Here is a 57,671-nt window from a genome sequence, read left to right on the forward strand (position 1 = left end):
AGTTCGGTCCCTATCCGGCGCGGGCGTAGGATATTTGAGAGGAGCTGACCTTAGTACGAGAGGACCGGGTTGGACTGACCTCTGGTGTACCGGTTGCACTGCCAAGTGCATGGCCGGGTAGCCAAGTCGGGAAGGGATAAACGCTGAAGGCATCTAAGCGTGAAGCCCCCCTCAAGATGAGATATCCCATAGCGTAAGCTAGTAAGACCCCTGAAAGACGATCAGGTGGATAGGTTAGAGGTGGAAGTGCAGCAATGCATGCAGCTGACTAATACTAATAGGTCGAGGGCTTGACCTAGAATTAGATGAAATCAAAGAAATGTGTAGTTTTGAAGATACAAGGCATATTAGGATTAAGAAATATGATGTAGATAGATAAGGCTGTAAAGAGCATGAGATAAAGTGAGAAAAGCTGCTGGTGAGGCAGCTTTTTTCTTGCGTTTATTTCTGTCACAATTTAACCTATAGTACATTAGATGCTAAAAACTTTTCAAACTTTTTTTCTGCAAAAATCTCGTTTGTAACAAAATCCCCATTATAAAAGAAACTGTAAGTCGTAAATGGTGCCGGGGCATTTTGCGCCTGTTCAGCCGTTTCTATTTTACGGAGTATAACCGTTGTGCCATGCTGCTCCGCTATCTCCTTAATAATAGGAGCGTATTTATCCGTATGAGGACATTGATTAGAGTAATAAAGCACCATGCCTTTCTCTCTGATTTTGCCTTGTTTGGCACAATCTCTGAATTTAGGAATAGGGGCTTTCTCATCAAATGGTAGATATAAAAGATTATAATATGGGGCTGCCGAATCCGCCACTTGGAATCCCTTATACCTCAAATACTTTGGGTCAGATAAAAATGGCATCTTTTTTGTTGAGGAAAGGGCAGTCAGGCCACATTTTCCTTTTGCTTTTGCATCAGCAATACATTGTTCCAAAAGCTGGTTAGCATAACCTTGTCCTTTGAATTGTCCTGATACCCAAAAACAGTTAATATGCATATATCCATCCGCAATGATGGGACACCATGCTTTTTCAGCAGGGATATACTCAATAAACACCTTGCCTCGTGCATCCAGCTTCCTGAATATCAATCCATCCTTAAAGCGTTCTTTCAACCACGCCTTTTTAGACGACACACAGGTTTCACCCTTTTTTTCCGTTATAGCACAACATATATGCTCTTGCTCAATATTGTTCGAGTTGACCGTAATAATTTCCATGGTATTTGCTCCTTTCTGAAAAGCAGTTCTGGCATAGGGAAGAATTTTCGTTTCGGCTTTCTTGAGCATATCCATATCTTACTATCTATAATATGACAACAGCACGTCATGTTATAGTTTCCGAATAAACTTTTTCATCCCTGATCCGGCTGGAAGCATAGCACAAGTATTATTGCCCCAAGCTAAGTCACTATAAGAAGGTATGTACTGTCCAATTCTTTAAATTCTTGAAAACAGCCATTAAAAATTTTGAACCTGTACAAAAAAAGGAAGAGTTTTGATACCTCTTCCTTGAATCTGCAATATTATTTTCTGCAAAATTCCAGTAGATTTTAATTACTCTGGACATCCGATCCATTTTATGAGACATGCCTTAGACCAGGCTGCTTTCATTTTGATCGGGTATAAAATGATCGAATATGAAATAATCAAAGCTGTCCTTACTTTCTTCCAGGCTTTTCTGGTTCTTAATAGTCCAGGCAAAGGAAGGAGTGTGGTAGAAATGCCTGCATAGCGAAAAAGACAGCATCTTCTGGTATTTATAATTAAAGGAGATAAAGTCAGGCTTGGTCAGGAAATTTAAAAGAAGATTTTGCAGTATAAAAAATAATGCAACACTTCCAACTTCCTTGTCCTTTACCAGATTGCTTGCTAATTGGCCTCTTATAATATGTGGACGCTTTCTTTTGTACCAAAGCAATACAAGAGGATTGAAGGATTCAACACAATAGGTTCCGTTGTATTTTTCCAGCATGGGTGCGGTAATGTCGCATACGGAGGTATCCATATACTCCACTTTAAACTCAATAATAAGAGGAACGTTTCCTTTAACGGTATCAAGCACCTCCTGTAGGGTCGGTATCGTTTCATTTGATTGGTTTAAGTGCAATTCTTTTAACTCATCATAAGTTAGATCATGAACCTTTTTGTTTAACCGGCAGACTCTCTTAAGAGTAAAATCATGAAAGACGACAGGAATATTATCCTTTGAGAGCTGCACGTCCATTTCTATTCCGTAATTATGTGCTACAGCAAGTTTGAACGCTGTCAGGGAATTTTCAGGTATTTTATCCGGATCACTGTGGAGCCCCCTATGCGCGTAGTATCTTCCTTTATATGGTGAGAAATCCTTTCTATTAAATACGCGGGGCATAATGGCATTAAAATACAGCAGAATGAGTAACAGAAATAGTATACCTAAATATATCAACATAAATTGCCTCCTAATGAACAAATTTAATCGTGAACGATTTTTATCCAATGGAACTATTATAACATTCTGTGTGTTTACCTACAATGCCGGTTAAAATAATTTTACACCTAAAATGTTATTTTTATGGCTTTCGTTAAAAAAGAATAAACACCGTTACAAAACATATATTTAATTAAGCTTAGTTAGAGGGAATAAAACTTTGGATCAAATTTGCAGGGATTGGATTATAGGAGAGGATTACAGCGATTTTATTGTTGAATATAGAAAAGATTTCAGCACCTTGGAAGCAGTCCCTAATACCTGTTACAACATCGTTGACGATAACTATGCAGTAACATATACACCGACAGTGAATGTTGTAGTGGAGGATTTGTTACGTAATTATGGATATGGGATATTCCCCAGTTTATACGGCTTAATGGATGTCGGCAGCCTGGAAGCTTCCGGTGTAATCCGCGTTAGAAATGTACCAAATCTTGCATTGCTGGGGGAGGGAGTTCTGATAGGGATAGTGGATACCGGTATTGACTATACTCATGAAGCCTTTCGCAATGCTGACGGAACCACGAGAATTGCAGCTATATGGGATCAGACGATTCATACCGGTCCCTATCCGGATAGTTACTATTATGGCACAGAGTATAGCAGGGAACAGATAAATGAAGCTTTAAGGAGTGATAATCCACGTTCTATTGTCCCAACTACAGATGAATTAGGACATGGTACATTCATGGCGGGTATTGCAGCCGGTACTCCCAGCCAACAGAATAGTTTTTCAGGAGTAGTTCCAATGTCAGAGCTTGTTGTAGTAAAATTAAAACAGGCAAAGCAAAACATCAGGAAGATTTTTCGAGTACCTTCGGATGCGATTGCTTTTCAGGAAAATGACATTATGTTTGGCGTTCGCTATCTGGTTGACATAGCCAGAAGATTGTCAAGGCCTATTGCCATATGCTTTGGCCTTGGTTCTTCCCAGGGATCTCATGACGGAAGAGGAGCGCTGACAAACTTTATATCAATTCTTGCAGATCAGCCAGGTATTGCCGTATCAGTTGCAGCTGGAAATGAAGGGAGTGCAGGGCATCATTTCCACGGTGTCATTAGCAGGGGAAGTGAACAGTCAAATATGGTGGAGCTTAGGGTTGGGCCGAATGTTAAAGGATTTTCTATGCAGCTTTGGGGAAATGCACCCGGAACATTTTCTATTGATATTCTCTCTCCTACAGGTGAATATATACCACGAATACCTGCAAGAATAGGAGAATCCAGGGAAATAAGATTCATCTTTGAGGAGTCAGTGATTCATGTAGATTATTTTCTTCTGGAAACTCAGACAGGTGATCAGCTGATTTTAGTGAATTTCGATAACCCGACAGAGGGCATCTGGAGATTTAAAGTCTATTCCAGCGGGGATTTGAATTCAGAATTCCATATATGGCTGCCGATTACGGATTTTTTGGGAACAGAAACATATTTTGTTCAGCCAAGCCCGAATGTCACTGTAACATCACCTGGTAATTCCATAATTCCGATAGTTGTTACGGCCTATGATTATACAAATAACAGTTTGTATTTACAGGCCGGGAGAGGGTTTACAAGGGTCGGCGCAGTAACACCAAGCTTAGCTGCGCCTGGGGTGAATCTAACAGGGCCGGAACCGGGAGGAATTTATGGGAGGAGAACAGGTACCAGCGTAGCGGCTGCCCACGCTGCCGGAATAACGGCTATGCTGCTGCAATGGGGCATACAATCGGGCTATTATTCGCAGCTTGATAGTGTTGAAATAAAGAACCTGCTTATCAGAGGTGCAAGGAGAGATCCTAATAATACATATCCCAATCCGGAATGGGGATATGGCATCATTGATATTTACAACACCTTCATCAGTTTAAGGGGGGAGCCCATATAAAATTTGGAGGCAGGGGAAATTCGCTCTGTCTCCTTTTGATACGGTGAAAACAGTATAAAATTGGGTTTACATTAACGTTTAAGTATGTTAGAATTATAGGCAAATAAGAAAAGTTTATTGTGCGGTAAATAAGGTGTTTTCACCGACAAAGGCAAACCTGTTGAAAAGCAGGGGCGCAAAGCTAGAGGGCCTTACTAAATGTATCATTTAGGTGGCAGCCAGTTACCGAAGGGGAGCTTTTTTTATGTATTTTTTTGCTAGCTTGTATGCAAGGCAGTATTTGCTATGCAAAAACTACACAGTGAGGATGAGTAGTTAAAGTAATACAGGAAACATACCTATGGGGAGACGGTATGTTATAGAGCTTATAGCAAATCAGGGTAGAGGTTTGTTATAAGCTCTTTTTTGCCTTTTTATAAGAAAATGAGAAAACATGAAAAATTAAAAAAATTCAAAAAAATTAAAATTAATGCTTGCGTTTTAAAATAGTTTGAGTTATAATATCATACGTGGCTGACAGAGAGCTTGTCAGAAAACACAAGAAAATAATGGATATTGGGCTATCGCCAAACGGTAAGGCACTGGACTCTGACTCCAGCATCTCAAGGTTCGAATCCTTGTAGCCCAGCTAAATAAATCCCTGTAACTAGTATAGTTACAGGGATTTTGTTGTATTTGAAAACTAAACTATTTAGAAACATTGTTAATAGTTCACAAGATAATATGGGGAATTCATTGAAAGTGGCTGCCAGATAATATATAATGACGCATAGAATAACGCCGCAGTTGTTGGCAGCAATGAAAGAAAGAAAATTTACCATGTGATTTGTGGATAATGAGGGGATTGAATGTATGAATTCAGGGAAGATAATTGGTGTTGGTTATACAGCAAGCGTTTATGAATGGGAAGGAAACAAAGTACTTAAGCTTTTTAATACAGGATATCCCAATGAATCGGCAGAGAGCGAATATCATAATGCAATGGCAATTAGAGATATGAATTTTTCAAAACCCAAGGCATATGAAATGATTTCTTATAAAGAACAAAATGGCATTATTTATGACAGAGTGGAAGGGGAATCCTTACTTGATTGGGTCATGAAAACAGGAGATTTACAGGAATGTGCAATATGTATGGCAAAGCTGCATAAGTCAATTCTTCAAAATGAAATTAGCAACGTGCCAAATTACAAAGATTTTTTAAGGTATCATATACCAAATACATTATTATCATTAGAGGAACAAAAAGAAATATTGCAGATGATTGATAAATTATCCGATGGAAACACGCTTTGTCATGGTGATTATCACGTTGGTAATATATTAATCGGGGGAGGGCAGCCATATGTCATAGACTTTATGAATATCTGCCATGGAAATTATTTGTATGATGTTGCAAGAACAGTATTTTTGACCGAATATACACCTGTCCCGCCTGAAACTAAGGATAGAGATATGATTTTACATTTTAAAAAAACATTGTCAGATTTATATTTAATGCAGATGAATGTTACAAGAGAAATGATAAAGGATTATTTATCTGTTATTATTGCAGTAAGAAAAGGCGAATGCCCTAACGAATAAAAGAGCAAGGTAAACAATTGGAGAGATAGGAATGAAAAAGAAGGCGAAGCAAAAACACCGAAATATATTGCATTCCGGCACCATATTCACCCAGCTGGTACTGTTTACGGTAATTATCAGCTTTATCCCGATTATATTTGTGGGAATAGTTTTATTTCGGAAAATTAACAGTATGGTCACCGAAGAGTTGGTGAACTCCCATTATCAGCTGGCGGCCCAATATACATCGAATCTGGAGAGCCGTTTCTATCAATACAAGGACAGCTTAAAACAAATATCTAATAATACGATCATATTAGATACCCTGCTTGGCAGAACGGAGAACACGAACCCCTATGTAAAGGGAACCAATGTGAGTGTTGAAATCAATAAATCCCTTCATCTGGACAGCTCCGAACTCCGTAATTGCATGGTGTATTCGGATATTTCCGATAATAAAGTCTATGGCAGCAGGGTGACGACCATGGAGGGAGCAAGTAAGGAAATCTGGTATATCAATCATGAGGCGTTGACTCAGGATTATTTTATCTATTCCTCCATTGACAAAAAGAGCACTATCCTCTCCCTCATTCAAAAAATCGTCTATTTGGATGTTGCCACTTATAAAAGCAAATATATCGGCTTTATTAAACTGGATCTGTATATGGAGAAGCTTTTTTCGCCTACGCTGGATAAAAAGGAAGAGACCTATTCCTATGATGTTATTGTTTTGGACAGCGGCAATCATACTGTCTATTCTTCTGATCCGAAGTATAACGGCATCACGGAAAAAATGACCTTTGAACAACTTAGTAAGAAGCGCATCAATTATTATGAAGATGCTATGGTCTGTACGGGTTACGAGAAAAATTACGGACTTAAGATGATATTTCTATTCAGTAACAAGCAGCTGATAAATAAGAAGTCTGAAATTGAGAGTACCTTATTTCCTATCTTTCTTATGGTAGTTATAGTAATCGTAATTACAGCCTTTTTCTTTACCAGGGGCTTTTCAAGAAGGGTAGCAAGGCTTATTGATAAGTTCAAGGTAGCGGAAACCGGAGATCTTACTATTACAGAAGAAATTGAGGGAAATGATGAGATTACCATACTTGATCGGCAGTTCAGCCATATGCTTTTAAAACTGGACGGGCTTATTAAGAAAAACTATATTCAGCAATTAGAAAAAAAGGAAAGTGAATTCCGTAATCTTCAGCTGCAGATTAATCCACATTTTCTCTACAATACCCTTGAAACCATCAGCTCCATTGCTGCGGTGAATAAGGTATTTGTAATCTGTGATTTGTGCGAAAAGCTCGGTGAGAACTTTCGCTACAGCCTGGGTAAAAATTATGGAGAGTTTGTGACGGTGACTCAGGAGCTGGTGCATACGAAGAACTATGTGTACATCCAGCAGACCAGATTCGGGAACAAATTCGAAGTATTTTACAATGTGGACAAGGAAGCAGAGAACAAGCGGATTCTTCGTTTTATTCTGCAGCCCATTGTAGAAAACGCCATTGTCCATGGCCTAAGCAACATGGAAGGAAAAGGAACCCTGGAGATATCTATCAGCAGGAAAGAGGAGATACTTGAAATAAAGATTGAGGATGACGGGGTAGGGATGAGCCCAGAGAGAGTGGAAGAAATCAGCCGGTATATAGGCGATACTAATATTCAGGATAAGAAGCGGCACAGCATCGGAATCCGTAACGTGAATCAGAGAATCAAGCTTGCCTGTGGCAGCGAATATGGCATAACCATTGAAAGCACCCCAAACCGGGGAAGCTGCTTTACTATAAATTTGCCATTAACACAGTAGGGAGGAGCATCGTATGGAACGTAATATTTTAATTGCAGACGATGAAAAACTGATCAGAGATGGTATCAAAGCCAGATTGGAATATCTGGAATTAATGCCTCCGGCATTGTATGAAGCGGAAAATGCCGAACAGGCCATGGAAATCCTAAAGGAGCACGAAGTGGATATTGTCATTACGGACATCCGGATGGGAAAAATAGATGGACTGTCGTTTATCAATCAGGTAAGACCTCTGTATCCTAATATCCAATTTATTATTCTTAGCGGATATGCGGAATTTGAATATGCGGAGCAGGCAATCCAGCTGGGGGTAAAGGCCTATCTCTTAAAGCCTATTTCAAATGATTCTCTGAAAAAGGCAGTGGAGGAGGCTGCAGCCAAGCTGGCGGAAATGGAGGATCTTAAACGTACCGTCAGCGAGGGTAACCGCTCAATTGCAGAGAGGAGAAGACTGCTGTTTGACAGAAGCGTTAATAATCTTCTAAGGACGGATTCACCCTTATGGCAGACAGAATACTCAAAATTGGTGTACCAGGAATTCTCCGTCAAAAACAAATGGGTCATGCTGGCACTTATTAATATTGATGTGGAAAGCTATGAGCAGGGAAGCTTTGCCTACCGGGATATCGAGCTGGTTAAATTCTCTATCAGAAATGTTTACAGTGAGCTGGTTTCACAATGCGATAAAATCATAGTAAGTAACCTGGCAAACATGAACCAGCTCTTTGCCCTGATATCTCACAGCAATAAAAATCAGCTTCGTATTGAAGCGGAGAAGCTATTTACCAGCCTATCCAATCATATGCGCAGAAAGCTTAAGGTATCCCTTACCTTTGGTTTTAGCTCTGCCCTTCCGGAAATATCGGCAGAATGTCATAAGGAGGCCCAGGAGGCTCTTTTGCAAAGGATTATTCATGGCAAAAGTAACTTGTATTTTTATGACGATATCAGAATACTTTCGGCCGACCAGTTTCCCGCTTCGGAGCTTCATATGCTTCACCAGTATATTGAACGCCGGGACGCAGGAAATATTGAATTTTTAATCAATGATATTTTTTCAGATGAGAATATCAAGAGATATAATGCTGCCTACATCCGTATAATATGGGCGCGGATTATTAACATCCTTTTGAATGCGGCAAATCCGGTCTTTACAAATGACTCAAAAAATATGGAAAAACTGATTTTAAACTTTGATATTTTTGACACCTTCCAGTCCATGGATGAACTCCGCAGTTATTTGTATATGCTGGTGTTAGACTGTATACAGGTCAATGCGGATATTGATATCAATGCAAGAAATAAGATAAAGATGGGAATAAAGTATATTAAAGACAATTATAACAGGGATATTGCAATAAATGAGCTGGCCGAGAAATTTGCCATCAGTCCCAATTATTTTTCAACAATATTTAAAAAAGAAACGGGCCAGACTACGGTGAACTTCATTAAGGAGCTGCGCATTAAGAAGGCCTGCGAATATCTGGTAAGCTCTGATAAAAGCATAGTAGATATTTCCAAGGAAGTTGGCTATGAAGACAGCCAGTACTTCTTTCGCGTATTTAAAAAAGCCACAGGTCTGACACCGCTTGAATACCGCAGAACCCACCGCAAGCAATAAAGAGTTTTTACAGCTTTATGGCAGGTGCTACGGCAATCAGATTTTCAATTCGGGTATCCTTATGATAGAGCTTTGGCAAAAGGATTGGTTCATACTCCAATTCTTTCAAGGTAACAACAGCTGGAATTCTTACGGAGATTTCTTTTGTAAGAATTCCTTTTTTTGTTCTTATAGAAAGATAATAAGGGTCCGAATCCTCGTGAAGGTAACCTGGTTTACCGGTATCTGCTATGGTAAAGGTGATATCTTCCTTTTCTTTTTCCACGGCTGCCACAAGGAGGGGGCCTCTGGATATCCAGGTTCTTTGATGCCTTATAGCAGTTTCCAGTTCTTCCGATATGTCACCATCCAGGGTGCCTTCGATATAGGTGGCATAATGGTTACTCATATCCCAGCTGCCGTGAAGGTCCATCCCGCAGGTAAAGGCAAGGGGGTAACCTTTTAAAACCAACTCTTCCCACCAGATTAATCCCCGTTCATTTACCTCATGGAGAGGTTCTAAATTATTGAATATCTCTATAAAGTCAAAGGAGTTAAAATCATGAATTTCCATGTCAAAGCGGCAGCCTCTGGCAAAGGGATGACCATAGGAGAAGGGATGTGCAACTCCCACAAGAGCGCCTTTTTCCCGGGCAGCGGCAAATAAAAGTTCCGGTTTATGGATGTTGATATTCTCCCAGGGGACATATTCCGTTAAGTTAAAGCACAGAATATGTCCGTAATAGGTGGTGTACTCCATTCCGTAGATGCAGGAAATAGGAGAGGAGTTTTTGATAAGAAATTCTTTTATTTTCCCATGGCCGGAGATGGTGTTATGATCGGTAATGGCAAAGGCATCTACCTTGTCTTTTTGGAGAAAATCAATCAAAGCAGCAGGAGTGAGGCTGCCGTCTGACTCTGTTGTATGGTTATGCAGCTCTAAGCGTTTATACATGTAAACCTCCCCTTTCCTCCTCATTTACGGATAAGGTTACTTCATAATGGGTATCATCCAGTATCACGTTAAATACCACCAGGGTAAGCCGGATTACTCCGTGAAGGCTTTCCTGGGGAAGACAGCCCTCGCTGGTATACTCTGTAGAATAGTGCATATGCCTTTCCGTTAACTGCTTATGTATACCTCCGATAAAATTATCGTTCATGGTGGCTATGGTATGAATTTCCGTTTTCATGCCGGCAATGGCACTATTTATTTGTTCTTCTGTTGCAATTTCCGTTTCGTACTCACCTTCACAGGCAGCGGTCAATTCGGCCTTTAATTCCTCTGTGATGTCCGTATAGTGCTGTTTGTCAAAGGTAAAGGCAATATCCATTTCATGGTATTCCTTATCCAGGCAGACGGTATAGGATATCTGGCCGACAAAGCCTTTATTTAGTATACCTCCTGCGGTATAAATAGTTTTCATTCTAACTCCTTTCGTGAATATCAAATCAAAGTTTGATGTTCACCGGAAGACACCATGATGGGCATCCGGCTGTCAGCTTCAATATACTACGTTAAAATTATGTGTGCAAGGCAGCAGGCGAAAGATATAAAAATATCCACTGTTCTGCGAAGATTTATCCATTGTGGAAAAGAGCCAAGTTTCATAAGCTTAATACAAAGAAATAAAACCGAAAATACCATAAAAGCATAGCTGCGAAAGGAGTTAAAAATGAAGCAGAGAATTTATCCGAAGTTTGAGAATATTTATAAGGGCAATCTTCATACCCATACCACCCGGTCAGACGGACCTTATGAACTGAATAAAATCCTTAAGGCCTATAAGGATATGGGATATCAGTTCCTTTGTATCTCAGACCACCGCAAATATTATGTCAGCAGTATTAAGGACAACGAAGAATTCATTGTATTAGACGGCATGGAGGGAGAGGTCGGAGACAGCTGTTACCACATTCATGCCATTGCAGATTATTCCGTAGAGGTGAAGGAGCGGTTTGAAGCCGAAGGTATCTGGCCGGTGACAGAACAGGATCCCCAGGAGACCATTGATGAGTATGTAAGAAGAGGAAATATCTGTATTATCAACCATCCAAGGTGGACCAAGATGGAATATGAGGAACTGTTAGAGCCGGAAGGATACTTAGGGATAGAAGTTTATAACAATAATTGCGACAGGGAAAGCCTTACAGGGTATGCTACGGATTACTGGGACTATTTGCTAAGAAGGGGTAAAAAGGTCTATGGTTTTGCTTCCGATGATGCCCATGCGGAAGATCTCCACCTTAATGTCAGGGAGTATTTTGGAGGCTGGATATGCGTATCTGCGGAAGGACTGTCACAAAAAAACATTGTAAACAGCTTAAAGACCGGCGACTTTTATGCCTCCAATGGGCCGGAAATTCTGGCAATCGACAGAGAGGAAAATACAATATCCATTCAGACAAGTCCCGTAAAATCCATCGCTTTTGTCGCATGGCCGGAGCATGGTCTTAATGTTTATGATAAGTTTGGAAAAGATATAAGGGAAGCCTCTTTTACTATTCCCAAAGGTACCGGCTATATAAGAATTGAGATTACTGACCAGTATGGCAAAAAGGCCTGGTCAAATCCGATTTTCCTTTGAGAATAGTTTGCAGTCTTTGGGAAAGGCATGGGAGCTAGTGTGTAGAAATTTACACTAAATCAAGAAGTTTCGTCTATTGTGGGAGCAGGCCTGATTTTTTATAATAAAATCAGATTAAAAGAGAGGAGAAACAGCATGGCAGCCGGAACCGTTATAAAAGAACAGCAAGTACATACAAAAAGGTCCCTTGGTAAAAGGCTTTTAAAATTCTGGCCCTTATATTTGATGCTGGTGCCCTGCATCATTTATTACATTTTAATTTGTTATATTCCAATGGGGGGTGTTGTTCTGGCCTTTAAGGATTATTCCTTCCGAAAGGGAATCTGGGGAAGCCCCTGGGTGGGATTCCGATACTTTAAAACCTTCTTTACCAGCTTTGATTTCCTGCGTTTACTTCGGAATACCTTAACGGTGGGCTTTATCAAATGCATTCTTGAATTCCCTTTTGCGATTATCCTGGCATTATTGCTGAATGAAGTCCGCAACATGAAATTCAAGAAAATCAGCCAGACTATTACTTATCTGCCCCACTTTCTGTCTACCGTAATCATTGTTACCATGCTGCAAAGGATATTGGCTCCAAACACAGGTGTGGTAAATCAGATAATCGGAAAACTGGGAGGAGATTCCGGCACGTTCTTTCTAATGGATGCGAAATACTTTTTCAGGCTGCTGTTCTCTATGGATTTATGGAGGAATATCGGATGGGATTCCATTATCTATCTGGCGGCTATCAGCGGGGTTGATTTATCCCTCTATGAGGCGGCAAGCATTGATGGATGTTCTAAATTAAAAAAGATGTGGCATATTACCCTGCCGGGTATCAGAGGAACCATTGGACTTTTATTCATCATGGGCGTGGGCGGATTGCTCTCCAGCGGTTTTGAACAAATATACCTGTTAAGGACACCGGGAAACATGTCAGTAGCAGATACCCTGGATACTTTTGTTGTACGTATAGGCCTTATGAACGGACAGTTTGGTTATGCTACGGCAGTAGGGCTGGTACAGGGTGTGGTAGGACTGGTGCTGGTTGTTGTATGCAATAAGCTGTCAAAGAAATTTACAGAAGTCAGTCTATGGTAAACAGGAAAGTTTCATCTTTCGTAAAAGGGAGCTAGCGTTTTACAAACGCCTAATCATATATAAAACAAGGAGGTATTTATGAAAAAAACTTTTTTAAAACGTTTCCTTACATTGGGGCTTATTGCTGCCTTAGTGGTTTCCAGTGCAGCGGCCTGTTCCAAATCAGACAAAAATACGTCTGATAACAACGGTTCATCAGGGACTACCGATGCCCCGGCTGATAAGCCGGATACCTGGATTGCTGACAGAACTATCACAATTCAAGCCTATGTAGACGATATCGGAAACAGTTTACCCAAGGACTTGAATAACACAGAGGTTATGAAAGAGATAACCAAGCGTACGGGTATTAAGCTGAATATCCAGTATACACCTGGCGACAGCGATTCCAGTGTCATGGCGGCACAGTTAGCTTCCGGTACTGTTCCGGACGTTATCGTTTCCTATCTGAATGACTCCACCAGACCGGAGTTCCCTATCCTTTTAAAGGCTGCCCGTGAAGGTATGTTTGCGGATGTGTCCGGCTATCTTAAAGATACGAAGGTATACAGCCGCTATTTAGAGGATGACTATCTTCCAAACGACACCAAGAAAAATATTACTTTCCGTGATGAATTTGACGGAGCTGCTTACATTCTCCAGTTTAGTATTGATTCCGAGGACAGGTCTTTGCAGTATAATCCTGAAGATGCTTATGTGGGTGGTTTGTATATCCAAAAATCCATCGTAGATGCGTTAGGCATAGATCCTTATAAGGTTAATACACAGGAGCAGTTCTATGACTTACTGGTAAAGATTAAGAATGGCGGATTTAAAGATGATAACGGCAATGCAGTATATCCGTTAGGACCGAAATACTGGGGCGGTTCTTCTGATACCCTGGAGTACATTACACCCGGATATAACTGGGGAGTAAGTGATGGTTATAACATTACAGATGACGGAACCATCAAGCATGAAATAGATACCGATTATGTTTACGAAAAAATTAATTACGTAAGAAAACTTCTGGCAGAAGGACTTATGAATCCTGAATTCTTTACGATGGATTCCACCCGTGCGGAAGAGGTATCTAAATCACATAATTCAGCTATTATGGCAGATGTCCACAATTATCAGGAGATTATTTACGGTTCTGATGATTGGACTCCATTGGGACCTTTAAATGATTTTACCGGAAATAATTCAAAAGTTGTACATGGTAAATCCGGTTATGGAGCATTTGCCATTTCAGCCGATGCAAAGAATCCGGAAGAAATCCTAAAGTTCTTTGATTATCTCTCTACGCCGGAAGGCCAGATGCTTTCTGAATATGGCGTGGAAGGAGTATCTTATAACATGGTAGACGGCAAGCCCGTTCTGACGGACGAAGCTCTGGCAAAACTCAATGAAGGAGATAAGGATTATCTGGTAAATAAAATCGGTGCCGGTTTTGGCGGTGCAGGATTTGCCTTCTTTGATTATGTTTTAACCAATCTGGACAGATTGAATAACTTTGGAGAAAGCCGTCCCGGTGCAGGTTCCAGCACTACATTTGCCAGATCGGTAGAAATTGCAAAGGATTATCCAAGAACCTTAAAGCTGGTTCCGGGTCTTGATGCAACCGCTTACTTGTCCGCAGATTCCCTGGCAGACGTAAAAGCCCAGATGTCTCTGTTAAACTATAAGGATATGCTGGTACAGGCAATTTATGCTAACTCTGATGAGGAAGTTAAGAAGATAGTGGAATCCTTCCGTGAGCAGTTAAAGCAGGCAGGCAATGATACCTTTATTGAATACATCGGCAAATTATATAAAGATGACAAAGAATCAATCGACTTCTACACAAAATAATTAAAACAGGAACTAAAACGGGACTTAAAAACCAGCAGCAGGCATTTCTGCTGCTGGTCCCGTAAAGACAAGGATAAGGTGGTGCTTACATGAAAAAGAACAGGATAAAAGCCAGTTTTTCTGAGCAGGTATTACAGGTCTTTATCTATTGCGTTTTGATAGGACTTTGTCTTATGATTATTCTTCCCTGTATTAATATCGTTGCTTTATCCTTTAATGATGGAAAAGATGCAGCCAAAGGGGGAATATATTTCTGGACTAGAAAATTTACATGGGCTAACTATAAAGAAGTATTCCAGGACGGATCCATTATGAAGGCCTATGTTATCACCATATCACGTACAGTTATCGGTACGTTGGCCAGCCTTTTAGTCACCTCCTTTGCGGCCTATTCCTTAAAGGAAAAGGAATTGCCGGGAAGAAAGATAATTACCATTCTGATTACTTTTACCATGCTCTTTAGCGGCGGTATGATACCTACTTATATTCAATATAACAAACTTGGATTGGTAGACAGCTTTTGGGTCTATGTTGTACCAGGACTTGTCAGTGTTACTTATTTATTAATGATGAGGACCTTTTTTGAAACAATCCCGGACAGTCTCGAGGAGTCGGCTAAATTAGACGGCTGCGGATATTTCAGGACATTTGGAACCATTATTATTCCCCTTAGCAAACCGGTAATTGCAGTTATTGGCTTATATACGGCAGTAAACCATTGGAATGACTGGTTTTCAGGAGCCTTCTACATGCGCTCCAGCAATTTGTGGCCGGTTCAGACCGTGTTGCAGCAGATGTTATCAAAAGCAATGGCCAGCAGGGAAGTTACAACGGTTTCACAGGCTATTGCCCAGAATGCCAATACTGTTACTTCAGATTCATTGAAAATGGCGGCAGTGGTTGTGACAACAGTACCTATCCTATGCGTTTATCCCTTTATCCAGAAGTATTTTGCGCAGGGTGCCATGATAGGTGCGGTAAAAGAATAAGTGAAAGAATAGAACATAGGATTCTTTACCAACGTGTAATTTATACTATCTTTCGTGCATACCTGCAGGATGTCTGCGGTGCTGCTCTGATAAAAGGTGTGATATTAATTATGAGAAGCGCGCGGGTAAAGAATTTTTTATATAGTTAAAATTCAAGGCTTTTGAAAGAAAGAGGTCAAAATAATAAAATGAATTGGAGAAAATATAGGGATATTCTAATTGGCAATCTGCTTATCACATTTTGCTATGCTTGTATTACGGTACCAAACCACATAATAAACGGAGGGGTAACAAGCTTTTCCATGGTATCGGCAAAGCTGTTGGACGTTCCCACAGTGTATCTGGTTAATGTGGTAACACTATTGCTGCTAGGCTTATGCTATATCGGACTGGGAAAGGAATATTTCTTTGGGACAATATTCAGCTGTATCTGCTACCTGGCCCTGTTCAATGTGTTTAGTAAGCTTGGATTTACCGTACATCTTCCCAAGCTGTTATCTGTTTTGCTAAGTGCGGCAGGGGTAGGCGCAGGATATTATATGTGCCTTCAGGCAAAGGCGACAACAGTGGGATTTGATGTACTTGCCCTAATATTGAATAAAAAATGGAGCAAATTAAACATAGCCTATACCATGGGAGTGATTAATTTAGCGGTTATGCTATATGGAGGTTTTATTTTTGGAGTGACAGCAGTTATTTACGGAGCAGTTTTTGTCGGGGTACAGTCCTTCACACTGAATGAACTTCAAAAATATGCCAGGAAGAGAAGCGGGGCAATAGCAAATACATAAGGAAAGGAATCAGTGTAAAAAATAAAAAACATTTTTCACTTTCTATTTAGGCAATTTCGCAAATAAACTTGCGAAATGCATGGAGGTTAAAATGACAGAAAAGAAATGGGATGCATTTATTTATGGTGATGTAAATGTGGATATCATTATTCCCGGTGTAGAGAAGTTTCCGGAACCGGGACAGGAGGACTTAACAAATACCATGGATACCTACGTGGGAGGCGGAGCAGCTCTTTTTACCCTGGGGCTTGGCAAGTTAGGCCTTAAACCTGTTTTTCAAGGCTCCATCGGGGAAGATTGCTATGGAAGATTTATTCTGGAGGAGTTTCATAAAAGCAATGTGGATAACTCCCTGTTAAGCTTTAGTAATAAAAATAAGACAGGCATTTCCTTAAGCTTTACCAATGAAAAGGACCGTTCTTTCTTAACCTACAGGGGAACCAATGCAGAAATAAATCTTAAGGACATAGATCTTAATAAGGTACGGCAGGCAAGACATATCCATGTTACCGGCTACGCGGGAAGGCAAAATCACAGAGAATATCTGAAACTTTTGGCGGAAGTAAAAAAGCTTAAAAGTGTAAGCATCAGCTTCGATGTGGGCTGGGATGCCTCCGGTGAATGGTATGAAGGAATCTATGAACTGTTTCCCTTCATTGATGTCTTATTTATGAATGAAACAGAAGCCATCCATTACGGAAGGAAAGCAGAGGCCGGAGAGGCCATAAAGGATTTTGCAGCACGTGCAAAGATTGCTGTTGCCAAGCTTGGGAAGAAAGGCTCCATTGCGTATTCCGGCAGTGAATTCTGCCAGGCTGCCCCCTATCAGGTGAAGGCGGCAGATACTACGGGGGCGGGGGATTCCTTTAATGCAGGGTTTATCTATGGGTATTTAAAAGGAAAAAGTCTGACAGAATGTTTATTGATAGGAAATGCCTGCGGAGCCCTATCGGTAACAGCTTATGGAGGAAATACAGCATTTCCTTCAGAAAACAGACTATATGAATTTATGGAAGAACAGAAAGGGAGGTAAAAGTTATGAAGATTGCAGTAATCGGAGGAGCAGGTGTCAGGACCGTTATATTTATCAACGGTCTGTTAGCACGCTATAAGAAATTAAACATAGACAAGGTGGTGCTATACGATATTGACAGTGAGAAACAGGAGATTATCGGAAAGCTTTGCTCCCATGTAATAGGCAGGAGAAAAGAAGAACTTAAACTGGAGATTGCAAAGAACCCCATAGAGGCTATTACCGGAGCGGATTACATCGTAACTACCTTAAGAGTTGGCGGGGATCATTCCAGAGTGATAGATGAAACCATTGCCCTCGAGGAAGGTGTTATCGGACAGGAAACAACGGGAGTGGGAGGTTTCTCCATGGCTGTCCGCACCATACCGGTACTCCTTGAATATTGTGAGCTGATACGCACTTATGCACCAAATGCCTGGATATTTAACTTTACAAACCCTTCCGGACTGGTCACCCAGGCACTAAAAAGTGCCGGCTATGACAGGATAATCGGAATCTGTGATGCACCCAGCAGCACGAAAGTCCGCATGGCAAAGGCGCTGGGAGTAGAGGAAAAGGATTTGTATGTGGAGTTCTTTGGCTTAAATCATTTGTCCTGGATAAGAAGTGTTAAGGTGAAGGAAAAAGAAATACTGCAAAGCTTACTTAAGGATGATGACTTCTTAAATAAAGTCCAGGAATTCTCCATGTTTGACCCGGAGCTTTTGCGTTCTACCGGATTTCTGCCCAATGAATATCTGTATTATTTCTATCACAGGGAAAAGGCCTTGGAAAATATCCTAAAGTCAGGGGAAACCAGAGGCAAAACCATTGAAGCGGTCAATGGTGAAATGATGAAGGAATTAAAGAACATGGATATGGAAGCAGACCCCGAAGGAGCACTTCAAATATTCCTTTACTATATGGCACTTAGAGAAAGCTCCTATATGAGTATTGAAACAGGAAGCGGCAAAAGGGAAGAGATTAAAAGAGGTGTCCTGGAAGTTCCTGACGGAATGGGCTATGCAGGCGTAATGTTAGACTGTATTGAAGGACTGCAAAGTGAGGAAGGCTGCAACCTGGTTTTATCCATAGAAAACAATGGCTGCATCAAGGGGCTTTTGGATCAGGATGTAATTGAGGTTACCTGTAATGTATCAAAGAAGGGTATATGCCCAGTTCCCATTGGAGAGGTACCGGAGTCTTCTTATCTTCTCATCCGAATGATTAAAATGTATGAAAAGCTTACGATAGAAGCTGTCAGAACAAAGTCAAAAGAAACCGCTATTCAGGCATTGACGCTGCATCCGCTCATCAATTCCTATTCTCTTGCAAAAAGACTGGTGGAACGTTATGACGGGGCTTATGGAATGTTTAGTGTAAAATAAAAGCATTTTACACCCTGATTTGAGGCAGTAAATCATCTGCAAGCAGATGGTTTATGCCATGGGAGCTAGTGTGAAAAATAGAAAGCATTTTTCACTTTTGATTTAGGCAGTTTCGTGTAGATTGCAAGCAATCTACTGGTAAACTTGCGAAATGCATGGGTGTTAGTATGAAAGGAGAAAGATATGCCCTTTGATTTTCACAACAGAGACAGAATCAATCATTTAATAGAGGAACTGAAAGAACAGCGCTATAAGAAGCTAAAGGATATTCCTGTTTTTCACTGGTATGGGGATGACGGCAGCAACGGGAACAGGCTTCCCCAGGGAGAACCGGTGGAGGTAGGAATTGGTTACCGCTGGAAGGGGTGGGATCAGTACAACTGGCTGTGTACCCATATTTCCATCCCGGAGGATATGAAAGAGGAAGAGGTTGTTGGACTTTTTGATTTCGGAGTTCCGGAAGGAACGGGAAACAACAGCCATTTTGAAAGCCTCTTGTACTTAAACGGCGTACCCTATCAGGGAGTGGATGGCAACCACAAGGAAGTATTCTTTGAGGTAGCAGAAAACGGTACGGAGTTTGATTTAAAATTTCGCGTATGGTCCGGTCTTAGCGGCGGAGGTGTACCAAAGGATATGCCCATGGAGATAGAACGTGCCCAGTTTGGGGTACTGGACCATAAGACAGATGATTTCTACTTTCTTACCAGAAGTGCAATGGAGACCTATGATTTATTGGATAAAAACCATGAGTATAAGGAATGGCTTCTTAGCATATTGGTGAAAACTTTTCAGCTGGTGAATTATACGGAAACAGGGTCCCCTTCCTTTTATGAGAGCATAGGAAATGCTTATGAATATCTGGACAGCAAACTGGACGGAAGAGGGAAACCTGATGTCAGCGTCAGCCTTTTAGGGCATACCCATATTGACGTTGCCTGGCTTTGGAGGCTTAAGCATACCAGAGAAAAGGCAGCCCGCTCTTTTTCTACCGTAAACCGGATGATGGAGAATTACCCCTACTACCATTTCCTCCAGACCCAGGCCCAGCTTTATGACTTTATCAAGGAGAATTATCCGGATATCTATGAGAAAATACAGCAAAGGGTGAAAGAAGGCAAATGGGAACCCTCCGGTTCCATGTGGGTTGAGTGTGACTGCAACCTGGTAAGCGGAGAGTCTCTTGTAAGGCAGATTTTAATGGGAAAGCTTTTCTTTGAGAGGGAATTTGGCTATACTAACGATTTTCTCTGGCTGCCGGATGTATTCGGGTATTCCTGGGCACTTCCCCAGATACTGAAAAAATCCGGTATCCACACCTTTATGACAACAAAGATAAGCTGGAATGACATGAATAAACTTCCCTATGATACCTTTTTATGGAGAGGAATGGACGGAACAGAGATAGTATCACATTTTATTACCACTACAGATCAGGGTTCCGATTACTATACCTATAACGGAGATACCAGGCCCTATGCCGTAAAGGGAATCTGGGATAATTACAGCAATAAGGATTTAAACAGGGATTTGCTCATAGCTTATGGATACGGCGATGGGGGCGGCGGACCCAACCGTGATATGCTGGAAACCATAAAGCACTTAAATAAGCTTCCGGGGATTCCCCACGTAAAGACAGAGAGTGCAGCAGAGTACTTTCACAGGCTGAATGATACGGTTGAAAAGAATGAACTGGAAGGTTATCTTCCGGTATGGGACGGGGAATTGTACCTGGAATTCCATAGAGGTACCTATACTTCCCAGGCCTATAACAAGAGGATGAACCGAAAGATGGAATTCTCTCTAAGAGATGCAGAGATGTTATCGGTACTGGCAGAAATATTTTCGCAGCTTGCCTATCCGGCAGAAGAGCTTACCAGAGCCTGGAAGATTGTACTTTGCCATCAGTTTCATGATATTCTGCCCGGTTCCTCCATCAGAGAAGTGTATGAGGACAGCCGCGTAAACTATAGTATTGCCAAAAAGCATATAGAAAGCGTGATGCTAAAGGTAAACCAAAGTCTATATAGCAGGGAAGAGGGAACCTATACCGTTTGGAATAATTCCAACTGGAAACGAAGCTCCTATGTTTTCATACCGGGGACAGAGGCTGGTACTGCCTTTGTGGATGAAAAGGGCGAGGTGCTGGATTGCCTGGCAGAAGAGGGCGGAACCCTTGCTTTCGTAAAGAATATGGAGCCTTTCTCCTTTACTGTTCTCAAGAAAACAGCAGAGAAACCCCTTCCTGTAAAAAGATTTACGGGAGAAGATGCTGTCCGGGAGATTTCAACTGCCTATTACCGGGTTGCCTGGAACAATAAAGGCCAGCTGACCAGTATCTATGACAGGGAAGCCGCCAGAGAGATTTTGGCTGATGGTAAATGCAGCAATGTCTTCCAGGTATTTGAAGATAAGCCCAGATGTTTTGACGCCTGGGAACTGGAGGCGACCCATCATGACAAGATGGAAATTGTAGAGGATTTAAGGGAGCTTTTCGTGGAAGAAAATGCCCTTGGCATCTTTGTTACTTTCAAATGGAATTATCATAAATCAGTGATTACCCAGCGTATGTGCCTGTATTACAACAAAAAGCGTATTGATTTTAAGACAGAAGTAGAGTGGCAGGAGCAGCAAAAGCTCTTAAAAACAGCTTTTCCCGTAAATATAAGGGCAGTAGATGCCAGATTCGACATTCAATTTGGAAATATCCGAAGACCTATTACCAGAAACACCAGCTGGGAGGCGGCAAAATTTGAGGTGGCAGCCCATAAATGGGCGGACATCAGTGAGACCGGTTATGGCGTGGCCTTATTAAATGATTGCAAATACGGTCATGACATCTTTGAGGATACGATCCGTCTTACCCTGATAAAGTCTGCCATAGATCCTGATTACAAGGCGGACTTAGGGTTTCATGAGTTCACCTATGCCCTCTATCCTCACAGGGAAGAGTGGTATGAAAGTGACTTGGAAAAGGAGGCCTTTGACCTGAATAATCCGCTTACGGCAGTTCCCGGAAAAGTGCAGGGATTGGGAGAAAGCTTTTTACGCTTCAGCGAAGATAATATATCCGTGGATTGCATGAAACAGGCGGAAGAATCTAAGGAAGTAGTAGTCCGCTTCCATGAATTCACCGGTGCCAGAAAGGCGGTACTGGTAGAAACTGCCCTTCCTGTAAAGGCCTGGTGTGAATGCAGCCTGATGGAAGAGCCCATGGGGGATTATGAGACAGGCCCCATCCGGCTTCTGGTAAAGCCCTATGAGATTAAGACTCTGTTACTTCGGTTTTAGAGGCAGGATAAACGCACGAAGGACGTATTTGGAGAAATCTATAATAAAAGCAGAAAGGCAGTACCGCAGGCTTTATGCCATGGGAGCCTGCATGGGAAAGACTATGAAATTTACAGAAAATAAAAGATATGAGAAAGCTTCTGATGATCTGCTGGTAATTCCCTACAGGGAGGCAGAAGAGTTAAAAGAAAGGCTTAAAAAGCTGGCAGGAGGTCCTTCACCGGTGATTTGGGAGAAGATACTCCACGTATTTGAGGGCGTGCTTAAGAGGCAGAAGAATGCCGGGCAGCAGACGGTATTTCTTAAAGAGGAAGAAGGAAGCCTTTGTGTAACTTTTCTAATGCTGGAGCAGGGAAGAAAGTCAGGGCTTGAAAGTCTAAGAGATGCTTTTTGCACCTTTGGCAGGGAGTTATCAGGGGACTGCCAGATTGTCCTGGAAGGCTTGCAGTTACCGGGCTTGCAGGAACAGGAGATTGCAGAGGCCATTGTAAAGGCCATGTACTACGGGGCTTATTCCTTTGCAGCAGAAAAGATAAAGGAATTGCCCGGAAAAAGAATCTATTCCCTTAGGGATGAGTTAAAGGAAGAAAAAAAATCCTGCATGGTTACTATTATAAACAGTACCCCATTAGGAAAAAGTCTCGCCAAAGCAGCTGATTACGGCCAGTGTATAAATTATGCCAGAATGCTTGGAGACATGCCGGCAAATTATCTTCGTGCCAAAGAGTTTTCCGGATATTTGGAGGATTTGGCCAGGGACTATGGGCTGGAATGCGAAATATTAGGAGGCCAGGAGTTAAGCGCCCTGCACAGCGGCGGAATCCTTGGGGTCAATGGCGGAAGCACAGAGGAAGCCAGACTTATTACTCTTTATTACGAAGGCCTAAAAGGAGCACCAGTGACCGCCTTAGTTGGGAAGGGAGTTATGTTTGACAGCGGCGGTTACCATTTAAAATCCCTTTCTTCTATGGATGGCATGAAATACGATATGTGCGGTGCCGCCAATATGGCAGCAGCTTTTGAAATAGCCGTCAGGCAGAAAAGCAAAAAGAACCTTCTTCTTATTATACCGGCAGTGGAGAATCTTATCGGTCCTTCTGCTTTAAGGATGGGAGATGTCATAACGACCATGTCCGGCAAGACGGTAGAGGTGTACAATACGGATGCGGAAGGGAGACTTATCCTTTGTGATGCCCTGACTTATGCAAAAAGAAAGGGAGCGAAGACGATTCTTGACCTTGCCACCCTGACCAATTCCTGCAGAAAGGCACTGGGAGATGAAATCTCTGGAATTTATTCCAATGAGGAAGCCATATGCAGGGCATTTGGGGAAACGGCAAAAATCCAGGGAGAAAAGGTATGGAGGCTTCCGCTGGATGAATGTTACCATAGGCTTTTGTACCGTACCCAGACAGCGGACCTTATAAACTATGCTCCGGAAGGCGACGGAGCCGCCAATGCAGCGGCCTGTTTCCTGGAGGAATTTATAGAAGAGGATACTGCCTGGATTCACATGGATATCGTCGGTACATCAGTAAACAGAAGTGAGAGCAGTATGCACGCAAAAGGTGCCTCCGGTATCCTAACGGCTTCTGTGGCTGCCTTTTTAGAATAAAAAAAATATTTTAAAGAGTTTAAAGAAAAGGACACTTCTGTTAAAATAGCAGCAGAAGGAGATTATCACATTATGAGACCAGAAGAAAAACAACTTAAACTAAACGAGGCAGTAACAGAAATTGCAGAGAAAATAGGAGAAAGATTTTCCGGTGAAGAAAAGCTGCATCAGACATTTCTTAACTGCTATGCCAGTACGGCAAAAACAACAACGAGATTTTTAGAAGAGGGAGAGGCCTTTGTATTTACAGGGGACATCGAAGCCATGTGGTTAAGGGACTCCTCTGCCCAGGTAGTGCATTATCTTCCCTTTGCCAGGGAATACCCTATTATCGCAGAATTTATCAAAGGATTAATCAAAAGACAGATGCGTTATATACTCATAGATCCCTATGCCAATGCCTTTAACGAAGAAGCCAACGGCAGATGCTGGGAAGTGGACATTACAGAGTCTAATCCCTGGAACTGGGAACGTAAATACGAGGTGGATTCTCTTTGCTACCCCGTCTGGCTGCTTCATGAATATTGGAAGGTTACCGGAGATGCTTCTGTTTTTACCGGTGAGGTGGAGAAGGTATTTAAAACCATTCTGGATTTGTGGAAGAGAGAACAAAATCATGAGAATGATTCTTCCTATTCCTTTGTACGCGTAAACTGCCCGCCTTCGGATACCTTGACCAGGGAAGGCCGCGGTGAGCCCTGCGGCTATACGGGAATGACCTGGTCAGGCTTTCGCCCCAGCGATGACGCCTGCCGTTATGGCTATCTGATTCCTGCTAATATGTTTGCCGCTACCGTACTGGGTTATATGGAAGAGATTGCGCAAAACATTTTTCAAGACAGTGCGCTTACAGCACAGATAGAGAAACTTCATGGAGAAATAGAGGACGGAATCCGGAAATACGGTATTATACAGCATGAGAAATACGGTGAAATCTACGCTTATGAAACCGATGGGTTTGGCAATTACAATCTCATGGATGATGCCAATGTACCAAGCTTACTGTCAATACCCTGGCTGCGCTATAAGGACGAGGAGGACAGGGTATACCAAAATACCAGAAAGTTTATATTAAGTTCTGCTAATCCGTATTATTACGAGGGAAGTAAGGCGAAAGGCATCGGAAGTCCCCACACACCAGAGGATTATATCTGGCACATTTCCCTTACCATGCAGGGACTTACGGCTGTAAGCCGGGAAGAGAAAGAAGAACTTCTTAAAGTAATTCTTGAAACCGATGCCGGCTGTCAGGTAATGCATGAGGGATTCCATTGCGGGGACCCGTCGAAATTCACCAGGGAATGGTTTGCCTGGGCGAATTCTTTATTTGCTCTCTTTGTAATGCAGGTTTATGCAGAATAAGGAAGGACAGAAATTACAATGAGGAATTATTATTTTGATACCATAATTGAAAAAGACGTTCTGGAAAATTATCTTTCCAGAGCGGTAACAGCAGCCTTTTTTGTCCATACGAAGACCTTGGAAGATGATTTAAGGGCATTAAAAAATATGGGAGTAAAGTTCATCGGCAGGGCTTCCGGAATCTGGGAACCTGATGAGGATGACGAAGAGCATTTTAGCAAGTCAAAGTACCTGGCAGACCGGGTGCATGAAATAGACCCGGATATTATCCTGCAGGCTTGTATCTTTGAAGCGGTATACCGGCACATAGAGAATTTTAAAGTACCGGCCTATGTATTTGAAGCCTTTGGGATGGAGACAGAAGACAGGGGTTTTTGCTTTGAGAAAATGCGCTTTCCCCAGAAGCCCCGGGGATTTATCTGGGGAGAGGACGGAGCACTTCCCGATATCAATGAATTAGAGACCAGGCTCTGGTTTTATTACCGTGCCACCAGATATATCGATGCAGGCTATGAGGCCCTTCATATGGGACAGATACATCTTTATACTGCCAATGACTTAGGGATGGTGAAGATGGCAGAATTAACCGGAATGATACGTGACTATGCCAGAATTCATGGGAGAAGGCATAAGGTACTCTTAGATGCCCATAGCCATGGCATCAGTATCAGGGGAAAGCTGCTTCTTGACTATCACGCCATGCCCTTTACCAGATATCCTTTACTGGACAGAAAAGGGGAAAAGCTGGTTCTTGTAAGGGAAGGCTTTAGCGAAGGAGGAGAAAATCCCAATGGATTTTGCGCAGAGGTCATGCCCTATCTGATGGAGTATGACAACTGGGGCGGCAAAGTGACAGAGGATTTTCACCGTTACTCCTATGAAGAACGGGCCTGGATGGACTGGTGGGGGTATGACCAGATTGGCTGGTTTGCGAATCAGGACGAAGAAGGTCAAAAGCACTTTTTGGAATATACCTATAAGTGGACGGCTGTTAACAATGTAAATGCCTACTTTGAAATACCGTTCAGAAGAACCCTTGATAAGGCAGCTGTATATATGAAACGGGCCGATAACGCAGCGATGGATTATCAGGATTATTACCAGATTAATGAAAAGAGTCCTGCCTGCCCTATGGGCTTTAGTCAGGAAGAAACGGTGAAAAGGCTTTGGGAAACAGGGGATGCTCTTCGTAAAAAGGCCGGAAATCCTCCGGGACTCTTAGATTACGGAGCCAAAAATGTTTATGATGAAGCCACCGGTATGAAACTGCCGGAGAAAATCGTGGTGTACGGAAGCTTTCAGCCCTTTGTGGGAGCAATAAAGAACGATTCCAACAGTGAGATTACAAGGATGTACTATATCGGGGATAATACCTATACCCTGTCGGTAGTAATGCCTTATGCCGGTGAGTACGATTATGCCGTATCCACCTATGGAACCCTTTCTGCAACCTACTGCTATGATACCTATCCCAGAAGCGGTTCCAGCAATAAAGGCTTCTTTAAGGTGGAGAAAGATAATACGGTTGTACGGTTCCGCTATCGCTTCATGGATAATCTGGTTACCATTGAAATGTTTGAGGATTGAGAATGGAAGAGCTGGATAGAGAATTGATTAAGATTGTTCCAAGTGCCAGGCAGCTTGCCCACCAGCAGCTGGAATTCTATGCTTTTATCCATTTTGGTATCAATACGGTTACCGGAAGGGAATGGGGAGACGGAACAGAGAATCCCGCAAGCTTTCATCCGGACAGGCTGGATGCGGACCAATGGGTAGGGGCGGTAAAGGCAGCCGGCATGAAGGGACTTATTCTGACTTGTAAGCACCATGACGGTTTCTGCTTATGGCCCAGCCGGTATACAAAGCATACCGTTGCGGCCAGTCCTTACAGGGAAGGAAAGGGAGACATCGTAAGGGAAGTATCACAGGCCTGCAAAAGAGGAGGCCTACAGTTTGGGATATATCTTTCGCCCTGGGACAGGAATCAGGAAACCTATGGCTTTGGAGAGGTATATAATGACTTCTTTGTCAATCAGCTCACAGAGCTTTTGACCGGTTACGGCGAGATATTTTCCGTCTGGTTTGACGGAGCCTGCGGAGAAGGAAGCAATGGTAAAAAACAGAAATATGACTGGGAAAGGTACTATAGCATTATAAGAGAATTTCAGTCTGGTGCCTGTATCAGTGTCTGCGGACCGGACATCCGCTGGTGCGGAAATGAGGCAGGGGATACCAGGCCCTCGGAATGGAGCGTGGTACCGGGAAGAACCAGTGAAACGGAGACGATTGCGGAAAAAAGCCAGCAAAAAGACCATTCTGCCTTCCGGGAGAGAAAAATTACCGCGGCAGACTTGGACCTTGGAAGCAGGAAAGTTCTGGCGGATGAGAAGGATTTCATCTGGTATCCGGCAGAGGTTAATACTTCTATCCGCCCGGGCTGGTTTTATCATAAAGAAGAGGATAAGATGGTTCGCTCCCTGTCAGAGCTGCTCTCCATCTATTACAGCTCTGTTGGCGGTAATGCCGCTTTTCTTTTGAATATACCTCCCACCGGGGAGGGACTGATTTATGAAAAGGATGTGGAAAGGCTAAAGGAACTGGGTGATTCTTTAAAGAATAGCTTTTACCAAAATCTGCTCTTAAGTGCAAGGCTTTCTTCTGACTGCCAGCTTGATGGATTTGGCATCGAACAGGTAAGAGAGGACAGTTATGAGACTTATTTTCGGACGGAGGATAAAAGAACCGCCTGTGTGATCGACCTTCAATGGGACATGGAACAGACAGTAAGATATATTGTGTTAAAGGAAAATATTACCCTTAGCCAGCGTATTGAACAGTTTAAAGTTACGGCAGAGGCAGGCAGCAGGTCTGTTACCCTTTATGAGGGAACTGTTGTGGGATATAAGCGTATCATTCCCCTTTCTGCCGTAAAGACAGGGCATATAAGGATTCATATTCTGGATGCCAGGATTGCACCTACCTTATCCTTTATTGGAGTTTATTGATTTATTTAGAAGGAAAAGAAGAAACCTAAAGGAAGCTAAGAGATGAAGAATAAGACCGTGTTATTTATAAGCTTTATGCTTATTATGATTGCTATGGGAGCCAATGACAGCCTGCGCGGTATTTTTGCCATGGTATTTACAGAACATTTCAGATTAAATGCAACACAGGTTTCCCTGATCATAACCGTCAGCTATATTGGAAATCTGGCATTTTTATTCTTAGGCGGGGCCTTTATTGACCGGTTCCGAAAGAAGCAGGTATTTATCTGTGTGCTTTTCATCTGGATGAGCGGCATCCTTTTGTTTATCCTGACGGATAACTATCTGGTATTGCTGGTAGGAATGTTCTTATGTGTGGGTGCATCTACCCTGATAAATACGACAATTAACATTCTGGTGCCGGTAATCTTTACCGCATCCCCCGGGCTGATTGTCAATGTGCTGTATTTTGTACAGGGCATCGGTACCAGTGGCAGCCAGAGCGGGATAGGAAGGATTTCTTTGAACTTTGCAGTCTGGAAGTCGGTTAATATAGGGCTTATTGTTATTGCTTTGGCGGGTCTTTTATTTCTTCTTTTTAAAGACATCCCGGATGTAAAAGGAGAGAAGAAGGCGGTATCTTACAGGGATATTATGAAAACACCGGCTTTTTTGTTCTTTACCCTGCTGTTTGGTTTTTATTTCATAGCAGAGCATGGGATACTGAACTGGCTTTTAATCTATGGCACCGAAGAGCTTAAGATGACAGCAAAAATCTCTGCAGGATACCTGTCCGTGTTTTTCGGCGGGATAACCCTGGGGCGTCTTCTTTTGGCACCGGCTGTCCAAAAGATTGGAGTTTCCAAAAGTATCGGCATATTTGCAAGTTTGGGAACTGTTTTTTATATCGCCGGAATTCTTCTTGGCGGAAAGTGGATAGTACTTCTTAGCATTTCCGGGATTAGTATTTCTATTGTGTATCCAACACTGGTGCTTATGATACGGAGTTTTTTTCGGGAAGAAGGAATTGCTACCGCCACCGGTGCTATTATAAGCCTGGCAACGGTATGTGACATATGCTTTAATGCTTTTTTTGGAAAGCTGACGGACTTAATCGGATTACGGGGCTCCTTTTACATCCTGCCTGCCAGTATGCTGATATTCTGTCTGCTCTATGTCTTATTCCTAAGCCGGGTAAAACCCACGGAGAATCTATTGATAAAGGAACGGGATCTATAGCTTTAATGAAGGAAATATTAGTTGACCTGTTCTCTCTGCTATTCCTTTCAATTATAAGGGGGTATATAAAAAGTTAACACTTTTTATATACCCCCTTATAATTGGCCGAAGTGATAAAGAGAATAAGCAGCCCGCAATAAAATACGGGAGGCTATATGGTTTAGATCTGGTTCATAATGTTGATTTTAGATATAGATGTTGTCGTAAAGTCATTCCGATACTCCAGAGGAGTTTTTTGTGTATCACGTTTAAAAACTTTAATGAAATAGCCGCAGTCATCATAACCCAAACTTTCGGCAATGGTACGAATAGACCAGTCCGTGTTATGCAGAAGCTCTTTTGCACGTTCTACTTTAATGTGGTTTACATAGTCAGAGAGGTTTCCGGTATTTTCTTTTGCAAACAGCTTACTGAAATAGCTGGGGGAAATATTGCATAGAGCAGCTATTTTAGAGAGATATATCTTTTCCTCGGGATGCTTTTTTATATAGGCATAGGCAGGTTCTAAAAGCTTATTGGATTCCTTGGCAGGGCGGTTGATAATTGTCTTTGTATTATTATAGGCGCTGTCATAAGAGTAGTCAGGGGCTTTATCTGATTTCGTTTTCTTATCTTTAGAAGTTATTTCAGTAACAGTTTTATTAAGAATAGCAACTTCTACACAATAATTGCCTATATGTAAAATCATATTAGCCAGGGCTATAATCTTTGTTAAACGCATAACAGGAAGCTGGGAATAGCTTTCCTGCAGATTGGCGTCACAGGAGATGTCTATTGTGCTGTCGATTCTATGCAGAATATGTTCGGGTTCATGTTCAGCATCTTCCGGGGCCAAAAGTACCTGTCCGGCCATAAATGCACCTAAATATAAATCGTCTACAATAATCGGGATGGCAAAATCTACAAGTCCCGCGTGGCACAGATAAATAAAGGGCTTGCGTATCCGTGCTGCTTCCAGCCCTCCATGAGAGTCGCATTTTTCACAATATCCCCCATACTTGGAGGAACGTACCTTCTTACAGAATTCGCTGCAATTACTGTGAGTAGTAAGAGGGACCCCCTTGTAATCAACAGTAATAAGCGCAAGCTCCGTAGCTTGAGAAATATCCTCCTGAATTTTTTGAAATTTAGCGGGATTAACAATTTGATGTATATCTGTTAAGGTTATTTTCAAATTTATATTCCTCCATGCAAAAATTGATTTTCATGATAGAAAAAATATTGACAGGAAAATATTATTATAATATTGCTATATATTCCGATTATATAGTGAAAGAAAGTGAAAAGTCAAGTATGTATGGGCTTGCTGCAAATAAAACCTAATTTAATGATACGAAAATTTTACATTATTAACTAAAATTTTTGACTTTTATTTTATATGAATAGATGCTATAGTCCAATGTTATTTCTTTGATGGCATGCTACAATGAAAATGTAAAAAATAACTATAAATAATTGTATATATGCATTGCAATTATACATTATAACAAATTTAAAGGAGGATATATATGAGAAAAGCATTTATTTGCCCAACAAAGTATGTACAGGGAGAAGATGAATTGTTAAATCTGGGGTATTTTGTGAAAAGCTTCGGTAAATCGGCACTTTTGATTGCTCACTCCGATGATGTAGCCAGAGTAAGAGAGAAGTTGGATGCTACTTCGGAAAAATTTCAGATCACTTTTATAGAAAGCGGGTTTAAGGGCGAATGCTCCAGAGAGGAAGTAGCAAGGCTGCAGCAAGTTGCAAAAGAGAATGGATGTGCCTGCACCATTGGATTAGGAGGGGGTAAGGCTATTGATACTGCTAAATGTGTCGCTATGGGTGAGGCCTTGATTATCTGTCCTACAATTGCAGCTACGGATGCACCTACCAGCCATTCCGCAGTCCTGTATACACCGGATGGAGTGTTTGATGACTATGCATACTTTAAACAAAGTCCAAGTGTAATTCTGATTGATACAACAATAATCGCCAATGCACCTACCCGATTTTTAGTATCCGGTATGGGTGATGCATTATCTACTTATTTTGAGGCGAGAGCAACGAAAGATTCTTATTCAAAGGTTAATGCAGGCCTGCCGTGCGGTTTCAGAGAAGGCTTATGCGAAGAAGCAAAAGGGACAAATACAGCAATTGCCTTAGCGGAATTATGTTATAAGACCCTGTTAAAAGAGGGTGAAAAAGCAAAATTTGCCTGTGACTGTAACATGGTTACCCCGGCCTTAGAAAATATTATAGAAGCCAATATCCTTTTATCCGGCTTAGGCTTTGAAAGCGGAGGGCTTGCGGCTGCCCATGCTATCCATGATGGATTGACAATGCTCCCTGGAACCCATAAATATTTCCATGGAGAAAAAGTGGCTTTTGGTACGATTGCACAGCTTGTACTAGAAAATGCACCGGAAGAAGAATTATATGAGGTATTGGATTTTTGTGTGAGAATTGGTTTGCCGGTGTGTCTGGCGGATATCGGAGTGGACTCTGTTTCCAGAGAAGAGCTAATGAAAGTAGCCCAAAAAGCGTGTGAGCCGGAGGAATCTATTTATTCCATGCCATTCCCGGTAAGTACAGAGACAGTTGCAGCTGCCATTGCTACTGCGGATGCGATAGGAAAAGCTTATAAAGCAAAATAGGAGGATGATTATGAAAAAAATTATTAACAGGCCGGAAACGGTAGTGGATGAAATGTGTAAAGGAATAGTACTGGCACATCCGGAACTAGTTTTATCTGAAAAATATAAAATCATTAAAAGGAAAAGGCTTAATAAAGATAAAGTCAGCTTAATCAGCGGCGGAGGGAGCGGGCATGAACCGGCCCATGCAGGATATGTGGGTACAGGGATGTTAGATGCCGCAGTTTGCGGGGATGTATTTGCCTCTCCTTCGACAATTCAGATATACAACGCTATCCTGGAAACACGGTCGAATAGAGGTACTCTATTAATTATTAAAAACTATTCCGGAGATTGCATGAATTTTGATGCTGCCTCTGAAATGGCGGAAGATGAAGATATCGTAGTTGAAAAAGTATATGTAAATGATGATGTGGCTGTAAAAGACAGCTTATATACAATTGGACGAAGAGGCGTTGCAGGTACTGTGTTTGTGCATAAAATAGCAGGCGCGGCAGCGGAAAAAGGAATGGATCTCTCACAGGTTAAGGCTGTAGCTGAAAAAACAATTGCAAATGTAAGGTCAATTGGGTTTGCATTCACCTCCTGTACAGTACCGGCAAAGGGGACACCAATATTTACTTTGGAAGAAGATGAAATGGAATTTGGCGTAGGCATTCATGGTGAGCCGGGAATAGTGCGTGAAAAGATTGTTCCTGCCGATGAACTTGCAGAAAAAATGGTAGAAAGAATTGTGAAGGATATTCCATATCAGCAAGGGGATGAAGTCGCACTTCTCATAAACGGACTTGGGGCATCTCCGGTTCAGGAATTGTATCTTTTGAACAACTCAGTAAGCAATGCCATAGCAAAAAGAGGGATAAAGATTTATAAAACTTTTGTAGGTAACTATATGACCTCTATTGATATGGCAGGGGCATCTGTAACCTTACTTAGACTCGATCAGGAGTTGAAGGAATTACTTGATGAGCCTTCAGATACACCCGCGATAAAGATCTGGTAATAATAAATTTGCTATTTACGAAAGGAGTTAATATATGGAAAAGTTATATGCAAGTGATATTGTTAAAATAATTGATTTAATGGCAGAGGTCATTATAGAAAATGAAGTGTACTTTTGTGAATTGGATTCTGCAGCCGGTGATGGTGATTTTGGAATGTCACTGGCAAAAGGATTTAAAATATTAAGAAGCGAATGGGCCGGGCTTTCGAAAGAAGATACCGGTTTATTCCTGAAAGACTGTGGAATGATTATAACTGAAAATTGCGGGGGAGCCTCCGGCCCGATATGGGGTTCAGCTTTTCGTAGTGCAGGGAAGTATGCGGAAGGTAAAACAGAAATCACCCTGGAAGAAATGAGTGGGCTATTGCAGAGTGCTGTTGATGGCATACAAAAAAGAGGCGGAGCAAAGCTTGGGGATAAGACTTTATTGGATGCTTTGATTCCTGCAACAGAATCCTTAAAGATAAGTGCCAAAGAAGGCGAAGATATATTGGATGCGATGAAAAAAAGTGCACGGGAAGCTGTAGAAGGTGCCGAAAAGACGAAGCTGATTGTGGCTTCAAAGGGCAGAGCAAGCTATCTGGGTGAAAGAAGCATTAATATGCCTGATGCAGGGGCAACAGCAATAGGCATTATTTTCACTTATATTGTGAATCAATTCAAGAGATAGAGTAAGGTAAAAAGTTTGCTATTGTGGCAAGGAGGAATGGTTGTGGTTTCAGGTAATCTTGATTTTAAGTCAGAGGAAGGGACAAAAATATTTGTCTATGTCTGGAAACCGGATGAGAATGTCAAAGTGAAGGGTATTGTACAGTTTGCACATGGCATGGCGGAAACAGCAAATAGGTATGAAAGATTTGCAGAGGTTTTGGTAAAGGAAGGCTTTATTGTCTATGCGAATGACCACAGAGGACACGGAAAAACAGCCGGTGATCCTGCAAAGTTAGGGTATCTTGCTGATAAAGACGGATTTGATTGGCTTGTAAAGGATATTCATCAGTTAAGCATGATCATAAAACAGGAATATCCGGATTTACCGTTGTTTTTATTGGGTCACAGCATGGGGTCTTTTGCAGTGCAAAGATACATCATGCTGTATGGTAATGATTTAAAAGGAGCAATACTGTCAGGTTCAAACGGAAAGCAGGGAATCATGCTTGGCGTAGCGAGGCTGCTAGCTGGAAAGGAAGTAAAAAAGCATGGCAGAAAAACGGCGAGTGAGAAGATGAATCAAATGTTTTTTGGCAGCTACAATAATAAATTTAAACCAAACAGAACAGAATTTGACTGGCTGACCAGAGATAAGGAAGAGGTTGACAAATATGTAAATGATCCTTTTTGCGGTACAGTATTTACCGGCGGATTCTTTTATGATTTTACATCTGGTTTAAAAGACGTTGAGAATAAGGAGAATCTAAGCCTCATACCGAAAAAATTGCCGATTTTTATTTTCTCCGGTGACAAAGACCCGGTAGGTAAATATGGCAAGGGTGTTACAAAACTTTACAATACATATAAGAAATATGGGATTAAAGATGTAACCTTAAAGCTTTATCCGGGAGGAAGGCATGAAATGCTTAATGAAATCAATAGGGATGAAGTAATGAAGGATGCTGTCGACTGGATAAATCATCATATGAGGTAATAGGGTGAAGGAAACATTTAATTATGATGAGGATAAGAGTAAGCTTAAACTTACGGATATGATCAGTCTTGAATTTTTACAAAGATTTCAGGATGCTTTTTCAAATGCTGTTGGTGTCTCCAGTATCATTACGGATGAAGATGGTATTCCTGTTACGAAGGGATCAAATTTTACGGATTTTTGTATGAAATCAAACCGCGGGTGCGCCCAAGGGGCTAAAAGGTGTATGCAAAGCGATGCTTTTGGCGGGGCTGAAAGTGCAAAAACGGGAAAGCCTGCAGTTTATTATTGCAAAAATGGTCTGATGGATTTTGCGGCACCTATTCTCTTGGATGGAAGACTGATTGGTACGATGTTAGGCGGTCAGGTGTTGACAGCATTACCCGACAAGGAAGTATTCTTACAAGTAGCGAAAGAAATAGGCGCAGACCCTGATGAATATTTAAGGGAAATAGAGAAAGTAAAAATTTTGCCGGAGGAACAGGTCCGTGCAGCTGCATATCTTCTTTATTTAGTAACGGGCGAATTCTCACGAATGGGATACCAGAGACTTTCACTTATAAAAATGGCGGCAGAAATCCAGGAAAATGTTTCTCAAATGACAGAAACCATTAATGAATTGGCATCATCGGCCACTGAGGTTACAAATAGCCAGAATATGCTCAATAGTGAAATAAAAAATGTGAAGAGCCTGTCAAAGGAAATCAACACAATAACGGAATTTATTCGGGACATTGCAGATGAGATTCAATTATTAGGAATAAATGCAACAATTGAAGCGGCAAGGATTGGGCAGAACGGATTAGGATTTGACGTAATTGCCGAAAGAATCCGCAAGCTATCCGGTGAATCAAAGACTACAATGGATAAAATAAAAGGCTTTATCCGTCAAATCAATGATTCGGTTACTAAGACATCGGAGTTAAGTAAGGTGACGCTGCTAAAGACAAAGCAAGAAGAAAATGGAGTAAAGGAAATTGCTCAATCGATTGAAGAATTTATGAAAATGTCTGAAATACTAAATTATTTGTCAAAAGAATAATCAGTTACGTTATGATTAACTTAGTGCGGCGTCAGAGGAACGGATAGGGGCTTGTGTCTGAAACACAAGTCCAATCTGTTTAAGGAGGTTTTTAAAAGTGGAAGGATTAAAAGGTGCTTGTATTTTCGGGCAGTCAGGAGGACCGACGTCCGTAATTAATGCCAGTGCGGCAGGCGTTTTTAAAGAAGCTATGAGGCACAGATGCATTACTGAAATATACGGCTTGGCATATGGAATCCAGGGAGTACTTAAGGAAGAATTTTACGACATGCGTAAAGAGATTCCCTACGTGCTTGAATTATTAAAGACTACACCGTCGTCGGCACTGGGCTCAATCCGCTATAAACTGAAAGATGCCAAGGATGATACGGATTATAAAAGAATTCTGGAAGTGCTTAAGAAGTACAATATCAGATATTTCTTCTATAATGGCGGAAATGATTCCATGGATACCTGCAATAAAATCAGCGATTATCTTAAACAGGTAAATTACGATTGCAGAGTAATTGGAATCCCTAAGACAATTGATAATGATATCTGGGGTACCGATCATTGCCCTGGATTTGGAAGTGCGGCAAAATACATTGCAACTTCCGCAATGGAAATTTACCACGATACTAAAGCTTATGATAAAGGAAAAATTACCGTTTTAGAGATAATGGGCAGAAATGCGGGCTGGCTTACCGCTTCTACCGCTCTTGCCTCCCATAAGGGCAGCGGTCCTGATCTTATATACCTTCCTGAAGTGGAATTTAATATAAGTAACTTTGTAAAAGAAACAGATTTGCTTTATAGTAAAAATAAGAATGTTATGGTAGCTGTTTCAGAAGGAATAAAGGATAAAAGCGGCAGATATATCGCAGAATACAGCTCTGATCTCTCGGGTAATAAGGATTCCTTTGGCCACATGCAGCTGGGAGGATTGGCGCCGGTACTGGTAAAAGCTCTGAAAGATAAAACGGATGCTCCGGTCAGATACATTGAGTTTAGTTTGCTTCAAAGATGTGCTGCCCATTGTGCCTCTAAGACAGACGTCGATGAAGCATATTTTGCCGGACAAGTGGCGGTCAGAAGTGCAGTTGAAGGCAAGTCGGGCTATATGATAGGCTTTGAGAGAGAAGACGGTCCTGAATATAAATGCAGTATAAAGCTTGTTGACTTAAGAGATGCTGCAAATGTTGAAAAGAAAGTTCCGGGAGAATGGATTAACAAGGAAGGCAACGGGGTAAACCGAAAATTTATCGAATACGCCCTGCCGTTAATTCAGGGAGAATCATATCCCCCTACGGAAGGCGGCCTCCCGCGATTTGCAAAATTGAACAAAGTCCCTGCGGATCAAACAGGCCCAAAAGGATAAAACCTATGAGCCTGTCAAAGAGTTCTTGGAAAACGCCTTCATGGGTTTAATATGGGGAAAGTTTATAGAAAACGATTGATTTTTTCTTTGACCCAGGCAATAACCGGACCCAGTAAAAAAGCAATCAGCACGGTAACAATGCCGATAGTACTGCCAAGTAAAAATCCAATGAGGCAGGCAGTCATGTCCCAGGCAATACGTATAATGCGGAAGGGAATTTTCTTTAGCTTGGAAGCAATGATAAATGAAAGGGCGTCATAGGGTGCAGAGCCAAGATCTACAGCCATGTAGACGGCAGCAGCTAATACGAAAATAAGCAGGGAAGGTATTAAAACGACAATCCGGATACTTAAAGCCGTAAAGGCATTATCAGGCAGGATAAAGTCAAACAGCCATCTGAAAAAGTCCGCACTATACCCGACCAGCAGCATGTTGGCAAGTGTACCCCAGCCAATCTGTGAACGGTCAAATAGAATAACAAGTATAAACAAAATAAAATTGAACAGCACCAGCCAGGTTCCAAAGGAAAGATGCAAATGCCTGGATATGCCTAAGTTCATGGCGGAGCAGGGGTCTGTTCCGAAATTTAAACGAATGAGAAAAGACAGCGACAGTCCCATAAGAATAACTGCTATAATAACAGAAAAAATTCTCTTTTTATCTTTAAAACCAAATTTCATTTGAGTTTCCACGTATATCCTCCCCCTATGTAGGTAATGCAGATTGGTATGACTGTCAAAGCTAAAATTTTGGCAATCAATTTATATTACTAATAAATAAACAGAATGTCTACTGGAATTTTTACAAGCTGCCGGGCAATCAGTTTCCTTTCTTGTTTTTCCTGAAAGGAAATGTTATAGTAGGCTTAATATTTGGTTTATCAGGTTACAAAGGAGGGTATGGATGGCTAACATCAGGGAAGTGGCAAAAAGAGCGGGAGTCGGGGTGGGAACCGTCTCAAGGGCTTTAAATAATACGGGCTATGTGGCAGAAGAAACAAGGCAGAAAATCATAGATGCGGTAAACGAACTGGAGTATACCCCCAATGAGCTTGCAAAGCAGCTTTTTAGAAATAGGAACGGAATTGTGGGAGTCATGGTGCCAAATCTGGAGCATCCTTTTTTTGCAAAGATGATGCGGCACATTGAAATGGAGCTGTCAAAGCATGGATATAAATGCCTGGCTTGCAATACTATTGGTATTGTTAACAGGCAGCAGAGCTTTATGGACATGCTGGACCGTAATATGGTAGACGGAATCATTGCTTGTGTAGACTCTCTTGCGGATTTTGAGGGACGCAAAGGCAGGGCAATTGTCAGTATGGACAGAAATTGGGGACCGGATGTTCCTATTGTTCTATCCGACCATGGGCAGGGAGGAAGACTGGCAGCAGAAGCCTTTTTAAGAGATGGCTGCCGTAAGGTGGTTCAATTTACAGCCGGAAGGAAATCGGAGACTACCAATCTGCGTCATGAGGTACTGGCACAGATATTGCAGGAGAATCAATGTGAGGTCATTACCATAGGGACCAAGTGGGATGCGCTAAGTTATGCTTATAATAAAAGCATTGTCCTCCAATACATGGATGTTATTCAGGAAGCAGACGGGCTTATGACCAATGATATCGGAGCAATGAGCTGTCTTGTAGTAGCACAGAAGATGGGGATTAAAGTGCCGGACCAGCTAAAGATAATAGGGTATGATGGTACCGAGATAACGAATCTAACCTATCCGGAATTATCTGTTGTTGTGCAGGATTGCGGAGAACTTGCCAGAAATTGTGTGGATATGGTTCTGGATATGATTGATGGCAATGAGCCGCAAACAATGAGGAAAATAGTACCTGTTACATGGAAACAGGGTGGAACAACATAGAGCGTTCCATAATAGATTGAACAAAAAGAAGGATTCTTTTCTAAGGAAAGGGTCCTTCTTTTTGCTTGTAAGGAACATATATACAAAAAACACTGGATAAAAACAATGAAATATATAAAAATATATAAATATATATTGACAGTATAGTGAAAAGTGATTATAATGCATATATGGAACGGGTTCCATATAAACAGTTTTGTATGATGTGAGAGAGGGTAAAGATATGAAAAAAAGACAGAGAATTCAGTTTTTGTCAGTGAAGCAGGTTTTAAAATGCTGGCAGCTCTATGTTTTGTTAATACCGGCATTGCTTTGGGCCTTGATTTTTGCCTATTATCCGATGTATGGCTTGGTTATTGCATTTAAGGATTATAAAATCCGGGCGGGAATTATGGCAAGTCCCTGGGCAGATCCGCTGCTTAAATACTTTAAACAGTTTTTCAGTACCAGCATTGCTGTTCATGCCATATGGAATACGGTAATTATCAGCTTGGAAAGTCTGGTCATTGCGTTTCCGATACCTATCATATTTGCGCTGCTTCTGAATCAGATTCAGAAAAAAGGAATTCAGAAAACAATCCAAACGATCAGTTATGCACCATACTTTATGTCAAATGTAGTTGTTGTCAGCATTATTACTGTTATGTTCTCGGCAAATGGTGTGATTAATAATATCCGTCTGGGATCCGGCGGCAAGGGGATTTTATTTACCTCTCTTCCGGAGTGGTTTCGTACATTATTTATCGGATCAAATATCTGGCAGACAATGGGCTTTAACGCAGTAATTTTTATCGCAGCCCTTACCGCCATCAGCCCTGATTATTATGAGGCGGCGACCATTGACGGTGCTTCCAGATTTCAAAGGATTTTATATATCGATATTCCCCTAATTATGCCGACTATAATACTCATGCTGATTTTACAGATAGGAAATATTATGAACATTGGTTATGAAAAGGCCTACCTGATGCAGAACGGTTCCAATACCATTGTCAGTGAATTAATCTCCACTTATGTTTATAAGGTGGGTCTGCAGACGGCACAATACAGCTTTGCTACGGCAGTGGGACTATTCAATTCCGTTGTCAATTTCATTATCCTGGTGGCAGCCAACAGGATAGCAAGAAAAGCAAGCGATATCAGTATCTTTTAGGAGGTACAGGAAAGGGCATGGTTATTAAAATGAAGATACGTACAAAGAAACATCGGTTGATGAAGTTATCAAAAGGAGACCGCATTTTTCAGATATGCAATGGGCTGATAATGCTGATTCTGTGCATCGTTATTGTTTACCCTCTCTATTACGTGGTTATAGCTTCTGTAACGGACCCGGTTATTGTAAATTCCGGAAAACCTTTGCTTTACCCGGTGAAGGTGTATTTAAAAGGATACATAACGACTTTAAATTACATGCCGCTTTGGACGGCTTATAAAAACACCATACTTTATACAGTGGCAGGAACAATTGTGGCACTTATTGCTACCGTACCGGCAGGCTACGCCTTATCCAGAAAGGACCTGGCAGGACGCCGGGGATTGATATTCTTATTCACTTTTACCATGTTCTTTAACGGAGGAATTATTCCTTTATATTTAACTATTCGAAACCTTGGCATTTACAATACCATCTGGGCTATGGTACTGCCGGTAGCAGTATCCGCCTATAACCTGATTGTATGCCGTTCCTTTTTCTCCTCCGGTCTGCCGGATGAGCTTTTGGAGGCAGCCAAGATGGATGGATGTTCGGACTTTGGGTTTTTCTTCCGGATTGCCATACCGCTGTCAAAGACCATTATTGCGGTAATGTGCCTGTTCTATGCAACGGCTATGTGGAACCAGTTTTTCAATGCCCTGATGTATTTGCAGGATGATTCCAAGATGCCTCTGCAGGTAGTCTTAAGAAATCTGGTATTAATGAACCAGGCCAATCAGATGGGTTCCTCGGGAGATGCCATGGTTACCAAGCAAAAGCTGGCAGAACAGCTTAAATATTGTATCGTGGTAGTGTCCGCTGCTCCTTTGCTGATGGCATACCCTTTCCTGCAAAAATATTTTGCCAAAGGCGTTACAATCGGAGCAGTAAAGGGATAACAGAATTAATACTGCCGGGATAGTATCTTACCTTTCTTGGCGGGTTAAGATTAATAGAATATAGAAGGAGGATTTAGTTATGAAGAAGGTTGTTTCATTGTTACTTATTGTGGTTTTGGTTGTAAGCGTACTTGGCGGCTGCAAGGATAAGGGCTCCTCAAAGAATGCATCAGGCGACGGAAAATCTTTGACTGCGGAGGAGCAGGAGGCTGTGGATGCCGGATTAATTAATCTGGACGGTTCTTTACCTATCATAAAGGACCCAGAGGCCTTTGAGAAGAAATACGGTAAAATTTCTGCCCTGATTGTTAATACTGCAGAGCGTACGGTGCCTGTTGGGGAACTGGCAATGTGTAAGAAATGGTTTGAGGATACGGGAGTTGAATTTGACTGGCAATCCATCCCTCAGGAAGGAGCCCAGGAGAAGATTAACCTGATGTTGGCTTCCGGAGAGGAACTTCCCGATGTATTCTGGAATTTCGGTGACGGTAAATCCGGTAATATTGTAGTTCAATATGCCGACCAGGATATCTTCCTTCCTACGGAGAACCTGATTAATAACGATATGCCCCACTTAAAAAAGATACTGGATGACAGCGAGAACTACTGGAAAGAAATCAAGGCACCGGACGGACATACTTACGGCTTCCCTTACATAGAAGAAATGTACGGACTTGTATTAACCGGAGGACCTTTCCTCATTAATAAGACCTGGCTTGATAAGCTTGGGCTGGCTGTGCCTGCTACGGTTGACGAATGGGTGAACTGCCTGAAAGCTTTCCGCGACGGCGGTGATTTAAACGGCAACGGCAAGGCAGATGAAATTCCCATGGCTTCCTGGTTTGGTGCAACCGATACGTTTGGTTCCTATAATTTATTCTACCGTTTCACAGGAGCTTTCGGCAGTGCGGATTCTTACTGCGGCGGAAATGCTTATGCTGACCATTTAAGACTGGTTGATGATAAGGTAACCTTTACGGCAAAGGATGAGGCATTCAGAAAAACAGCTGAATTCTTCAATATGCTTTATAAAGAAGGTCTGGTTTGGAATGGTTCCTTTGAGGCAGATGAAAGTGCCGCTTATAAATCCTCTTTAATTAAAGAAGATGTTGCAAGAATCGGAAGCTTTGCTACCTGGACGGATCAGGAAATTACCAACCTTGATGTACATGATGAATATGTTGCAATTCCCAGATTAAAGGGCGAGAACGGCATGAGCGGTTTTGAGAACAATTTCTCTGAATTGCAGGATTCCTCTGACACCGCCATTACCACCAGCTGCAAATTCCCTCACGTAATTGCTAAGTTTGTAGATTATATGGTTGGTGACCCTTATGTTTCCATACAGTCCAACTGGGGTGCAGAAGGCTATAACTATGTAAAAGATGATAATGGAGTTCTTAGGACTCCGTTAGATGACCAGGGAAGGTATGTGCCTCAAACAGAGTACACTACCTTTGGTACAGCACGTGTGAATTCTACCACCTGCCGCGGCTCCATGATTGTACTGAATGAATATTATGAGAAATATGCAGGTTATGCCTATGATGCCGTACAGCTCCTTGAGAATCAGAAGATAAACGGCAAAGACGATATTATGAAGGAATATGATTCCATACCCCGTGTAATGATGACCACGGAGGAGCTGTCCAGACTGGCACAGATTCAGCCTACTATTTCCGATGTTGTTGACAGATACATTAACCAATGGATTACCGGCGGCGTAACGGATGATAACTGGAAGTCTTATTTATCCGAATTAGACGCCGCAGGATTATCAGATTTACTTAATATTTATCAGACAGCAGTTGACAGAAACAAATAAAACAAATTAAGGAATGAGAAACATATCAGCAGAGCAGGGAGACTTAAACGAGATGAATTTACAGGAAAGACATAATTACAGGCCCAAGGTACACTTTACACCTTTATCCATGTGGACCAATGATCCAAATGGTATGGTATATGCCGATGGTATGTATCATTTATTTTATCAGCATAATACAGAGGAAGCCAGATGGGGGGATATCCATTGGGGGCATGCGATTTCCGCTGACCTGCTTCACTGGCAGCATCTGCCCGTTGCCATCTGCCCTGATGAGCTGGGGATGATTTTTTCCGGCAGCTGTGTATTTGACGCCTTAAACACTTCCGGTTTTGGTACGGCAGAGAGACCGCCTATGGTGGCGATTTATACCAATCATGATCCGGATACGAAAAAAGAAGTCCAAAGCATTGCTTACAGTACGGATTATCTGCATTTCATAAAGTATGAAAATAACCCTGTTCTTGAGGACTCGAATATCAAGGATTTCAGGGATCCTAAAGCTTTTTGGAATCCGGTCAGAAATTCCTGGAGCCTTGTCATTGCTGCCGGAGACAGAGTAAATTTCTATAGCTCGAAGAACTTAAAGGAATGGGAGCAGACCGGAGAATTTATAGCAGGAGAGAACGGACTTAAGGGCATCTGTGAATGCCCGGACTGCTTCCCGGTACAGACCGGGGAAGGAACAAAATGGGTGCTGATTATCAGTATGATAATTGGGGATGAGACAAAAGGAAATGTAGAGCATAAAACCCAGTACTTTATCGGCACCTTTGACGGAGATAAGTTTATTGATACGGAAAAGGAGAAAGAACCGCTTTGGTTAAATTACGGCACGGATTATTATGCAGCGGTAACCTTTCAGAATGCGGAAAGCAATATTTTGGTGGGCTGGGCTGACAATTGGGCCTATGCAAATGAAACCCCGACGGGCAAATACCGTGGCCAGATGTCCCTTGCTGCTAAGGCAGATTTAAAGAAAACTTCTGCCGGATACCGTATTGCCTTAAGTCCCATGGGACTTGAAAAGCTTATGGCAGGCAGTTTGCCCGTTGAGAAGGAGAGTAATCTGGAATGGGAAAGCTTTGGACTGACAGTTACAGGAAAAGGAAGCGGTAAGATTAACTTGCATAATGGCTGCGGTGAAAAGCTGACAATAGAGGTTTCCGGAGATGAAATTATCATTGACAGAACAAATGCCGATGAAAAGGACTTTAGCGCAAGGTATGCCATGTTCAATAAAGTATCTGTCAAAAGATATCAAAAGGGAGATTACCGGCTGGAGATGATTTTTGATGTGTCCCTTCTGGAATTGTTTGCGGAAGAAGGCCTGATACCGGCAGCCGTATCGGTTTATCCCAAGGAACCTTATAACCACCTTCTGCTGGAAGGTGATATGGAAGCGGTAATATATCCGGTAAAATGATAACGGTTTAATAGGGCCGAAAAAAGCTGCAATTAAATGGATAACCCTCTTAAATCAGATGCTTACAAAATAAGTATTCTGGTTAAGAGGGATAAAGAAGTACCTGGCTATTCTAGTATAAGTTCTTAGAAAGCCAAGGTACTTTTTTATCGTAATAAAACCGAAATTGGTACAAAGAAGTCTATAAAAAATTTTAAGGTGGAATTTAAGGCAGCTTTTTATTACAATATTTTATAGAAGGGAAATAGTTTGAAAAATCAAGATTTTTCAAACGAAACTTTGTGCCTGCGGCTCAAAGTTTGCAGTCCTTGGGAAAGGCATGGGGATTAGGATGGAAAACTTTGCATTTATTTCAGATTATAAACAGGATGAGGGTCTTAGAGTAAGTTTTGATGCATTGGCGCAAAAGACCTTTGGAATCCGTTTTGAAGAGTGGTATCAGCTTGGATTCTGGCGGGAGGATTACATTCCTTATTCCATAATGGATGGCAGGAGGATTGTCTCCAATGTATCAGTAAATAAGATGTTGTTTGATTTAAACGGGAAAAGAAAATCCTTCATACAGCTTGGTACGGTAATGACAGATGAGGAGTACAGAGGAAAAGGATTAAACAGGCTGCTGATGGAGCGGATAGTAACGGATTATAAGGATACCTGCGACGGAATTTATCTGTTTGCCAATGACAGTGTACTGGATTATTACCCGAAATTCGGATTTGAAAAGGCCGCAGAATATCAGTACAGTAAAAAAGTAAGGGACACAGGCGAAAAAAGAGCTGTTGCATGGCCTATGACGGATAAAAGAAGTTATGGTTATATGGAAGAAATAATAAGAAAGGGCCGGAAAAACAGTCTTTTTGAGATGGATAATATGGGCATATGGATGTTTTACCTCACTTATTTTATGAAGAATTCTGTTTATTATATTCAAGAACTTAAGACCTATGTAATTGCAGAGGAAGAAGAAGGTACCCTCTATCTCCACCATGTTATTTCAGAAAAAGAGGCAGAGCTGGATAGAGTAATAGCCGCGTTTGGAAAGGATATCACAAAAGTGATATTAGGGTTTACGCCTCTGTCTTCCCATGGATTTGACAGGGAGGAATTAAGAGAAGAGGATACAACTCTTTTTATCCTTGGAAAAGGATGGGAGGAATTCCAAGAAAAGCAGCTTCGTTTTCCGACACTGTCCCATGCGTAAATTATATATGGAGGTTTTGAGGTATTGATAAAAGATTACGGTTATTCCGATATATTACCGATTGCAATTACCGAAAAGAGGTGTTTTTTATGGATGAGAAGCAGCAGAAAGAACTGCTGGAATTAAAGAATTGGCTGAAAGAGACAAAAGATATAAGACTTGAGGAGATGGGGCAGTTTTTCAGCGCCAGGATTGACGGCTATGAAGAGCATATGGCTTTGTGGAAAGATTATTATGCATGGATAGCACAGGTGCTTCCTGATGAAACGAAGAAACTGCTTGATATTGGCTGCGGAACAGGGCTTGAGCTGGATGCCATATTTGACAGGTTTCCGGGGATGCAGGTAACGGCGATTGATTTGTCCGAGGACATGTTAAACCGTCTTCGGTCAAAGCATGGGAAGAAGGAACTTTGTATCATCTGCGGGGATTATTTTAAGGAACCTTTTGGGGAGGAATGTTATGATGCAGCAGTATCCTTTGAAACACTGCATCATTTTACAGCAGATAAGAAAGCAGAAGTATTCAGAAAACTTTATGAGAGCTTAAAGGCAGGCGGATGCTATATTGAATGCGACTACATAGCGGGCTCTATAGAAGAGGAAGAATTATTACTTTCGGAATATATACGCAGAAGGAAACGGGACGGGATACCGGAAGGGACTTTTGTGCATTTTGATATTCCTCTTACGCTGGAGCATGAAGTAGAAGCCTTAAAAAGGGCCGGTTTTGAAGAGGTTGAAGTTTTAGGATATCTGGGTGAGAACCGGACGCCTATGATAAGAGCATGGAAAGAAAAAAAGATATTCACTATAGCGGATATCTCTAAGATGACCGGGTTTACGGACAGGACAATCAGAAATTATATGAAGAGAGGTCTGCTAAAGGGCAGTTTGGTAAAGGGAACATGGTATTTTGATAATGGAAATTTGGAAGATTTTTTGGAAGAAAGGTTTGTAAAACAAGGGCTGAAAGGAAAGGCAGAAAGCCTGGTGGAACATTTTCTAAAAGGCAGAAAACAAGCAGAGGATACCCTGTGTTCTATCTATAATATGCAGTTTGACAGGGAGGAGGATGGAAAGAAAATCTGTGATAGGCTCCTTAATAAAATAAATACGGGAGGTTATAAAGAAATCCAATTCTCCTATCATTATGATAAGAAGGCAGGAAAGGCAAGGATAATATTGACCGGAAGGGCAGAAGAGGTGGCAGAGGTAATAGAGCTGTTAACAGCTTTCAGAAAACAAGCTTTAGCCTGAAAGCTATGAAAAACACATAGATTTTCATATTGAAAAGTCTCTCTTTGGTAGTTTAAACTATAGAAAATACCAAAGGGGGACTTTTTTTATGAGAGAATTATATGATGAGATTTATGCTATTCTTAAAAGAGTAGATTTTAAGAGGATATGGAATGGCTTTCATCGATATCCGTATGCTCTTTATAATGATAATACAGTTTATCTTAGGACAGGAGAGGTATCCTATGATCCTGCTTTTAGGGGAAATACCTGCATATTGTGGAAAGGTGACCTTTTGGCTATTTGGCGGGTGGATTCGGAGGAAAAGGTAAAGGCGGAGGAATTAGCAGCGGAAATTGCTCATGAAATGTTTCATGCCTTCCAGCAGGAAATGGGGGAAGAGAGGTATCCTAATGATTTTAAACTGCTTTGCTATCCCCTTGATATATGGAATTTATTCGGAAAGTACAATGAAAATCTGCTGCTTGCAAGGTCTGTAAAGGAAAAGGACAGGGAAGAGTTAAGAAGGATTCTTGCTCTTATTGGTGCATGCCGCAGGAAAAGAGCGTTTTTAATAGGGGATTTTATTTGTGAAGAGTATAGGACGGAAACGCTGGAGGGAATGGCTGAGTACACGTCTCTTATGGTATTAAAGCAGATTGATGATAAGCTTTACGAAGAAAGATTGGAAAAATATAGAGGGATATTAGGGGAATGCTCATTCGTACAGTTTGATATCAGAAAAATATCCTATATAACAGGAGCTATCCTTATGCTCCTGCTTTCTGAAGCGGGAATCGATATTTACCACAAGGTAGGAAAAGAAAAGAGGACAGTATGGGAGCTTGCTGCAGGCCGTTTACAGGAAACAGAAGTGGAGTTAGAGGCTTATAGCGGGATAGAAAAGCTCCTTACAGAGCGTAAGCAGAGGCAAAAAGAGCAATTTCGTACTTTCTTCCGAAAAAGCAGGGAAAAGGTGACAAGGGCAGGAATCATAACTGGGTATGACCCTATGAATATGATAAGATATAAAAATTTGATATTGTGTACTCATTTTGTAGAGATTACCTTTGAAGAGGATAAAAATAGTCTGGTAATAGCAGGTCCTGTAGTGGTACAATTAAAGGAAGAAAACGGAAGATGTATAAGCTGTTATTACCGTTAATGGCAGGGAGCGGCGGATATCATGAATGTAGAAGAAATAAAACAATATTGTATGGGTAAAGAAAATGCATATGAAGATTATCCTTTTGGCGACATTCCCATCTGTTACAGGTTAAATGGCGGAGGGATATTTGCACAGGTGTATCCTTTGGAAGGTGACTATAAAATAACTTTACGGTGCGAGACAGAGTATGGGCAGTTTTTTAGAACGGCATTTCCGGATATTGTGGTAAAGGGATACCATTGTCCGAAGATGCAGCAGCCGTATTTTAACACAGTATACCTTAATGACTTTGAAGACAGTAACTTGCTGCTGGATATGATCGACCATTCCTATAATGAAGTGCTAAAGCGGTTATCGAAAAAGAAAAGATAAAGGATACGGAGAATAGATAATTTGTAGATATTTATACAGTAAATTTTATATTAGCAGGCATTGTAAAGGTTAATAGAAAAAGGAAAGTAAAAATGGCCTATAAAATATTAATTGCAGATGATGAAGAAGATATACTAAGAATGTTAAAGGACTATTTCGAACTGTCGGGGTATCTTGTATATACCGCAGACAGTGGCTGTTCTGCAATTGAAAGAATAGCAGTTAACCCTGATATTATATTGCTGGATATTAATATGCCGGATATGGATGGGCTGTCCGTTTGTAAAAGAATACGAAACCATGTGAATGTGCCTATTGTTTTTTTGACTGCCAAGGTGGAGGAGCAGGATAAAATTAATGGGTTTTTACTTGGTGGGGACGATTATATCACGAAGCCCTTCAGCCTGGAGGAACTGGGTGCCAGAGTAGCTGCTCATTTACGCAGGGAGGGAAGGCAAAAAGGAACGCAGAAGGTAAGAATTGCCGGAGAGCTTTTAATTGAATACGACACCAGAAGGGTTTTCTGGGGTGAAAAGGAGATAGACTTAACCAGAACGGAATTTGATATTGTGGAAATATTAAGCCTTCACAAAGGACAGGTATTTGATAAGGAAACTATCTATGAAAAGCTTTGGGGATTTGACAAGGATGGCAGCAGCAATATTATAACAGAGCATATCAGAAGGATTCGGACAAAGTTTGGAAGATATTGTCAAAAGGATGTTATAGAAACGGTATGGGGAGTGGGCTACCGATGGATTATGTAGAGAAGCAGTTAGAGAAGATAAAAAAGTTCTTAAAAAATTCCAGTCTGAAAAAAGCACTGGGATTTTATATTATAATCGCAATTTTTCTATGCGGTCTTTGCTATTATGCCACCTATCTGTTCTGCGAGGGGTGGAAGAATGTTATTATGTCGGCGGAAGGGGTAACAGATTATGTTGTAATTTATAAGGACAACGAGGGTTACATTGCCGATACCGTAAACCTGCCTGAAAGTATTAAGAATAAGATGTATTTTCTGGAGGTGCTGGAGTCACTTTCTGTCCTGGTTTATGCAAGCATTGCTATTGTTATGGTCAGCCATATGTATTACAAGAACAAATTAAGGGAGCCGTTAGAAATTCTAAAAAAAGAAATGGAAGCTATGGGCAGGGATGATTTAAGCCTGGACTGCCGTTATCTAAGCGGTGATGAAATGGGGGATATCTGCGAGGCCTTTAACCGGATGCGTCTTCAGCTAATCGACAACCGGAAGAATGTATGGAAGCTGGTGAAGGACCAGAGGGAATTAAATGCAGCCTTTGCCCATGACATCAGGACGCCCCTGACGGTCATGAAGGGCTATACCCAGATACTTCGTAAGTTCCAGCCCGGCGGACAGATATCGGAAGAGAAGCTCTTTGAAATGCTTTCCCTGATTGAAAACCAGGTTGACAGGCTGGAAGAGTTTTCCGGCACTATGAAGGAGATAAATACCTTTGAAGATTTGGAATTAAAAAGGGAAAAGAGTACGGCAGGGGAACTTCTTTCACAAATAGAAAAACTTCTCTTTGGAATGGAAGCTTCCGGAATTTCTGCCAGGTTGAATTGTGAGGAAGGCTATGAAGGAGAGGAGATCTTTCTTGATAACAGAGCTGCCTTAGAGGTGGCAGAAAATCTTATCAGTAATGCACTACGTTATGCAAGGGAAAAGATTCAGGTGCAGATTCAGCTTGAGAACGGAAAGCTTTTTCTCTACATTAAGGATGATGGCGCAGGTTTTGATAAAAGAGCACTGCTAAATGCGAAAAAGCCCTATTTTACAACTGAAAAAGGGCATTTTGGCATTGGACTTACCATCTGTAAACTCTTATGTGAAAAGCATGGCGGAACCCTTGAGATGACCAATGGGATTCATGGAGGCGGAATTGTTTGTGCGAGTTTTTTTATATTGTAGTGAAAAGATAGATATTTAAGAGATAGAATAAAGAATGTGCCCTGGCACATTCTTTATTTATGGAATTTTGGAGTGATGGAAAGGAAAAACCTAATATGAATCAGGAGATAATTCTAAAAAACGTAAGTAAATATTACGGAAAGAAAAAGGCTGTTGATGGGATTAATCTGACCATCAGCGAGGGAATGTTCGGACTTTTAGGAAGGAATGGCGCAGGTAAGACAACACTGATGAAAATTCTTGCAACCTTACATAATCCAACAGAAGGAGAGATAAGCGTCAATGGAATCAACATCCGTGAAACGAAAAAAATACGCAGTATGACAGGATATCTGCCCCAGGATTTTTCCATGTATGGCGGAATGACAGCCTATGAAGTGATGGACTATCTTGGTACCCTTTCAGGTATGAAGAAGGAGGAGAGGAAGAAGCGCATCCCGGAGCTTCTTGATAAGGTAAATCTGTCTGCTAATCACAGAACCAAGGTAAGGGCCATGTCAGGAGGGATGAGAAGGAGGCTTGGCATTGCACAGGCAATCCTGCATAATCCGCAGATTCTGATCGTAGATGAACCTACGGCAGGACTTGATCCGGAAGAGAGAGTGCGCTTTCGTAATCTCTTGTGTGAGATTGCCCAGGACAGAATCGTTCTTCTCTCAACTCACATTGTAGGGGACATTGAGGCAACCTGTGAGGATATTGCAGTATTGGATAACGGAAAGTTATTATTTCGAGGAACGGTAAGAGAACTGATAGAGATGGCAGAAGGGAAAGTTTATACAGCGGAAATATCCAGAATGGAATTAGAGGAGCTGAAAGCAAAGCATATCGTTACGGCAATCTTATCAAAGGGAAGCATGGCGGAGGTGCGTTTTCTCTCGGAAGAGGGTACTCCCTTTGAAAAGGCAGTGCTTACAGAACCGAGTGCGGAAGACGCCTACCTTTATCTGATGGGAAGAGAAGGAGGTAAGGCTGTATGTGGCTGACATTGTTTCGGAAGGAATGCAAGATGTGGTGCAAAAGCATCATGTTTTTTGGATATCTGGCAGTTATCCTGTTCTTTTATCTGACGCAGATGGGGTCGGAAGACGTTCCGGCAAAGCCGGAGCCGGGGAAAGAGAGCTATGGCTATCATTACAGCACAGACGAAAAGGTGATTATGGAGACTGCCATGGACAATCTGCTGTATGAATACTGTTATGGAGTTTATGTAACTTATCCTATGGGGTTTTACAAAGGCGTCCGGCTGAATAAAGAAAAAACAGAAAAAATAGAAGTTATTATAGAAAAACTCACCGGCAAAACGGATGAGGAATTTAAAAAGATAATAAATGACTATAAAAGGGGAGTGAAATACGAATCATCGGGAGGGGCATCCTATCAGACGGAAGCAGCTCCGTTGGATTTAAAGCTTTCTAAGGACATTACCTATGATGAATTTCTTGGATATATGGAGCAGGCAGCTAAACTTATCGGAAATGGAAGCAAGTATGGAGATACCTATTTAAAGAGCAATGCAAGAGTGCCGCTCACCTATGAGGAGGCTTTGCATGAGTATAATCAGATGAAAGAAAAGGACCGTTTTTCCGGTGCCTATGCCAGGCTGTACTGTGATTACTTTGGTATTCTTTTGGGAATTATACCGGTATTTTTCGTTACATCCAGAGTGCTGAAGGATAAGCACAGCCATGCAAAGGGAGTGCTTTATGGAAAGAGTGCTTCTTCGGCTGTTATAATAACAGCCCGTATGGCAGCCATATGCACTATACTGTTCTTGCCCATACTGCTTCTGTCCCTGCTTCCTCTATCCCAGGCGGTCTATGCGGCAGGGAAGGCAGGGATTACAGCGGATTACCTTGCTTTTCTAAAATATTGTACAGGATGGCTTCTGCCAAGCATTATGGCAGTTACAGCTCTGGGTTATTTCCTGGGAGAACTGACAGAAGGAGTATTCCCTATTCTGATACAGGTAATATGGTGGTTTGCATCTCTTTTGGCAAACGTCAGCCAGATGATAGGCGGCTTTGGCTATAACCTTATTCCAAGGTTTAACAGTCTGGGAGAATATAGTGTTTTTTATAAATCCCGGGATTCGCTTGTGTGGAATCGTATCGTATACACTGTGGCCGCTCTGGTACTGACAGCGGCACTTGTTTATCTCTATGAATGTAAGAGGAAAGGAATTTATATAAAAAATGGAAAGGTATCAAAAGCTCATATTCGTAAATCTAAAGCATAATCTGTGGATTCCTGCATTGCTGGTATTTATACTCTGCCTGTTATCCCCCGTTGCTATAGGACTTGAGAACCTGAATGTACAGCAGACTGCCAAGGTTATTGAAGTATTTTTAAGCCTTACAGGAATTATATTTTTAATGACAGTATTTTCACCGGACATAGACAGGGATATCAGAGATATTGTTGCCTCTAAGAAGGAACCCATGCTGTTAAACCATCTGCTTCGCATTCTGTGTGCGTTGTTTTTCCTGTCAGCAGTGGGGTTATTATTTCTTCTGTGGATGATAAGAGGCGGGTGCCAATTTCCCTTTGGAAAAATGTTTTTCTGTTTTTTGGCAAACAGTGTTTTTCTGGGGGGACTGGGAGCATTTTTCTTTTCCCTATCCAATCAGCCGGTCTTAGGGTATATGGCATCTATTCTGTATTTTTTGCTGAACTTCGGGGCCGGTAAGAAATATATGGGCAATCTCTTTTTGTTTTCAATGCAATATGGAAGCTTTCAGGAGAAGTATTATCTTATGGCAGGAGGAATTGCTTTTTTATTACTGGCAATTATCTGGCGGGACGTAGTGTGAAAAATAGAAAGCATTTTTCACTTTCTATTTGGGCAGTATCGTGTAGATTGCAAGCAATCTACTGGCGGGTCTGCGATATGCATGGGTGTTAATCTGGAGAAAAGTAGTATAGGAAAACAAGATAGAATATAGAACCGGGCACACAGACTTTTATAAGGTCTTATACTGCCCGGTTATTTTTATGCGGCCGGCTTTTTGCCGGGTTATTAACCATAGTACCATAAAACGACAATTATTATCAAAATGTTGCAATATAGTACATTTTTCCTAATAAATAATTGACAAATTGGTAAAAAATACTATAATGTGAGTAAGTGGTTACTACGGTATAAGATTGGAATGGAAGATACGATGTATTTTTCATTTTTCTTATATAGGCATACAGTAACCAGATTTGTGGAATTCGTAGGAGAAATTATGAAAAGTCAAGTATTACATCGCAGGGATAGACTGATTATCACTACAATTGATCTTATAGATGAGTTGGGAATTCAGGGACTATCTACAAAAGAAATTGCGAAAAGAGAAGAGGTGTCGGAAGCAACCTTATTCAGACATTTTAAAAATAAAAACGATCTGCTTGCAGCGGTTTTGGATTATTTTGCTAAATTTGACGAAGATATTTTTCAGTCTGCCAGATACAGGAAAGCAAATCCCAAAGAAGCAATTCTCTTTTTTGTAAGCTTGTCCACAGAATATTATGAGAATTATCCTGCTATTACAGCTATTATTCAGATATTGGATGTACTCCGGTATGATCCGGAATTAAAAAGCAAAGTGGAAACTATCTATTTTCAAAGACTTAAATATATCACTCTTTTAGTGAAAGATGCCAAAATAAAGGGATATCTAAGAGAGGATACCGATGCGGAAGCCGTCGGGGATATCATATCAGGGTTATGCAGAGAGGTTATACTGATGTGGAGAATGGAAGGAAAGAAGTTTCCCTTAAAAGAGCGCACAGTATCAGCATTGCAGCTTTTACTGGATAGAATTTTTATAATAGAGGGAGGAAAGTAAATGAAAAAAATCCTTATTGTAGATGATATGGTTTTTATGAGACTATCAATTAAGAACATGTTGGAAAAGGAAGGACAATTTGAATTTTACGAGGCATCAAACGGAATGGAAGCAGTTCAAAGATATAAAGAATTTAAGCCTGACTTGGTAACGATGGATATTACGATGCCTGATATGACAGGAATTGAAGCACTTAAATTAATCATAGAGTATGATCCGAAGGCTGTTGTCATGATGATTTCCGCTATGGGACAGGAGGCTATGGTAAGAGAATCCATCCTGTCGGGCGCTAAGACTTTTATCATTAAACCCTTTAAAGAGGAGCAGATGTTAAAAACTGTTCAAAAACTGTTATCAATATAAATTCCATTGGGGAGGTATAATGTGCAGGACAAAATTACAAATGAACCGATGCTGGATGTGTATATTTTTGAAACATCCCAGCTCCTGGAACAGCTGGAGCAGACGGTACTAAAATGTGAAAAAGGGACGGGCTTTGCCGTATCAGATATCAATGAAATATTCCGCATCATGCATACCATAAAAGGATCTTCTGCCATGATGATGTTTCAAAATATATCGGTTCTTGCACATACAGCAGAGGATTTATTTTATTTCCTAAGGGAAGAAAAGCCCGAAGAGGTTGACTGTTCTTTCATTTGTGACGCTGTTTTCCAAAGCATTGACTTTATCAAGGTTGAATTAGAAAAGATAAAGAATGGCGATAAGGCAGACGGTGATTCGAAAGAAATAGCGGGAAGCATTAAAAATATTCTGTCAGAGCTAAAAGCAAACTGTGGATCAGTTAATATGCCCATAGATGAAAAGCGAAGAGAAGAAAAGCCAAAGAAGTATTACATAAGCCAGGACAGGGTAAATATTTCGCAATACAAATATGCCTATAAAGCAGTCATCTTCTTTGAGGATGATTGTGAGCTGGAAAACATACGTGCCTTTACCGTAATTCATGAACTTAGTGGAACAGCGGGAGAAATCTGCCACGAGCCGGAAAATCTGGAAGATACCAGTGAGTGTATTGAAAAGATTCAAAAAGACGGTTTTCTTATATTCTTTCAATCCAATGAATCCTATGAACAGATAAAAGAACTTTTAGAAAATACAATATTTTTAAAAAAGCTGGAGCTTACCAACCTGGGAGAAAAAGGACACGAAAACAGTAAGGATACTGTTAAGGCGGCAGAGGGTATTTCCAAGAGGATAAATGATGTTCCAAAGGAAGGCCATTCATCGGCAAATCAGGGTATAATCAGCGTGAATGTCAGTAAGCTTGACAAACTAATGGATCTGGTAGGTGAAATGGTAATAGCAGAAGCCATGGTAACCCAGAACCCGGACTTAAAAGGCTTGGAGCTTGGAAATTTCCACAAGGCGGCGCGGCAGTTAAAGAAAATTACCGATGAGCTTCAGGATACGGTAATGTCCGTGCGTATGGTTCCCTTAGGACCGGTTTTCCTAAAAATGCAGCGGATTGTCAGGGATATGAGCAAACAGCTAAAGAAGGAAATCACGCTTCAAATAATCGGAGAGGATACCGAGGTAGATAAAAATATTATTGAGCATATTTCCGATCCCCTGATGCATCTTGTAAGAAACGCTGCCGATCACGGCATAGAGCCGCCGGAGGAAAGGCTTATGCAGAACAAGGACAGAACCGGAGTTATCACTTTGGAAGCGAAAAATGCAGGAGGAGATGTCAGGATAATAGTAAGGGATGACGGCAAAGGATTAAAAAGAGAAGATATTCTTAAGAAAGCACAGAGCCTTAACCTGTTACCAAAAAATCCGGAAGAAATGGAGGATAAGGAAGTATTCAACCTGCTCTTTCTGCCGGGCTTTTCAACGAAAGATGACGTTTCGGAATACTCAGGACGTGGTGTGGGAATGGATGTAGTAATGCAGAACATCCGCGCTATTGGAGGGACGGTAACGGTGGACAGTAAACCTGGTAAGGGAATGTCCACTACCTTATCCATCCCTTTAACCCTGGCAATTATAGATGGTATGAACTTAAGAGTGGGCGACTCTTATTATACGATTCCTATGGTATCTATCATAGAATCCTTAAGACCGCGGGAAAGGGATATTATAATAGACCCGGAAGGCAGAGAGATACTAATGATCAGAGGGCAGAGTTATCCCGTTCTAAGGCTTCACCGGCTTTATGATGTAAAAACTAAGATAACCTGTTTTACAGAAGGTATTATCGTTGTTGTAAGACAGGAGGGCAAGCTCTTTTGTATCTTTGCAGATGAACTGATTGGACAGCAGCAGGTTGTAGTAAAATCCCTGCCGGCTTATATACGGAAAATGAAACAGATCAAAGGACTGGCGGGCTGTACCTTATTGGGAGACGGAAGCATCAGCCTTATTCTTGATGCAGCAGGTCTGGCTGATTGTTAAAGCCTGATAAAAAGGGGTGATAACCATGTATGAAAGTATGATGTCCGATGAGGCTGTTGCACTTGCACAAGCCACTCTGTCTTCAATCGGAGAAGGCGTTGTTTCTACGAATATGGAACAAAAAATCATTTATATGAATGAAGCAGCAGAGAGCATATTGGAGATAAAAGCCGAAGAAGCAAGAGGAAAAGATTTCGGACAGGTAGTAAGCTTATGGGATGCCAGGAGCGGTACAAGGGTGGAAAGTCCGATTGGAGAAGTGCTAAGCGGCGAAAAGATCAAGGGACTTAAAAACAATACAGTCCTAAGAACGGGCAGCAATAATGAAAAATACATTTCAGCAACCTTTACACCAATCGTTGACCAGAATTCTGCAATACGCGGAGCGGTGGTTACATTCAGGGATATTACAAGGCTTAAAAAACTGGAAATTGAAAACCTGAATGAAAAGAATAATCTGAAAATGATTTTCGATTATGCAGACGTAGGCATGGTTACCATAGACAGGGAGTATACCATAACACAGATAAATGACACGGCCCTGCAGTACTTAAACCGGAGCAGGGAGGAAATTATAGGAAATCCATTCACCGACAGCTTTCCCTGTACAGACAGCGTAATAAATAACTTCCGGTGCGGCAAGGGACCCCTGTGTAAAAACTGTAAATTCTGCAAGGCAGTCAGCTTGGCCTTTGGACAGGATATCAAAAGCGGGAATATCGAACAGCAAAAGACACCGTCTTGCAGCGGCAACCAAAGCGAATACTGGTTTCGCATCAGCGTAGCACCGATATCATTCAACTTTGCAAAATACAGTCTGATAACCCTAACGGATATTACGGAGAGCAAGAACAAAGAAAAAACAATTATAGAGGCAAGAGATTCCTGCCGGAATATATTGGATCAGATCCCATCCTTTATATGGCAGACGGACAGTAAACTTGCCTGTACCTATGCCAATAAAGTATGGTTGGATTTTTACGGGAAAAGCCTGGAAGAGGCACTGGGGTTCGGATGGTATGAATCCATTCATCCGGAAGATTTGCAAAAGTATGTTACTATCCGGGAGAAAGCAATGAAAAGCCAGGAATAT

General features: G+C 41.5%; 47 protein-coding genes, 1 tRNA gene, 1 rRNA gene and 1 riboswitch (1 of these 50 running past the window's edge). Of the genes, 43 read left to right on the forward strand and 6 right to left on the reverse strand.

The window, feature by feature from the left end:
• A 23S ribosomal RNA gene (locus BUF11_RS19895) occupies positions 1-298 on the forward strand; the annotation flags it as partial.
• A gap of 164 nt (positions 299-462) precedes the next feature.
• Here the strand turns inward: BUF11_RS19895 and BUF11_RS19900 are convergent.
• Together BUF11_RS19900 and BUF11_RS19910 are read right to left on the reverse strand one after the other, a co-directional pair.
• Positions 463-1,221, reverse strand: coding sequence for an N-acetyltransferase (locus BUF11_RS19900; protein ID WP_073590767.1), 759 nt, complete (start codon positions 1,219-1,221; stop codon positions 463-465).
• 373 nt (positions 1,222-1,594) lie between these two features.
• Positions 1,595-2,434, reverse strand: coding sequence for a glycerophosphodiester phosphodiesterase family protein (locus BUF11_RS19910; protein ID WP_073590630.1), 840 nt, complete (start codon positions 2,432-2,434; stop codon positions 1,595-1,597).
• Between the two features lie 199 nt (positions 2,435-2,633).
• Here BUF11_RS19910 and BUF11_RS19915 point away from each other — a divergent pair, with 199 nt between their 5' ends.
• The 5 genes from BUF11_RS19915 (at position 2,634) to BUF11_RS19935 (ending at position 9,349) form a co-directional block, all read left to right on the forward strand.
• Positions 2,634-4,343, forward strand: a complete 1,710-nt coding sequence (locus BUF11_RS19915) for a S8 family peptidase (protein ID WP_073590631.1) — start codon at positions 2,634-2,636, stop codon at positions 4,341-4,343.
• A 140-nt stretch (positions 4,344-4,483) separates the two neighbouring features.
• Positions 4,484-4,573, forward strand: a riboswitch (cyclic di-GMP riboswitch).
• A 326-nt stretch (positions 4,574-4,899) separates the two neighbouring features.
• A tRNA-Gln gene (locus tag BUF11_RS19920) sits at positions 4,900-4,971 on the forward strand.
• Positions 4,972-5,195: 224 nt separating this feature from the next.
• Complete coding sequence (locus tag BUF11_RS19925) at positions 5,196-5,927, forward strand: aminoglycoside phosphotransferase family protein (protein WP_073590632.1); 732 nt, start codon at positions 5,196-5,198, stop codon at positions 5,925-5,927.
• Positions 5,928-5,958: 31 nt separating this feature from the next.
• The gene (locus BUF11_RS19930) at positions 5,959-7,728 is read left to right on the forward strand and encodes a sensor histidine kinase (protein WP_073590633.1); all 1,770 of its coding nucleotides are present in this window, start codon (positions 5,959-5,961) and stop codon (positions 7,726-7,728) included.
• A gap of 13 nt (positions 7,729-7,741) precedes the next feature.
• Entirely contained in the window at positions 7,742-9,349 is a 1,608-nt protein-coding gene (locus BUF11_RS19935; protein WP_073590634.1) for a response regulator transcription factor, read from the forward strand.
• 7 nt (positions 9,350-9,356) lie between these two features.
• Here the strand turns inward: BUF11_RS19935 and BUF11_RS19940 are convergent, their stop codons facing one another.
• Both BUF11_RS19940 and BUF11_RS19945 read right to left on the reverse strand, forming a co-directional pair.
• Entirely contained in the window at positions 9,357-10,283 is a 927-nt protein-coding gene (locus BUF11_RS19940; protein ID WP_073590635.1) for a CehA/McbA family metallohydrolase, read from the reverse strand.
• Positions 10,276-10,755, reverse strand: coding sequence for a DUF6669 family protein (locus tag BUF11_RS19945; protein ID WP_073590636.1), 480 nt, complete (start codon positions 10,753-10,755; stop codon positions 10,276-10,278). Before BUF11_RS19945 ends, BUF11_RS19940 begins: the two co-directional genes overlap by 8 nt.
• 249 nt (positions 10,756-11,004) lie before the next feature.
• On the opposite strand from BUF11_RS19945, the gene BUF11_RS19950 reads away from it, so the two are divergent.
• The 13 genes from BUF11_RS19950 to BUF11_RS20010 all read left to right on the forward strand — a co-directional run bounded on the left by BUF11_RS19950 (position 11,005) and on the right by BUF11_RS20010 (position 29,506).
• Positions 11,005-11,916 carry a CehA/McbA family metallohydrolase gene (locus BUF11_RS19950; RefSeq protein WP_073590637.1) on the forward strand — a complete coding sequence of 304 codons (912 nt, stop codon included), beginning with the start codon at positions 11,005-11,007 and terminating at the stop codon, positions 11,914-11,916.
• A 135-nt stretch (positions 11,917-12,051) separates the two neighbouring features.
• Positions 12,052-13,002 carry an ABC transporter permease gene (locus tag BUF11_RS19955; protein ID WP_073590638.1) on the forward strand — a complete coding sequence of 317 codons (951 nt, stop codon included), beginning with the start codon at positions 12,052-12,054 and terminating at the stop codon, positions 13,000-13,002.
• A gap of 78 nt (positions 13,003-13,080) precedes the next feature.
• Entirely contained in the window at positions 13,081-14,835 is a 1,755-nt protein-coding gene (locus tag BUF11_RS19960; protein WP_073590639.1) for an extracellular solute-binding protein, read from the forward strand.
• An 89-nt stretch (positions 14,836-14,924) separates the two neighbouring features.
• Positions 14,925-15,824, forward strand: coding sequence for a carbohydrate ABC transporter permease (locus BUF11_RS19965; protein WP_073590640.1), 900 nt, complete (start codon positions 14,925-14,927; stop codon positions 15,822-15,824).
• Between the two features lie 188 nt (positions 15,825-16,012).
• On the forward strand, positions 16,013-16,615 hold the full coding sequence (locus BUF11_RS19970) for a YitT family protein (RefSeq protein WP_073590641.1): 603 nt from the start codon (positions 16,013-16,015) through the stop codon (positions 16,613-16,615).
• A gap of 91 nt (positions 16,616-16,706) precedes the next feature.
• Positions 16,707-17,648, forward strand: a complete 942-nt coding sequence (locus BUF11_RS19975; RefSeq protein WP_073590642.1) for a carbohydrate kinase family protein — start codon at positions 16,707-16,709, stop codon at positions 17,646-17,648.
• Between the two features lie 5 nt (positions 17,649-17,653).
• Positions 17,654-19,015, forward strand: a complete 1,362-nt coding sequence (locus tag BUF11_RS19980; RefSeq protein WP_073590643.1) for a family 4 glycosyl hydrolase — start codon at positions 17,654-17,656, stop codon at positions 19,013-19,015.
• A gap of 183 nt (positions 19,016-19,198) precedes the next feature.
• On the forward strand, positions 19,199-22,306 hold the full coding sequence (locus BUF11_RS19985) for an alpha-mannosidase (protein ID WP_073590644.1): 3,108 nt from the start codon (positions 19,199-19,201) through the stop codon (positions 22,304-22,306).
• A 28-nt stretch (positions 22,307-22,334) separates the two neighbouring features.
• Positions 22,335-23,921 carry a M17 family metallopeptidase gene (locus BUF11_RS19990; RefSeq protein ID WP_073590645.1) on the forward strand — a complete coding sequence of 529 codons (1,587 nt, stop codon included), beginning with the start codon at positions 22,335-22,337 and terminating at the stop codon, positions 23,919-23,921.
• Positions 23,922-23,993: 72 nt separating this feature from the next.
• Positions 23,994-25,283 carry a glycoside hydrolase family 125 protein gene (locus BUF11_RS19995; protein WP_073590646.1) on the forward strand — a complete coding sequence of 430 codons (1,290 nt, stop codon included), beginning with the start codon at positions 23,994-23,996 and terminating at the stop codon, positions 25,281-25,283.
• A gap of 18 nt (positions 25,284-25,301) precedes the next feature.
• On the forward strand, positions 25,302-26,870 hold the full coding sequence (locus BUF11_RS20000; RefSeq protein WP_073590647.1) for a hypothetical protein: 1,569 nt from the start codon (positions 25,302-25,304) through the stop codon (positions 26,868-26,870).
• Between the two features lie 2 nt (positions 26,871-26,872).
• Positions 26,873-28,288, forward strand: a complete 1,416-nt coding sequence (locus tag BUF11_RS20005) for an alpha-L-fucosidase (protein WP_073590648.1) — start codon at positions 26,873-26,875, stop codon at positions 28,286-28,288.
• Between the two features lie 42 nt (positions 28,289-28,330).
• On the forward strand, positions 28,331-29,506 hold the full coding sequence (locus tag BUF11_RS20010; protein WP_073590649.1) for an MFS transporter: 1,176 nt from the start codon (positions 28,331-28,333) through the stop codon (positions 29,504-29,506).
• 160 nt (positions 29,507-29,666) lie between these two features.
• On the opposite strand, the gene BUF11_RS20015 is transcribed toward BUF11_RS20010, so the two are convergent.
• Entirely contained in the window at positions 29,667-30,680 is a 1,014-nt protein-coding gene (locus BUF11_RS20015; RefSeq protein WP_073590650.1) for a PocR ligand-binding domain-containing protein, read from the reverse strand.
• A gap of 334 nt (positions 30,681-31,014) precedes the next feature.
• Here BUF11_RS20015 and BUF11_RS20020 point away from each other — a divergent pair, with 334 nt between their 5' ends.
• The 6 genes from BUF11_RS20020 to BUF11_RS20045 all read left to right on the forward strand — a co-directional run bounded on the left by BUF11_RS20020 (position 31,015) and on the right by BUF11_RS20045 (position 37,189).
• Positions 31,015-32,142 carry a glycerol dehydrogenase gene (locus BUF11_RS20020; protein ID WP_073590651.1) on the forward strand — a complete coding sequence of 376 codons (1,128 nt, stop codon included), beginning with the start codon at positions 31,015-31,017 and terminating at the stop codon, positions 32,140-32,142.
• Between the two features lie 10 nt (positions 32,143-32,152).
• Positions 32,153-33,145 (forward strand): dihydroxyacetone kinase subunit DhaK, encoded by a 993-nt coding sequence (dhaK, locus tag BUF11_RS25075; protein WP_073590652.1) that lies wholly within the window; start codon positions 32,153-32,155, stop codon positions 33,143-33,145.
• 34 nt (positions 33,146-33,179) lie between these two features.
• On the forward strand, positions 33,180-33,815 hold the full coding sequence (dhaL, locus tag BUF11_RS25080) for a dihydroxyacetone kinase subunit DhaL (protein ID WP_073590653.1): 636 nt from the start codon (positions 33,180-33,182) through the stop codon (positions 33,813-33,815).
• A 42-nt stretch (positions 33,816-33,857) separates the two neighbouring features.
• Positions 33,858-34,790 carry an alpha/beta hydrolase gene (locus BUF11_RS20035; protein ID WP_330393920.1) on the forward strand — a complete coding sequence of 311 codons (933 nt, stop codon included), beginning with the start codon at positions 33,858-33,860 and terminating at the stop codon, positions 34,788-34,790.
• A 4-nt stretch (positions 34,791-34,794) separates the two neighbouring features.
• Complete coding sequence (locus BUF11_RS20040; RefSeq protein ID WP_073590655.1) at positions 34,795-35,832, forward strand: PocR ligand-binding domain-containing protein; 1,038 nt, start codon at positions 34,795-34,797, stop codon at positions 35,830-35,832.
• 97 nt (positions 35,833-35,929) lie between these two features.
• The gene (locus tag BUF11_RS20045) at positions 35,930-37,189 is read left to right on the forward strand and encodes a 6-phosphofructokinase (RefSeq protein ID WP_073590656.1); all 1,260 of its coding nucleotides are present in this window, start codon (positions 35,930-35,932) and stop codon (positions 37,187-37,189) included.
• A gap of 62 nt (positions 37,190-37,251) precedes the next feature.
• Here BUF11_RS20045 and BUF11_RS20050 read toward each other — a convergent pair whose 3' ends face one another.
• A complete protein-coding gene (locus BUF11_RS20050; protein ID WP_242952429.1) occupies positions 37,252-37,881 on the reverse strand; it encodes a YczE/YyaS/YitT family protein in 630 nt (209 codons plus the stop codon).
• A 211-nt stretch (positions 37,882-38,092) separates the two neighbouring features.
• Here BUF11_RS20050 and BUF11_RS20055 point away from each other — a divergent pair, with 211 nt between their 5' ends.
• The 18 genes from BUF11_RS20055 to BUF11_RS20140 form a co-directional block, all read left to right on the forward strand.
• On the forward strand, positions 38,093-39,064 hold the full coding sequence (locus BUF11_RS20055; protein WP_073590657.1) for a LacI family DNA-binding transcriptional regulator: 972 nt from the start codon (positions 38,093-38,095) through the stop codon (positions 39,062-39,064).
• A 223-nt stretch (positions 39,065-39,287) separates the two neighbouring features.
• Positions 39,288-40,217: an ABC transporter permease gene (locus BUF11_RS20060; protein ID WP_084558786.1), complete on the forward strand. Its 930-nt coding sequence runs from the start codon at positions 39,288-39,290 to the stop codon at positions 40,215-40,217.
• 17 nt (positions 40,218-40,234) lie between these two features.
• Positions 40,235-41,155: a carbohydrate ABC transporter permease gene (locus BUF11_RS20065; protein ID WP_084558787.1), complete on the forward strand. Its 921-nt coding sequence runs from the start codon at positions 40,235-40,237 to the stop codon at positions 41,153-41,155.
• 79 nt (positions 41,156-41,234) lie between these two features.
• Positions 41,235-42,980 (forward strand): extracellular solute-binding protein, encoded by a 1,746-nt coding sequence (locus BUF11_RS20070; RefSeq protein ID WP_073590659.1) that lies wholly within the window; start codon positions 41,235-41,237, stop codon positions 42,978-42,980.
• Between the two features lie 52 nt (positions 42,981-43,032).
• Positions 43,033-44,406 carry a glycoside hydrolase family 32 protein gene (locus tag BUF11_RS20075; protein WP_175562115.1) on the forward strand — a complete coding sequence of 458 codons (1,374 nt, stop codon included), beginning with the start codon at positions 43,033-43,035 and terminating at the stop codon, positions 44,404-44,406.
• Between the two features lie 331 nt (positions 44,407-44,737).
• The gene (locus BUF11_RS20080; RefSeq protein WP_073590661.1) at positions 44,738-45,607 is read left to right on the forward strand and encodes a GNAT family N-acetyltransferase; all 870 of its coding nucleotides are present in this window, start codon (positions 44,738-44,740) and stop codon (positions 45,605-45,607) included.
• Between the two features lie 89 nt (positions 45,608-45,696).
• Entirely contained in the window at positions 45,697-46,866 is a 1,170-nt protein-coding gene (locus BUF11_RS20085) for a class I SAM-dependent methyltransferase (protein WP_073590662.1), read from the forward strand.
• 88 nt (positions 46,867-46,954) lie between these two features.
• Entirely contained in the window at positions 46,955-48,010 is a 1,056-nt protein-coding gene (locus BUF11_RS20090; protein WP_073590663.1) for a hypothetical protein, read from the forward strand.
• 21 nt (positions 48,011-48,031) lie between these two features.
• The gene (locus tag BUF11_RS20095) at positions 48,032-48,385 is read left to right on the forward strand and encodes an MmcQ/YjbR family DNA-binding protein (protein WP_073590664.1); all 354 of its coding nucleotides are present in this window, start codon (positions 48,032-48,034) and stop codon (positions 48,383-48,385) included.
• A gap of 92 nt (positions 48,386-48,477) precedes the next feature.
• Complete coding sequence (locus BUF11_RS20100; protein WP_073590665.1) at positions 48,478-49,152, forward strand: response regulator transcription factor; 675 nt, start codon at positions 48,478-48,480, stop codon at positions 49,150-49,152.
• Entirely contained in the window at positions 49,140-50,324 is a 1,185-nt protein-coding gene (locus BUF11_RS20105; RefSeq protein WP_073590666.1) for a HAMP domain-containing sensor histidine kinase, read from the forward strand. Before BUF11_RS20100 ends, BUF11_RS20105 begins: the two co-directional genes overlap by 13 nt.
• Before the next feature lie 95 nt (positions 50,325-50,419).
• Positions 50,420-51,310: an ABC transporter ATP-binding protein gene (locus tag BUF11_RS20110; RefSeq protein WP_073590667.1), complete on the forward strand. Its 891-nt coding sequence runs from the start codon at positions 50,420-50,422 to the stop codon at positions 51,308-51,310.
• Positions 51,301-52,563, forward strand: a complete 1,263-nt coding sequence (locus tag BUF11_RS20115; protein ID WP_073590668.1) for an ABC transporter permease — start codon at positions 51,301-51,303, stop codon at positions 52,561-52,563. Before BUF11_RS20110 ends, BUF11_RS20115 begins: the two co-directional genes overlap by 10 nt.
• Positions 52,520-53,137, forward strand: coding sequence for a hypothetical protein (locus BUF11_RS20120; RefSeq protein WP_073590669.1), 618 nt, complete (start codon positions 52,520-52,522; stop codon positions 53,135-53,137). The genes BUF11_RS20115 and BUF11_RS20120 overlap by 44 nt, the downstream gene beginning before the upstream one ends.
• A 417-nt stretch (positions 53,138-53,554) precedes the next feature.
• Positions 53,555-54,157, forward strand: coding sequence for a TetR/AcrR family transcriptional regulator (locus BUF11_RS20125; RefSeq protein WP_073590770.1), 603 nt, complete (start codon positions 53,555-53,557; stop codon positions 54,155-54,157).
• Complete coding sequence (locus BUF11_RS20130; RefSeq protein ID WP_073590670.1) at positions 54,158-54,520, forward strand: response regulator; 363 nt, start codon at positions 54,158-54,160, stop codon at positions 54,518-54,520.
• A 21-nt stretch (positions 54,521-54,541) separates the two neighbouring features.
• Entirely contained in the window at positions 54,542-56,578 is a 2,037-nt protein-coding gene (locus tag BUF11_RS20135; protein ID WP_242952430.1) for a chemotaxis protein CheA, read from the forward strand.
• 25 nt (positions 56,579-56,603) lie between these two features.
• Positions 56,604-57,671 carry the 5' portion of a PAS domain-containing hybrid sensor histidine kinase/response regulator gene (locus BUF11_RS20140; RefSeq protein ID WP_073590671.1) on the forward strand. Its footprint extends 1,977 nt past the window's final position, so only the first 1,068 of its 3,045 coding nucleotides appear in the window; it begins with the start codon at positions 56,604-56,606; its stop codon lies off the right edge, out of view.

The sequence above is a fragment of the Anaerocolumna xylanovorans DSM 12503 genome, assembly GCF_900143645.1.
Lineage (GTDB): Bacteria > Bacillota > Clostridia > Lachnospirales > Lachnospiraceae > Anaerocolumna > Anaerocolumna xylanovorans.

Coding starts and splice junctions, on each gene's coding strand:
- BUF11_RS20020 (WP_073590651.1), top strand. CDS start 31,015: ATGAGAAAAGCATTTATTTGCCCAACAAAGTATGTACAGGGAGAAGAT.
- BUF11_RS20105 (WP_073590666.1), top strand. CDS start 49,140: ATGGATTATGTAGAGAAGCAGTTAGAGAAGATAAAAAAGTTCTTAAAA.
- BUF11_RS19930 (WP_073590633.1), top strand. CDS start 5,959: ATGAAAAAGAAGGCGAAGCAAAAACACCGAAATATATTGCATTCCGGC.
- BUF11_RS20090 (WP_073590663.1), top strand. CDS start 46,955: ATGAGAGAATTATATGATGAGATTTATGCTATTCTTAAAAGAGTAGAT.
- BUF11_RS20005 (WP_073590648.1), top strand. CDS start 26,873: ATGGAAGAGCTGGATAGAGAATTGATTAAGATTGTTCCAAGTGCCAGG.
- BUF11_RS20125 (WP_073590770.1), top strand. CDS start 53,555: ATGAAAAGTCAAGTATTACATCGCAGGGATAGACTGATTATCACTACA.
- BUF11_RS20095 (WP_073590664.1), top strand. CDS start 48,032: ATGAATGTAGAAGAAATAAAACAATATTGTATGGGTAAAGAAAATGCA.
- BUF11_RS20055 (WP_073590657.1), top strand. CDS start 38,093: ATGGCTAACATCAGGGAAGTGGCAAAAAGAGCGGGAGTCGGGGTGGGA.
- BUF11_RS20120 (WP_073590669.1), top strand. CDS start 52,520: ATGGAAAGGTATCAAAAGCTCATATTCGTAAATCTAAAGCATAATCTG.
- BUF11_RS20085 (WP_073590662.1), top strand. CDS start 45,697: ATGGATGAGAAGCAGCAGAAAGAACTGCTGGAATTAAAGAATTGGCTG.
- BUF11_RS19925 (WP_073590632.1), top strand. CDS start 5,196: ATGAATTCAGGGAAGATAATTGGTGTTGGTTATACAGCAAGCGTTTAT.
- BUF11_RS19975 (WP_073590642.1), top strand. CDS start 16,707: ATGACAGAAAAGAAATGGGATGCATTTATTTATGGTGATGTAAATGTG.
- BUF11_RS19950 (WP_073590637.1), top strand. CDS start 11,005: ATGAAGCAGAGAATTTATCCGAAGTTTGAGAATATTTATAAGGGCAAT.
- BUF11_RS20075 (WP_175562115.1), top strand. CDS start 43,033: ATGAATTTACAGGAAAGACATAATTACAGGCCCAAGGTACACTTTACA.
- BUF11_RS19935 (WP_073590634.1), top strand. CDS start 7,742: ATGGAACGTAATATTTTAATTGCAGACGATGAAAAACTGATCAGAGAT.
- BUF11_RS20100 (WP_073590665.1), top strand. CDS start 48,478: ATGGCCTATAAAATATTAATTGCAGATGATGAAGAAGATATACTAAGA.
- dhaL (WP_073590653.1), top strand. CDS start 33,180: ATGGAAAAGTTATATGCAAGTGATATTGTTAAAATAATTGATTTAATG.
- BUF11_RS20110 (WP_073590667.1), top strand. CDS start 50,420: ATGAATCAGGAGATAATTCTAAAAAACGTAAGTAAATATTACGGAAAG.
- BUF11_RS20070 (WP_073590659.1), top strand. CDS start 41,235: ATGAAGAAGGTTGTTTCATTGTTACTTATTGTGGTTTTGGTTGTAAGC.
- BUF11_RS19910 (WP_073590630.1), bottom strand. CDS start 2,434: ATGTTGATATATTTAGGTATACTATTTCTGTTACTCATTCTGCTGTAT.
- BUF11_RS19900 (WP_073590767.1), bottom strand. CDS start 1,221: ATGGAAATTATTACGGTCAACTCGAACAATATTGAGCAAGAGCATATA.
- BUF11_RS19940 (WP_073590635.1), bottom strand. CDS start 10,283: ATGTATAAACGCTTAGAGCTGCATAACCATACAACAGAGTCAGACGGC.
- dhaK (WP_073590652.1), top strand. CDS start 32,153: ATGAAAAAAATTATTAACAGGCCGGAAACGGTAGTGGATGAAATGTGT.
- BUF11_RS20065 (WP_084558787.1), top strand. CDS start 40,235: ATGGTTATTAAAATGAAGATACGTACAAAGAAACATCGGTTGATGAAG.
- BUF11_RS20130 (WP_073590670.1), top strand. CDS start 54,158: ATGAAAAAAATCCTTATTGTAGATGATATGGTTTTTATGAGACTATCA.
- BUF11_RS19985 (WP_073590644.1), top strand. CDS start 19,199: ATGCCCTTTGATTTTCACAACAGAGACAGAATCAATCATTTAATAGAG.
- BUF11_RS20000 (WP_073590647.1), top strand. CDS start 25,302: ATGAGGAATTATTATTTTGATACCATAATTGAAAAAGACGTTCTGGAA.
- BUF11_RS19980 (WP_073590643.1), top strand. CDS start 17,654: ATGAAGATTGCAGTAATCGGAGGAGCAGGTGTCAGGACCGTTATATTT.
- BUF11_RS19955 (WP_073590638.1), top strand. CDS start 12,052: ATGGCAGCCGGAACCGTTATAAAAGAACAGCAAGTACATACAAAAAGG.
- BUF11_RS19995 (WP_073590646.1), top strand. CDS start 23,994: ATGAGACCAGAAGAAAAACAACTTAAACTAAACGAGGCAGTAACAGAA.
- BUF11_RS20115 (WP_073590668.1), top strand. CDS start 51,301: ATGTGGCTGACATTGTTTCGGAAGGAATGCAAGATGTGGTGCAAAAGC.
- BUF11_RS20010 (WP_073590649.1), top strand. CDS start 28,331: ATGAAGAATAAGACCGTGTTATTTATAAGCTTTATGCTTATTATGATT.
- BUF11_RS19970 (WP_073590641.1), top strand. CDS start 16,013: ATGAATTGGAGAAAATATAGGGATATTCTAATTGGCAATCTGCTTATC.
- BUF11_RS19945 (WP_073590636.1), bottom strand. CDS start 10,755: ATGAAAACTATTTATACCGCAGGAGGTATACTAAATAAAGGCTTTGTC.
- BUF11_RS20080 (WP_073590661.1), top strand. CDS start 44,738: ATGGAAAACTTTGCATTTATTTCAGATTATAAACAGGATGAGGGTCTT.
- BUF11_RS20060 (WP_084558786.1), top strand. CDS start 39,288: ATGAAAAAAAGACAGAGAATTCAGTTTTTGTCAGTGAAGCAGGTTTTA.
- BUF11_RS19965 (WP_073590640.1), top strand. CDS start 14,925: ATGAAAAAGAACAGGATAAAAGCCAGTTTTTCTGAGCAGGTATTACAG.
- BUF11_RS19960 (WP_073590639.1), top strand. CDS start 13,081: ATGAAAAAAACTTTTTTAAAACGTTTCCTTACATTGGGGCTTATTGCT.